The sequence below is a fragment of the Streptomyces sp. NPDC048496 genome (assembly GCF_043200055.1).
Taxonomy (GTDB): domain Bacteria; phylum Actinomycetota; class Actinomycetes; order Streptomycetales; family Streptomycetaceae; genus Streptomyces.
In genome coordinates this window covers 1-54,854 of the sequence record NZ_JBICXB010000030.1, presented here as the reverse complement: position 1 = coordinate 54,854, position 54,854 = coordinate 1, and the positions used below count along the sequence as shown (strand labels likewise).

Genomic DNA, 54,854 nt, shown 5'->3' with positions numbered 1-54,854 from the left:
GGCTGGCGCCGCTGCCGAGGTCGAGTCGGGTGAGGACCAGGCCGGAGAGGTCGGCGGTCAGCCGTCCGGTGCCGCCGTCGACCTCGATCGCCCAGGCCACGGTGGGGTGGAGGGTGAGGCTGCCGCCGTGGCGGCGGGCGGAGAACGGGTGCAGCCGGCGCGGGTAGCGGACGGTGACGACGCCCCCGGTGGTGTCGATCTCCGGTACGAGACCGGAGAAGCTGCCCTGGTAGAGGTGGTCGCTGTCCTTGGGCTCGGCGGCCAGCGTGAGTTCGGACGCGCCGCCGACGAACTTGAGCAGTTTGGTGGTGGCCGCGCCGAGCGGGTTGCTGAAGGTCTTCTCCTGAGTGGTCATCGGTCATTCCTTCCGTTCGTGCTGTGCGTGCTGTGCGTGCTGTGCGTTGCTGCTGGTGCTGGTGCTGTTCGTGCTCTTGTTGCTGGTGCTGCTACGGGTCGGGCGGTACTGCTCAGGCGTGCGGGGCGCGGTCGAGGACCTGCGCCAGGACCTCTTCGAGCCGGGCCTGCGGCTCGTCGGCGGCGCCGGCCGAGCGCCAGGCCACGAAGCCGTCGGGGCGCACGAGCACCGCGCCGTCGGCGTCCACCCCGTAACGGGAGGCCCAGTCCCCCGCCGGGTCGGCGACGAACTCGCCGCCGATCCGGTACACGTCGAGGTCGATGCCGAGCCGCTGCGCGGCCGGTCCCGCGGCGTGCTCCCAGCCGCTGCCCTCGGGGCCGGTGAGGAGCACCGGCGCCTCGCCGAACAGGTCGAGGGTCGACAGTTCCTTGCCGCGGCAGCGCACGGTGGTGTGCGGGGCGCGGGTGCCGGGCCGGCCGAGCACGCGCGGGTCGAGCGCGGGCGGCAGCTCCGCCCCGGCCTCGGATCCGGCCTCGGCGCCGTCGCCGCTCTCCGGGAGCAGGGCGCCGCCCGGGTAGAGCTGGCCGAGGATGGCGGCCGCGTAGCTCGGCCGGCCGTCGTCGCCCTGGTCGTGCGAGCGCTCCTGGAGCTCGGCGAGCGCGTAGTCGATGGTGAAGCGGGCGACGGGGCGGCGCTCGGCCTCGTACGAGTCGAGCAGGGCGGGTCCGGCCGTGCGGTGCAGGACGGCGGCGAGCTTCCAGGCGAGGTTGTCCGCGTCCTGGACGCCGGTCGCGGCGCCGAAGGCGCCGGTGGGCGGCATGGTGTGGGCGGCGTCGCCGACCAGGAGGACCCGGCCCTCGCGGTAGCGCTCGGCGAGCCCGGCGGAGATTTCGAAGCCGAGGATCTTCTGCCCGGTCTTCTCGACCTGCACCTCCAGGCCCTCGACGGCGAGGTCGGGCATGCCGATCGCGGCGCGGATCGCCTCGATGCAGCGGGCCTCGTCGAAGTCCTCGAGGCGTTCGCCGCGCTCGGGGTGGTAGGGGGTGTAGAAGACCCAGCGGGAGCCGTCGAGCGGCATGAGCAGCGTGCCGGTGTCGGGCTGGTCGAAGTAGCCGAGGCCCAGGTCTCGGCCGCGCAGCGGCTCGGTGAGGTCGGCCTTGAAGACCACGCTGACGGTGTGGATCAGGGTGCCGGGGCCCTCGACGGCGATGCCGGCGGTCTCACGGACGGCGCTGCGCACGCCGTCGGCGCCGATCAGGTACTGCGTGCGTACGGTGGACTCGGCGCCGGTGGCGGTGTCGCGGAGGGTCGCGGTGACGCCGTCCTCGTCCTGCTCGAAGCCGACGAGTTCGGTGGACCAGCGCAGTTCCGCGCCCAGTTCGGTGGCGCGGCGGGCGACGATGCGCTCAAGGCGGTCCTGGTCGATGGAGCACCAGGTGCAGGGCGTGACCTCGGAGGTGAGCTCGGGTGCCTCGTCCTGCATGGGCGCGGAGAAGATCTCCGGGCCGGCCAGGGTCTCGGCGCGGACCATCAGCTTCTCGCTGAGCTCGGAGGTGAGGGAGCGGTCCGCGAAGATCTCCTCCTCCAGGCCGGCGGCCCGGAAGACCTCGACGGTGCGGGGGTTGATGACCCGGGCGCGCGGGTGGCCCAGGGCGCCGGGGTGGCGCTCGACGAGCAGCGGGCGGATGCCCCGGCGGGCCAGGAACAGCGCGGTCGAAAGGCCGACCACGGCGCCGCCGACGATGAGAACGGGCGTCTGCTCGGTGGGAGCGGGTGTCATGGGTACCTCTCCGTTCGGGACGATCGGTCAGGCGGGACGGTGGTGCCGGTGGACCACCCGGCCCGGGCCCGGTGGGAACAGCGGGCCGGTGGGCCGGAGGGCCGGGTCCGTCCGGACGGCCGTCGAGGGGTCGCGGCCGTCCGGGCGGTGGGTTTTGCTCAGGCGGTACGGGCGGTACTCAGGTCGTACGGGTTGTGCTCAGGCGGTACTGGGCTCGGCGACGCCGGGTCCGGCGGGCTCGGTGCCGGGCTCTGCGGTCTCCTCCCCGGCCTCGTCGTGGTGCTTGGCCTGCCTGGGCAGGAGCAGCACCAGGAGCAGGACCAGGGCGGTCAGGCCGATCTGGGCGAAGATGGTGCGCTGCAGGGTGGTGGAGAAGACCTCCCGGCGGGCGTCCTGTGCGGCGGCGCCGATGGCGGCGCCGGCCTGCGGGTCGGTGACCTGGGTCAGCGGGGCGCAGCTGGCGGGCTCGACGGTCGGGTCCTTGGACTTGGTGCGCTCGGTGAAGCAGGTCTGGAAGGCGTCGGTGAGCCGGGCCTGCTGGTCCGGGGAGACGTGGGTCTGGACGAGCGCGGTGCGCAACTGACCGCCTGCGTCCTTGGCGGCGGTGTCGGCGGAGCCGCCGAGGAAGCCGATGAAGAGCGCGCCGATGATCGCGATGCCGAGGGCTCCGCCGACCTGCTGGAAGGCGTTGACCACGCCGGATCCGGCGCCGGCGTGCTCCGGCGGGACGTCGGTCAGGATGAAGTCCAGGATCGGCGCGATGATCATGCCCATGCCGAGGCCGCCGACGAGGAGCGCCGGGAGCAGCGACCAGGAGCCGATCTCGGCGCCGCGCAGCTGGATGGTGAGGGAGATTCCGGCGAGGCCGGTGGCGAGCAGGACCGCGCCGATCACCATGACCTTGCGGCCCAGCTTGGCGGTGAGGACGGTGGCGGAGAGGGCCGCGCCGAAGCTGACGCCGAAGGACCAGGGCACTCCGGTGAGGCCGGCCCGCAGGACGGAGAAGCCGAGGCCGTTCTGCAGGAAGAGGATGAAGATCAGGAAGTGGCCGATGGTGACCGCGAAGAACACCGTGTTGGCGACGATGCCGGCGGTGAAGGAGCGGCTGCGGAACATGGAGGGCACGATCAGGCCGGGGCGGCCCTGGTCGCCGAGGCGCCGCTGGTACGCCCAGAAGATCGCGAGCACCGGCACCGAGGCGATCATGGCGACGAAGGACCACAGCGGCCAGCCGAGCTCGCGGCCCTGGACGAGCGGGACGAGCAGCAGCAGGAGCCCGACGGTGAGCAGGGCGGTGCCCACGACGTCCAGCTTGATCGACTCGGAGGAGCGCGACTCGCGGATGACGGCGGAGGCCGCGAGGAACAGCAGGATGCCGACCGGAAGGTTGATCAGGAAGACCATGCGCCAACCCTGGCCGAACAGGTCGGCGTCGATGAGCAGGGCGCCGATGATCGGGCCGCCGACGGTGGCGAGACCGGCCACGCCGCCGAAGGCGCCGAGGGCGGCGCCGCGCTCCTTGGGCGGGAAGGCGGCGGTGATGATGGACAGCACCTGCGGCACCATGAGCGCGGCCATGGCGCCCTGGAGCACCCGGGCGCCGACCAGCATCTCCGGACCGCCGGCGAAGCCGCACAGCGCGGAGGCGACGGTGAAGCCCGCGACGCCTGTCAGGAAGAGCTTCTTGCGGCCGTACATGTCACCGAGCCGGCCGCCGAGGATCAGCAGGACGGCGAAGGAGAGCAGGTAGCCGGCGACCACCCACTGCACGGTGGCGTATCCGGTGGTGAGGTCGGTCTGGATCGACGGGATGGCGACGTTGACGATCGTGGAGTCGAGCAGGTCCATGAACGCGGCGAAGAGCACCACGATCAGTGCGACCTTGCGCTTCGGGTCCCCCTCGACGGGCGGGGCCGCCGCGGACGGGTTGGACATGGTGCACCTCTCTTTGATCTAGACTGACCAAGACAATCAGCAACTCGGATGCTTACCAGGCGGGAGTCTTCTCAACTCATTATCTCAGTTGCTGAGATAATGATGATGCAAGGTAACTGTAAGGACGGGACGTATGTCAAGCGCGGAACGTGCGGAACGTGCACAACTGGCCGCGGCCGTGGATCAGCAGCTGCGTGCTCTGGTGAGCCAATCGGTGCTCTTCCACCAGGCGGTCGCCGACCGGCTGGGACTGAGCGTCCTTGACCTGAACTGTCTCGGGGCGCTGGTGGCCCGCGGCCCGATGGCGGCCGGGCAGCTGGCCGAGGAGAACGGGGTGACCACCGGCGCCATCACCGGGGTCATCGACCGCCTGGAGGCGGCCGGCCACGTCCGTCGCGATCGGGATCCGAAGGACCGTCGGCGTGTCCTCGTCACGCCGATGCCCAACCTGGAGGCGAAGGTCTTCCCACTGTTCGAATCGCTCGGCAGCTCTCTTGCCGAACTGTGCGAGCGGTTCACCGAGAGCGAGCTGGAGACGGTGCTTGACTTCGTCCGGTCCGCCGCGCCGATCACCCACGAGGAGGCGGTGAAGCTCCGGGCCGGCAAGAACGCCGCCAAGGGCGCCAAGCGGGCGGCCGCCGCCAAGTGAGGCCCCGGCAGGGGCTGAGGCAGGTCCTGGTGCGGGCTGGGGTGCGGGCTGGTGTGTAACGAGCGTACGCACCAGCCGCCACCCCGTCACCCGGGTATTCGGCCGATCACCAGACGCAGCGGCGTGCCGCTCGGCACCACTCCGGCGAACTCGAAGCCGGCGCGCTCGAACATCGCCCCGTACTCCTCGGCCGTACGCTCCCACCCGCCCATGACCAGCAGCATGTGAAGGTCCATCAGGGCGTCCCAGGGCGTCTCTGGTGGGTCGGCCACCAGCTGCTCCAGGAGCACCACACGGCCGCCCGGGCGGCCCGCCTTGAGGCAGTTGGTCAGCACCGTGTGGCAGGCGTCGTCGTCCCACATGTGCAGCACCTGGCGGATGACGTACACGTCCGCCTCCGGCACGCCCTGGAAGCAGTCGCCCGTCACCAGCTCGGTCCGCTCGGCCAGCGGGCCCTCACGCAGCTCGGGCAGCGCCGCCGAGATGGCGTGCGGCCGGTCGAACAGCACACCCTTGACGTCCGGATTCCCTTCGAGTAGCGACTTCAGCAGGCTGCCGTGGCCGCCACCGACGTCGCACAGGGTGTCCGCGCCCGCCAGGTCGAGGGCCGCGACCACGCCCGGGTTCATGGCCCGGGACTGCGCCGCGTACCCCTTCAGGCAGGTCTCGCCGGCCGCGTTGTCGTCCTCGTGGAAGTACGTGAACAGGTCCTTGCCGTACGTCTCCTGGAAGGCGCAATGGCCCGAGCGGACGCTCTCGGCGAGCTTGCCCCACATCTCCCAGCCCCAGTGCGAGCCGGTCAGCATGATGTCCGTCACCGAGCCCGGCGCGTCCGAGCGCATCGCCCGCGACATCTCGGTGTGGGCGTAACGCCCGGGTGCGGCCTGGCGGAAGATGCGGAAGCCCACCAGGGCCCGCATCAGCCGGGTCAGCGCGGGGACGTCCGCGCCGACGGCGGCGGCGATCTCCTCGACCGCGGCCGGCTCGTCGCCGACCGCGTCCGCGAGCCGCAGCTGGGCCGCCGCCTGCACCACGGCGCTCGCCCACATGCCCCAGCCGAGCTCCGCCACCGCCTGGGCGGGCGGCGGGCCGATCACGGGCGCGCCCTCGCAGGCGTCCACCCGGTCCTCTGTCAGATCACCCGACATCCTCAACCACCTTGATTCACAAGGGCCTTGTCAGGCCCGGACGGATTCGATCAGTGCGATGGGGGCCCGCTCGTGGCCGGCCAGGGGAAGCCGGCGGCAGTCGTCGAAGCCCGCGGCGGCGAGCAGCCGCCGGTACTCCTCCTCGGTGCGCGCCCGGCCGCCGGTGAGCACCATGAACTCCACGTCGTTGGCGTGGACATGGGAGGAGTGCTCGGTGTACTCCCAGTCGAGCAGCACGAGCCGGCTGCCCGGCTCCGCGGCCTTGGCGCAGTTCGTGAGCAGTTGCGCGGCCGCCTCGTCGTCAAGATCGCACAGCACGTTCTTGAGCAGATAGAGGCTGCCGCCGGCCGGGACCTCGTGCCGGAAGTCCCCGGCCACCAGCTCCACCCGGCCGGCCAGGCCGGCCTTCTCGAAGGTCTCCCGCGCGTGGCCGACCGCCCACGGCAGGTCGAGCAGCACGCCGCGCGCTCCGGGAACCTCCCGGAGCACCCGGGCGAGCACGGTGCCGGGGCTACCGCCGACGTCCACGATCTCCCGCTCCCCCGCCAGGGACAGGCTCGCGACCAGCGCCTCGGCCGCCTCGACGGAGAGCGAGGCGCAGGTCTCGGCGTAGCTGCGGGCCTCGTCGGGGTGGGCGGCGTAGTACTCCCAGTGGTCCATGCCCCACACGGTCCGGGTGGCCGGGCAGCCGGTGCGGACCACGTCGGCGACGAGCTCCCAGGGGCGGGTCATGCCGGGCGCGTTGACGGCGATGCTGAAGCCGCGCAGGGACGGCACGCCGGACCGCAGCAGGTGTCCCGCGGGGGTGAGCTCCCAGCGGCGTACGGCCCCGGACCCGGCGCCCGACTCCCCGGCCTCGGCGGCCGGTGCGACCAGGCGGTGGAGCTCGCACACCCGGAGGAAGCGCTCCAGGCTCGGCCGGTGCGCGCGGATCGCCTCCGCGATCTCGTCGGTGGTGCGCCGGCCGTCGCCGAGCGCGTCGGCGATCCGCAGCTCGGCCATGCCGCGGGCCACCAGACCGGCGGACCACTGGAAAGGCCGGAGCTCCTGAAGCGCGGTCAGCGGGCTGAACGCGGCATCCCGTTCAGTCCGTTCGGTCGCCGTCATCAGTGCCCGCCGTCGACGTAGAGCACGTTGCCGGTGATGTTGCCGTTGGCCGGGGAGGCGAAGAAGAGCGTGGCGTTGACGACATCCTGGACGGTGGAGAAGTGCAGGAAGGGCATCGCCTTGTTGAGCGCGGCGCGGGCCCCCTCGGCGTCGAGGCCGGCGACCCGGGCGCGTACCTCCTCGGGCAGCTTCTCCAGGAGCCCCTCTGTCACCACCGGGCCCGGCGCCACGCAATTGGAGAGGATGCCGTGTTCGAAGAGCTCGGTGCCCAGGGTGCGGCTCAGCCCGTGCAGGGCGGACTTGCTCGCCGCGTATCCCTCCGCGCCCTTCAGTCCGCGCTTCACGATCGCCGCCGACATGAACACGATCCGGCCGCCGCCGCGCGGCTTCATCGCCGGCAGTGTCGCCTGCACGGTGTGGAAGGCGCCCTCGACCTCCGCCCGCAGTGGCGGCAGCCACCGCTCGGCAGGGATCTCGTCGAAGGCGGGCGCGTGCGGGTTGGGGCCGCCGGAGGCCGAGGCGTTGACCACCAGGGCGTCGATGCCGCCCCACGCGTCCCGTACCTCCGCGACCGCGCCGCGCACGGAGTCCGCGTCGGTCAGGTCGAGCCGTACGGGCAGCGCCTGCCCGCCGGCCGCCGCTATCTCGGCGGCCACGGCCTTGGCGTTCTCCACCCGGCTGAGATAGGTGAGCGCGACCTTGGCGCCCTCGTCGGCGAAGGCGCGGGCGAGCGGGCGACCGAGGCCGCCGCTGCCGCCGGTGATCAGTACGACCTTGTCCTTCAGGCCGAGTTCCATGGCAACTCCCGTCCTTTCCGGCGGTGCGCCGGTGTCGACACGTCAGGCCCGCGGCGCGCAACGCGGGCACCGCACCCCAGCTTGGAGATCGCGGCTGGAGTGTCGCTGGAGCGGCCGGGCCGCTCTCTCGAACGCACCGCCGCGAGCGCCGGTCCATCGGGATTCCAGTTCGGATTGAGGTCCGGTCCGGATAGTTCACCGGGCGTGCTCACCAGAGTGGGCGCGGCCTCGACACCACCGGAACCACCTGAAAGGAACCGGCGCATGACCAAGACCCGTGAAGAGCAGGGATCACTGGACCTGAACGGCATCATCCAGCTCGGCATGGCGTTCGGCAGCGCGAAGATCCTGCTCACCGCGAACGAGCTCGACCTGTTCACCGTGCTGAGCGACAGCGGGCCGGCCACCGAGGAGGAGATCCGCATCAAGCTCGGTCTCCACGAGCGCGGTGCCCGGGAGTTCCTCAACGCGCTGGTGAAGCTGGGCCTGCTGGCGCGGGAGGACGGGCGTTACGGCAACACCAAGGCCGCCGACACCCACCTGGTCAAGGGCCGACGAACGTACGTGGGGCGCTTCCTCAGCCGCTCGAACAGCGTGCTGTACGGCGCCTGGGGCGGTTTCACCGAGTCGCTGAAGACCGGCGAGTCCCAGATCGAGGGCCACGGTGACGACAACATGTTCAAGCACCTGTACCGCTCCGAGGAGCAGATGCGGGACTTCGTCGCCATGATGGACGCGCTCAACTGGGCCGTCGGCCCGGAGCTCGCCAAGGCCTACGACTGGAGCAAGGTCAAGACCGTCACGGACGTCGGCGGTGCCCGGGGCAACCTGGCCGCCACCCTGATCGACGCCCACCCGCACCTGAAGGCCACCGTCTTCGACCTGCCGGCCGTCGAGCCGGCGTACGAGGACCACATCGGCGGCCTCGGCCTCAAGGACAAGATCACCTTCCACGGCGGCGACTTCTTCGCCGACCCGGTTCCGGAGGCGGACGTCGTCATCATCGGGCACGTGCTGGAGGACTGGTCGCCCGAGCGCCGCAAGCAGCTCATCAAGTCGGCGTTCGACGCCCTCAAGCCGGGCGGCACCCTGCTGGTCTACGACCCCATGCTCGACGACGAGCTCAGCCCGCTGAACAACCTGCTGACCAGCCTCACCATGCTGGTCGTCACGCACGGCGGCTCCGAGTACCGGGTCGACGACTGCCGTGCCTGGATGACGGAGGCCGGCTTCGCGGAGACCTCCGCCGAGCTGCTCGACACCAACGACATCCTCGTGATCGGCCGCAAGAAGTAGCCCCACGCGTCACGGGCGGCACCTCCGCGACCTCGCGACCTCGCGAAGTCGCCATGGAGGGGCTGCCCGCGCGTGCTTATCCGCGCACCACCCCGAAGGGATACCGATGTCGATCGACGAGGCACCGCCGGCCTTCCCCTTCCCGGCGCCGGACACGTTCGAGCCGCCGGAGGAGTTCCGCCGGCTGCGCGAGCAGGCTCCGGTGGCCCGGGTGACTCTTCCCACCGGCGACCGGGCCTGGCTCCTGACGCGTTACGCGGACGTGCGCGCCGCCCTGGTCGACCCGCGGCTGAGCCGGGCCGCCGCCGAGGCGCCGGACGCGCCCCGGATGGGGAACACCACCCCCGGTCCCAAGACCATCCTCGGCATGGACGCCCCGGACCACTCGCGGCTGCGCCGCCTGGTGATGCAGGCGTTCACCGCCCGCCGCGTCGAGGCGCTGCGCCCGCGTGTCGAGCAGCTGGCCGAGGAGCAGATCCGTCTGGTCCTGGTCGCCCCGCGGCCGGTCGACCTGATGTCCTGCTATGCGCTCAGCCTGCCCATCAAGGTGATCTTCGAGCTGCTGGGTGTGCCGTACGAGCACGTGGACCGGCTGCACGCCTGGAGCGAGGTCATCTTCAGCCTCGGCGGCCACAGCGTCGAGGAGGTCAAGGAGGCCCGCGACGAGATCATCGGCTACCTCCGCGGGCTGATCGAGCAGCGCCGCGAGGAGCCGGCCGACGACCTGCTCAGCGTGCTCGTGCACGCCCGGGACGAGGGACAGCAGCTGTCCGAGGAGGAGCTGCTCGACTTCGCGATGATCATCATGACGGTCGGGCACCAGTCCACCGCCAACTCGCTGAGCACGGCGCTCTTCACGCTCCTTCACCACCCGGACCAGCTGGAGCTGCTGCGCAAGAAGCCGGAGCTGATCCCGGGCGCGGTCGAGGAGCTGCTGCGGTTCAATCCGTTCGTCTTCACCGGCACCCAGCTGCGGGTCGCCACCGAGGATCTGACGATCGGCGAGGCCGAGATCAAGAAGGGCGAGGCGGTGATCGCCTCGCTGGGCTCCGCCAACCACGACGCCGAGGTCTTCGCCGACCCGGACCGCTTCGACGTCGAGCGCACCCCGAACGTGCATCTCTCCTTCGGCTACGGCATCCACCACTGCCTGGGAGCTCAGCTCGCCCGCCTGGAGATGCAGATCGCGCTGCGCACGCTCATCGAGCGGGTGCCGGACACTCTGAAGCTCGCGGTGCCGGCCGACTGGCTGACCTGGAAGACCGGGCTGACCGCGCGCGCGCTCGTCAATCTGCCGGTGACCTGGTGACCCGGGGGCGGCGATGAGCGAGCAGTGGCGGATCACCGTCGACAAGACCTGCCGCCGCAGCGGGATCTGCGCCGCTGCGGCGCCCCGGTACTTCTCCGTGGGCGAGGACCACCGTACCCGGCCGGCGGCCGGCCCGGTGGACCCCGACCTGGAGCTGATCGACGTCGTGGAGGCCTGCCCGGCCGAGGCGATCACCCTGACCGACCTGGCGACCGGCCGGCCGGTCGCCGCCGCCCCGGAGGCGGCCGTACAACGAGAACCGAGAGAGGTACGCCCATGAATCCTCAGCGCAGCACCCGCCGTTCCCTGCTCAGGAGGGCCGGCTTCCTCGGCTCGGCGCTGGCCGTCGGCGCCGCCGCCCCGGCCGCGGCGCGCGACCAGGGACCGTACGACCAGGAGCGCGGCCGGCACCGCAGGGACCGGCGGCCCTCGCCGGTCGGCAGCTGGTCGGTGGTCGTCACCATCGAGGGCGTGCCCGACGTCGAGCACGCGCACTACTCGTTCGGCGCCGACGGACAGCTGATCCTGCAGACCCACCGGCACACCCACACCGGCATCGGCACCTGGGAGTGGACCGACGACGACAGCTTCGTGTACGTGACCCGGGGCCTGCGGTCGGACGCCGACGGCGGTCTGCTGAGCGAACTGCGGATCCGGCACACGGCGCGGTTCGGCGCTGACGGCACCTTCACCTCGGCCGGCACGGGGCAGGCCCTCGACGCCGGCGGCAAGGTCCTGATGGAAGTCCAGTCCACGGCGGTCGGCACCCGGTTCGGTGTCGACGGCTGACCGGCCGCGCCGGGACAGAGTAAAGGAGAGTGCTGGCATGTGTGGCATCGCCGGCTGGGTGGATTTCGCAACAGATCTGCGTCAGGAGGCCGCCGTCGTCCGGGAGATGACGGCGACCATGACCCTGCGCGGCCCCGACGCCGGCGACGTGTGGATCGCTCCGCACGCCGCACTGGGCCACCGCAGGCTCGCCATCATCGACCTGGAGGGCGGACGGCAGCCCATGGTCGCCGAGGAGGGCGGCCGGGTGCAGGCGGCCCTGACCTACGCGGGCGAGGTGTACAACTTCCGCGAGCTGCGGGAGGAACTCGTCCTCAAGGGGCACCGCTTCACCACGCGCAGCGACACCGAGGTGGTGCTGCGGTCCTACCTGGAGTGGGGCGAGTCCTTCGTCGACCGGCTCAACGGCATGTTCGCCTTCGCGATCTGGGACGCGCGCAGCGAGGAGCTGCTCCTGGTGCGCGACCGCGTCGGCATCAAGCCGCTGTACTACCAGCTGCTTCCGGGCGGCGGGGTGCTGTTCGGCTCCGAGCCGAAGGCGATCCTCGCCCATCCGCAGGCGAGCCGCACCATCGACGCCGATGGGCTGCGCGAGCTGTTCGGCGGGGTGAAGGCGCCGGGCGCCGGGGTGATCGCCGGTATGCCCGAGCTCGCCCCGGGGCATGTGCTGCGGGTCTTCCGCGACGGGCACCGGCTGCGCCGCTACTGGCAGTTGGAGGCGCACGAGCACGCCGACGACCTGCCCACCACCATCCGTACGGTGCGGGAGCTGCTGGAGGACATCGTCACCCGGCAGATCGTCTCCGACGTGCCGCTGTGCACCATGCTGTCCGGCGGGCTCGACTCCTCGACGCTCACCGCCCTGGCGTCGCTCGCCAAGCAGCGTGACGGCAGCGGCAAGGTCCGCTCGTTCGACGTCGACTTCGTCGGCTACCTCGACAACTTCGAGCCGGACCTGACCCATCCCACCGCGGACTCGCCGTACGTCCGGCAGGTCGTCGAGCACGTCGGCGCCGACCACCGGCACATCCTGCTCGGCAACGCGGAGATGATCGACGCCCCGACCCGCCGGGCGGTGGTCCACGCGCTCGACTGGCCGGTGCTCATCGCCGGGCCCGGCTCCATGGACATCTCGCTGTACCTGCTGTTCCGGGCGATCCGCGGCCACTCCACGGTGGCGCTGACCGGCGAGTCGGCGGACGAGCTGTTCGGCGGCTACCCGTGGTTCCACCACCCCGAGTACGGGCAGCCCGGTACCCTGCCGTGGAGCCTCGCCCACAACCTCGGCATGCCGGCCCTGTTCGGCCCGGTCACCACCCGGGTCGACGTCCGCGGCTACCAGGCGGAGCAGTACCGGCAGGCCGCCGCCGCGGTGCCGCGGCTGCCCGGGGAGAGCGGCCGGGCCCAGCAGTTCCGGGAGTCGACGTACTTCTTCCTGACCCGCTTCATGCGCACCCTGCTCGACCGCAAGGACCGGCTCAGCATGGCCGTGGGCCTGGAGGTGCGGGTGCCGTTCTGCGACCACCGGCTGCAGGACTACGTGTTCAACGCGCCGTTCGAGTTCAAGACCTTCGACGGGCAGTGGAAGAGCCTGCTGCGGGCGGCGGCGAAGGACCTGCTGCCGGAGGCGGTGCTCAACCGGCCCAAGACGGGCTATCCGATCTCCAACGACGCCGCCTATGACCGCTACGTCCAGGAGCGGTTCGCCAAGCTGGTGGCCGGAGGGGACTCGGCGGTGCTGCCGCTGCTCAACCCGACGGTCGTGGAGAACGTGCGCCGGGACGCGACGGCCGCCGCCGGTCTGACCCGGATCGAGATCGACATGGCGCTGCACCTCGACGAGTGGATCGCGGCGTACGGGCTCGACCTGGCGGTCTGAATCCTGGTCCACGAGAATGCTCCCCGCCCCGGTCGGGACGGGGAGCTTCTTGTCGTACGGGCGGTCCCGCGTGGGGTCACGTCACCAGGCGACCGGGAGCTCCGCCGGCCGGCGGAAGGCCATCCCGGACACCCACCGCAGCTCCTCGGTCGGCACCGCGAGGCGCAGTCCGGGGAAGCGGTCGAGCAGGCCCTCCAGGGCCAGTTGCAGCTCCATCCGGCCGAGCTGGGCGCCCAGGCAGTGGTGCAGACCGTGGCCGAAGGTCAGATGCGGATTGTTCTGCCGCGCCAGGTCGACCCGCTCCGGCCGCTCGAAGACCTCCTCGTCCCGGTTGGCCGAGGTGATCGCCGGCAGCACCGCGTCGCCCTTGCGGATCACCGCCCCGCCGAGCTCGACGTCCTCGGTGGCGATGCGCATGGCGCCGGCGCCGCCGCCCGCCACCGAGAAGCGAAGCAGCTCCTCCACCGCGCCCGGCACCAGCGTGCGGTCGGCGACCAGGCGCGCCCACAGCTCCGGGTCGCGCAGCAGCGTGATCAGCGCGCCGACCAGCTCGCCGGTGGTGGCGTGGTAGCCGGCGACGAGCAGGGTGTGGCCGAAGGCGAGCAGTTCCTCCTCGGAGAGCCGGTCGCCGTCCTCCTCACGGGCCTCGATGAGATGGGTGAGCAGATCGTCGGCGGGCTCCTTCGCCTTGGCCACGATCAGCTCGCCGAGATAGCCGTCGAGTCCGCGCCTGGCCTCCATCACCACGTCCGGCGAGTGCGCCGATATGGAGAGCATCACGTCCGACCAGACCCGGAACCGGTCCTGGTCGGCGAGCGGCACCCCGAGCAGCTCGCAGATGACGGTGATCGGCAGCGGCTGCGCCAGGTGGGCGATCAGGTCGGCGGGTGCGCCGCCGGCGGCCATCGTGTCGAGCAGCCGGCCGGTGATCTCCTTGACGTGCGGGCGCATCCGCTCGATGTGCCGCGCGGTGAAGGCGCGGGCGACCAGCTTGCGCAGCCGGGTGTGCTCGGGAGGGTCCATGGTGAACAGCGACTTGGAGCCCTTGGCGACGGGCAGCAGCCGGGGCGCGTCGGGCTCGGTCAGCGCCGCCTTGCTGAACCGCGGGTCGGCGAGGACCTGCCGTACGTGTTCGTAACGGGTCACCAGCCAGGCCCGGTGCCCGGTCGGCAGCGTCACCGGCGCGACAGGCTCCGTGCCGCGTAGCTCGGCGTAGGCGGGGGCGGGTTCCAGCGGGTCGGGCACGGACAGCGGGAACGTTCGCTCGGGACTCTCGGCGGTCATGCGTCCTCCTTGGGAACTGCTCAACGGATGCTCAACGGGTGTTCATTCGGGGGATGTTCGGGCGGCGGCGCGGCCCGGACGCGCTGGACGCCGCTCCGCGTGCGGAACGGCGTCCAGGCCGTGTCTTCTGGATCGGGGGACACGCGCTACAGCACGGCGTCCGCGAGGCGGTCGAGCTGGCAGGGGCCGGCGTCGCAGGGCATGAAGACGATCTCGTCGCAGCCGGCGTCCTGATAGGCCGTCACCGCCGCCCGCAGCCGGGACGGTTCGGTGAGCGCCATGGTGACGATCGACTCGGCGCGGCCCGAGAAGGCGTAGTAGTCCGTCAGATAGCGCTGGGCCAGCCGATCGGCGCGCGGGCCGAGCGAGAAGTAGAGCAGGGTCATCAGGTGCGGGCGGCCGGTGCGGCCGTGCCGCCGCCAGGCGGCCTCGACCCGGTCGGCGTTGGCCCGGTAGCCGCTGGGCGAGCTGCCACCGGCGATCCAGCCCCGGCCGTACTGCGCGGCCCTGCGGAAGGCGGCGGCGGAGGTGCCGCCGAGGATCAGCGGCAGCTCCCCCTGCGGGGCCGGGCCGACGGCGGCGCCCGGGCGCTCGCCGCGCCAGGTCTCCCTCAGCTCGGCCAGCATCGTGTCGAGGAGCTTGCCGCGCACGGCGGGGTCGACGCCCGAGGCCGTGAAGTCGTCGTCGCGGTTGCCCGCGGCGAGTCCCAGGGTCAGCCGGCCGCCGCCGATCCGGTCGAGGGAGGCGATCTGCTTGGCGAGCAGCGGGGTGTTGTTGCGGTACGGGGCGGTGAGCACCGTGGTGGCGAGGCCGATCCGGTGGGTGACGGCGGCGGCCGCGGTGAGGGCCACCAGCGGGTCGTAGTTGTCGTACACCAGCCGGTCGAGCACACCGAGGGTGGAGAAGCCGTGCCGCTCGGCCCGCCGGGCCCAGTCGGTGATCCGCTCCCCCGCGGTGTCGGGGACGGTGGCGGGCAGTCCGACGCCGATCAGCACGGCCGGCCTCCTTCGGCGAACACGGCGAGCTGCTCGGCGACCCGCGCCGGGGTCGGCCGGCGGGTGTTGTCGTCCCGGATCTCCTCGGCCGCCTTGCGGTACGAGGGCTGGTCGAGGAGTGCGAGGACGGCGGCCCGCAGGCCCTGCGGGTGGGCCTCGTCCCGGGTGAGCGAGAGTCCGGCGCCGGTGGCGGTGAACCGCTGCGCGTTGAAGGTGTGGTCGATCAGCTGGGGCACGACCAGTTGCGGCAGGCCGTGGGCGAGGCCGGTCAGGATGGTGCCGGCGCCGCCGTGGGCGACGACCAGGTCGCAGTGCGGCAGGACGCAGTGCAGCGGCACCGACTCCAGGACCTTGGCCCGGGCGGGCAGCTCGCCGAGCAGCGGGCGCTGCTCCCCCGCGACCGCCACCACGATCCCGGCGTCAAGGGCGTCTAGGGCGGCGACGACCTCGCCGGCGAGGACCATCGAGGGGTCGAGGCGGCCGACCGTGGTGCCCCAGGTGACGCAGACCCGGGGCCGCCGGCGCTCCGCGGGCGGCAGCGGCACGGGCACCCGGCCCGCGCCGTTGTACGGCACGTAGCGCATCGGCAGCCGGTCGAGCGGACCCGGCCTGGACTCCTCGGGCACCTGCATCGCGGGCGGGCAGAGGTCCACGGTGAGCGCCCCGAGGGCGTCCGGGGATTCCTGGCTGTCGAGGCCGAAGCGCGCGAACAGCGGTGCCAGCGCGCGTTCCTCGGCCTCCAGGGTGGCCTGCCTGTGCATCAGGTCGGCGCCCCAGGGCATCCGTACGGCACGGGCGCCCGACGCGGCGGCCGCGAGCGGCCCGGCGTACGCGGTGGGTTCGTGCACCACCAGGTCGGGGCGCCAGGCCCGGGCGAACGCCACCAGGTCGTCCGCCATGGCCTCGGCGAGCTCGGCGAAGAGCGTCACCGCGCGGGGCCCGCGGCCCGCCGGGCCGGCCGTCCGGCCCGGGATGTAGTCGCGGATCCGGGCCGCCGCGTCGAGGTCGCGGCCGACCTGCGCGTACGGCAGTCCGGCGGCGGTGACGTGCGCCGCGAGGCCGGGCGGGGCCGCCACCCGTACCTCGTGGCCGGCCGCTCGCAGTGCCCAGGCGAGCGGCACCATGGGGTAGAAGTGGGTCGGCCAGGCCCAGCTGACGAACAGCACACGCATCGGACGCCTCACCTCTCCCGTCCGGGCAGACCGGCCTCGCGGTGCGCCCGGGCCACCGTCTCCATGACGGCGATCCGCGCCTCCGTCGTGTCCGCGTACGGCGAGATCCCCAGCGTGGTGACCCCGGCCGCCGCGTACTCCGTGAGCCGGCGGGCGATCCGGCCGGGCGTGCCGAGGAGCGAGGTGGAGTCGATGAACTCCAGCGGCACGGCCGCCGCCGCACCGGCCGCGTCACCGGCCGTGAACCGGTCCTGCACCTCCTCGGCGGCCTTCCCGTACCCCAGTTGCGTGGCGAGCCGGAAGTAGAAGTTGCTCTCCCGGTCGCCGAGGCTCATGAACCGGGCGACGTACGGCCGGATCGGCGCGGCGGCCGCCGGGACGTCCTCGCCGACCGCTGCCGGGGCGGACAGGAAGGCGTCGAAGCCGTCCAGGTCCTTGCCCGCCCGGCGGCGGCCGGTGCCGATCGGGTCGAGCGCGCGCTTGGCGTGGTCGGGCGTGCAGAAGACGCCCACCCAGCCGTCGGCGATCTCCCCGGTCAGCTCCAGGCTGCGGGTGCCGACCGCGGCCAGGTAGACCGGCAGGTCGGCGCGGACCGGGCCCGGGTGCCGGAACGGGCCGGCGTCGCTGCCCGGCAGTGGCAGGGCGAAGTGGCGTCCCTCGTACGTCACCGGCTCCTGTGCCAGGGTCCGGCGCACGACCTCCACGTATTCCCTGGTCCTGGCGAGCGGCCGGGCGAACGGGGTGCCGTGCCAGCCCTCGGTGACATGGCTGTTGGAGATGCCGAGGCCGAGCCGGAACCGGCCGCCGGAGAGGCCGTCGAGGGTCGCCGCCGCGAGCGCCATGGCGACCGGGGTCCGCGCCGGGATCTGGATGACCGTGGACAGCAGACCGATCCGGCTGGTCCGCGCGGCCACCCAGCCGAGCACCGAGATCGCGTCGGAGCGGAAGCCTTCGGGAGCCGCGGCGACGTCGAAGCCGAGCCGCTCGGCCTCCTGCGCGGTGCGGGCGCAGTCCTCGGGAACGAGGTTGATTCCCAGTCGCATGGCGGGGTCACCCTTCCTTGTGGCCGATGACCAGCGAGTCGGTGTTGCTGAGCACCTTCGCCTCGGTACGGGCGAAGCCGACCTCGGCCATCCAGCCGCGGCACTCCTCGACGGAGTACTCGGAGCCGCCGTGGGTGACGAGCAGCATGTCGAGGCTGATCAGCAGGTTGACCAGGTCGGCGGGCCGCTCGTCGACCATCCGGTCGTACACGAGGAGCGCGCCGCCCGGCTCGACCGCCTCGTAGGCCTTGCGGATCAGGCCGAGGCGCTGCTCGGCGGACCAGTTGTGCAGCACATGGCCCATGACGAGGACCTGGCCGGAGGGCATCGGGTCGGCGAAGAAGTCGCCGCCGGTGAAGGAGATCCGGTCCTGGGTGCCGAGGCGCTTCATGTGGTCGTCGAAGGCGGGCGCGACATGCGGCAGGTCGAAGACCCGGGCGGTCAGGTGCGGGTGTGCTTCGAGGAGCAGCGCGGAGAGATTGCCGCGGGCTCCGCCGACGTCCACGAAGTCGGTGCGGTCCGCCCAGTCGAAGGCGGCGGCCAGCTTGGGCGCGACCTGGCTGTTGAGGGAGTCCATCATGGTGAGGAACTGGTCGAGGTGCTCGCGGCTGTCGGCCATCTGGGCGACGATGTCGCCGTCCTTGCCCTTCACCTGGGGCTCGCCGGTGCGCAGGGCATCGGTGAGGTGGGTCCAGGCCGGGTAGAGCATGTTGTTGGCGCGCTCCAGGAAGCCGCCGGCGTAGGAGTTCTTGCCGCGGTCGAGGAAGCGGTCGGCGGCGGGGCTGTTGCGGTAGTGCTCGCCGTCCGCCTCGAGCACGCCGAGCGTGACGAGCGCCGTGACGAAGTCGCGGGCGCCGCGCGAGTGCAGACCGATCGCTTCGGAGAGCTCCGGGAGCGTGCGGGGCTTCGCGGCGAGCGTCGAGAAGAGGTCCAGCTCCAGCGCGCTGAGCAGGATCTTTGCGTCGCAGAAGGTGGTACCGAGCCGGATGAGACCCTCGGGACTGGACGCATCCGCAGTGGAAGTGTGAGTCGTCACCGACGAAGTCCTTTCTCCTGATGACGGGACGCGTGGATGGTTCAGCACCCGCCTCGAAGCCCGCTGGAGCCCGCCGCCCCGCGTCGATCGCCCCCTTCCGTCAACTGCCTTGGCACCAGCGGAAGTCGAGGCCCGGACGGCAGCATCCGGGGGCATCCGGGGGCGGGATTCCGCCGGTCGAGGAACAGGACGTGGGGAGAGACGTGATGACGGATCGGCGCGTGGCACTCGTCACCGGGGCCAATCGGGGGCTCGGCCGGGCGGTGGCCGCCGAACTGCTCGGCCGGGGGCTGCGGGTGGTGGTGACCGCCCGCGACGCCCGTGCCGCGGCCGACACCGCCCGTGAGCTCGGCCCGGGCGCGCAGGGCTGCGCCCTCGACGTGACGGACCCGGAGAGCATCGCGCGGGCCCGGGACACTGTCGGCCCGGTGGACGTCCTGGTCGGCAACGCCGGGGTGCTCCTGGAGGACGGCGCCGGCGATCCGCTGTCGGTGCCGGTGGAGGTGGTGGAGCGGACCCTCGAAGTGAATCTGCTCGGCTCGTGGCGGGTGGCGCAGGCCTTCGTGCCCGCCATGGTCGAACGCGGGTGGGGCCGGGTGGTGTTCGTGTCCAGCGGCACCGGCTCGTTCAGCAACGGCCTGTTCACCGGAAGCCCCGGTTACGCGGTGTCCAAGGCGGGCCTCAACGGCCTGACGCAGCTGCTCGCGACCACGACGGAGGGCACCGGCGTCCTGGTCAACGCTGTCAACCCGGGCCCGACCCGGACCCGGATGATGCCGGGCGGGCGGCGCAGCGCCGAGGAGGCCGCGGTGGACGTCGCGGACGCCGCGCTGCTCCCGGACGGCGGCCCGAGCGGGACGTTCCGCCGGGGCGGCCAGGTGCTCGGCTGGTGACGGACGAGGGCGCGGACCGGGGCGCGGGCTGGCTCGGGCCTTGAGCCTTCCTCGATGCGGTGTTGGAACGGTGCCCCGACCGAGTGCCCTGCCTGTGGGGCACGAGTCACCGAACCGAGCCAGGAGTTCGCCATGGACCACGGCGCCGGGCCGCGCCCGCCCTTCCGGGTGCTGCTCAGGATAGAGATCCGCCCGGGCACGGAGCGGGAGTTCGAGCGCACCTGGCTGGAGATCGGCCGGCGGATCGCCGTCGAGCCCGCCAACCTCGGCCAGACCTTGATCCGGGACGTCGAGGACGCCGGGGTCTACTGGGTCATCACCGACTGGACCGACGAGCCCGCCTTCCGCGCCTTCGAGACGAGCGCCGCGCACGTCGACAACCGGCGGCGCCTCCAGCCGTTCCGCACCGGCGGCGAGATGCGCCTCACGCAGGTCGTGCACCGGCTCAGGCCCGCCGCCGAGGCCCCCGCCCACTGAGGCTCCCGCTCACTGAACGGCGCCCCTTCGCCGTACCTCCCGCCCCCTCCCCGACACCCAAGGAGCATCTCCCGTGACACGTCGTCTGTTCACCTCGGAGTCGGTCACCGAGGGCCACCCCGACAAGATCGCCGACCGGATCAGCGACACGATCCTCGACGCGCTGCTCGCCCAGGACCCCGGCTCGCGCGTCGCCGTGGAGACCCTGATCACCACCGGTCAGGTGCACGTCGCCGGCGAGGTCACCACCGCCGCGTACGCCGACATCGCGACCCTGGTCCGCGAGACCGTTCTGGACATCGGTTACGACTCCTCCGCGAAGGGCTTCGACGGCGCCTCCTGCGGCGTCTCGGTGTCCATCGGCGCGCAGTCGCCCGACATCGCGCAGGGCGTCGACACCGCCTTCGAGACCCGGGTCGAGGGCGCCGCCGACGAGCTGGACGCCCAGGGCGCCGGCGACCAGGGCCTGATGTTCGGCTACGCCTGCGACGACACGCCCGAGCTGATGCCGCTGCCGATCTCCCTCGCGCACCGGCTCTCCCGCCGCCTCGCCGAGGTCCGGCACGACGGCTCGCTGCCGTACCTGCGCCCGGACGGGAAGACGCAGGTCACCATCGAGTACGACGGCGACAAGGCGGTCCGCCTGGACACCGTGGTGGTCTCCTCCCAGCACGCCCCGGGCATCGGCCTGGACTCGCTGCTCGCCCCTGACGTCCGCGAGCTGGTGGTGGAGCCGGTGCTCCAGGAGCTCTCGATCGAGACGGAGGGCTACCGGCTCCTGGTGAACCCCACCGGGCGTTTCGAGATCGGCGGCCCGATGGGCGACGCCGGCCTCACCGGCCGCAAGATCATCGTCGACACGTACGGCGGCATGGCACGGCACGGCGGCGGCGCCTTCTCCGGCAAGGACCCGTCGAAGGTCGACCGCAGCGCCGCCTATGCCATGCGCTGGGTCGCGAAGAACGTCGTCGCGGCGGGCCTCGCCAAGCGCTGCGAGGTGCAGGTCGCGTACGCCATCGGCAAGGCCGAGCCCGTCGGGCTCTTCGTCGAGACCTTCGGCACCGAGAGCGTGCCGCTCGACCGGATCCAGCGGGCGGTCCTGGAGGTCTTCGACCTCCGCCCGGCCGCGATCATCCGCGGCCTGGACCTGAAGCGGCCGATCTACGCGCAGACCGCCGCGTACGGGCACTTCGGCCGCGAACTCCCGGAGTTCACCTGGGAGCGCACCGACCGCGCCCAGAAGCTGGCCGCCGCGGCGCGTGCCGTCTGACCACCCGACTCCCCCGACTTCCCCCGACTTCCCGAGGACCCGAGGAGGTAGCCCGGTGCGTATCGCTGTCACCGGCTCGATCGCCACCGACCATCTGCTGACCTTCCCCGGCCGGTTCGCCGACCAGTTGCTCGCCGACCGCCTGGAGAACGTCTCGCTGTCCTTTCTCGCCGACGCCATGGAGGTACGGCGGGGCGGGGTCGCGGCCAACATCGCCTTCGGCCTGGCCCGGCTCGGGCTCGCTCCCGTCCTGGTCGGCGCGGCCGGCCTCGACTTCGCCGACTACCAGGTGTGGCTGAAGCAGCACGGCGTGGTCGTCGACCACGTACGGATCAGCGACACCCTGCACACCGCCCGCTTCGTCTGCACCACGGACCTGGACCAGAACCAGATAGCCACCTTCTACGCCGGGGCGATGGCAGAGGCCCGCGAGATCGACCTGCGGGCCGTCCTCGCCCGGAACGGGCGGCTCGGCCTGGTGCTCGTCTCGCCGGACGACCCCGAGGCCATGCTGCGGCACGCCCGTGCGTGCCGCGAGCTCGACGTGCCCTTCGCCGCCGACCCGTCCCAGCAGCTGGCCCGGCTCGACGGCGAGCAGGTGCGCGAACTCGTCGACGGGGCGCGGTTCCTGTTCACCAACGAGTACGAGACCGCACTGCTCCTGGAGAAGACCGGCTGGAGCGAGGCGGAGGTGCTGGCCCGGGTCGGCACCTGGGTCACCACGCTCGCCGCCGACGGCGTCGCGATCGGACGCGCCGGGCAGCCCGTGCTCACCGTGCCCGCCGTCCCAGCGGCTGCGGTCGCCGACCCGACCGGCGTCGGCGACGCCTTCCGGGCCGGCTTCCTCGCCGGGATCTCCCGGGACTGGCCGCTGGAGCGCTCGGCACGCCTCGGCTGCGCCCTGGCCACCACGGTCCTGGAGTCGGTCGGCACCCAGGAGTACCCGCTGTCCGCGCAGACCCTGCTCCACCGTCTTGCCGCCGCGTACGGCACCGAGGCGGCCGAGGAGATCGCCCCGGGGCTCACGGGCATCACGGAGGTGGCCGGCTGATGGGACGCGAACCGGAGGCGCTGCGCGAGGCCCTGGCCACCCGGGTCGTGGTGGCCGACGGAGCGATGGGCACCATGCTCCAGGCGCAGGACCCGAGCCCGGCGGACTTCCAGCACCTGGAGGGCTGCAACGAGATCCTGAACGTGACCCGCCCGGACATCGTGCGGTCGGTCCACGAGGCCTACTTCGCGGTCGGCGTCGACTGCGTGGAGACCAACACCTTCGGCGCCAACCACGCGGCGCTCGGCGAGTACGGAATCACGGAACGGATCGCCGAACTGTCCGAGGCCGGCGCCCGCATCGCCCGCGAGGCCGCGGACGCGTGCGCGGCACGGGACGGGCGGACCCGCTGGGTGCTCGGCTCGATCGGCCCCGGCACCAAGCTGCCGACCCTCGGCCACACCACGTTCGACGTGATCCGCGAGGGCTACCGGCAGAACGCGGCCAGCCTGATCGCGGGCGGCGCGGACGCGCTGCTCGTGGAGACCAGCCAGGACCTGCTCCAGGCCAAGGCCGCGGTCCTCGGCTGCAAGCAGGCGCTGGCCGAGGCGGGCCTCGACCTGCCGGTCTTCGCCCAGGTGACGGTGGAGGCGACGGGCACGATGCTGCTCGGCTCCGAGATCGGGGCGGCGCTGACGGCGTTGGAGCCGCTGGGCGTGGACTTCATCGGTCTGAACTGCGCCACCGGGCCGGCGGAGATGAGCGAGCATCTGCGTCATCTCGCCCGGCACGCCGGGGTGGGCCTGTCGTGCATGCCGAACGCCGGACTCCCGGTGCTCGGCAAGGACGGCGCCCACTACCCGCTGTCTCCGGAGGAACTGGCCGACGCCCACGACACCTTCACCCGCGAGTATGGGCTGTCGCTCGTGGGCGGCTGCTGCGGTACGACCCCGGAGCATCTGCGCGCGGTGGTGGACCGGGTACGGGGCCGGGCCCTGACCCCGCGCGCGCCGCGGCCGGAGGCGGCGGCCGGGTCGCTCTACCAGACGGTGCCGTTCCGGCAGGACACCTCGTACCTCGCGATCGGTGAGCGGACCAACGCCAACGGCTCGAAGAAGTTCCGCGAGGCCATGCTCGCCGGCGACTGGCAGGCGTGCGTGGAGATCGCCCGGGACCAGATCCGCGACGGCTCCCACCTGCTCGACCTGTGCGTGGACTATGTCGGCCGGGACGGCGTCGCGGACATGCGGGAGATCGCGGGCCGCCTCGCGACCGCCTCCACGCTGCCGATCGTGCTCGACTCCACCGAACCGGAGGTGCTGCGGGCGGGCCTGGAGATGCTGGGCGGCCGGGCGGTGCTCAACTCGGTGAACTACGAGGACGGCGACGGGCCCGACAGCCGCTTCGGGCGGATCGCCGCACTGGCCCGTGAGCACGGCGCCGCGCTGATCGCGCTGACGATCGACGAGGAGGGCCAGGCGCGGACGGCGGAGAAGAAGGTCGAGATCGCCTCACGCCTTATCGCGCAGGTCACCACCGAGTACGGGATCGCGGAGTCCGCGATCCTGGTCGACTGCCTGACGTTCACGCTGGGCACCGGCCAGGAGGAGTCGCGCAGGGACGGCGTCGAGACGATCGAGGCGATCCGTGAGCTGAAGCGCCGTCACCCGGACGTCCAGACGACGCTGGGGCTCTCCAACATCTCCTTCGGCCTCAACCCGGCCGCCCGCGCCGTCCTGAACTCCGTGTTCCTCGACGAGTGCGTGAAGGCGGGCCTGGACTCGGCGATCGTTCACGCGTCGAAGATCCTGCCAGTGGCACGGATCCCGGAGGAGCAGCGCGAGGCCGCCCTCGACCTGGTGTACGACCGGCGGCGGGACGGCTACGACCCCTTGGCGCGGCTGCTCGCCCTCTTCGACGGCGTCAGCTCCGCCTCGGCGAAGGCGTCCAGGGCAAAGGAGCTGCTCGCGCTTCCGCTGGAGGAGCGGCTGAAGCGGCGGATCGTCGACGGGGAGAGGAACGGTCTGGAGGCCGATCTGGACGCGGCGCTCGCCGAGCGGCCGGCCCTGGAGATCGTCAACGACGTGCTGCTGGACGGGATGAAGACGGTCGGTGAGCTGTTCGGCTCGGGGCAGATGCAGCTGCCGTTCGTGCTCCAGTCGGCCGAGGTCATGAAGACCGCGGTGGCCTACCTCGAACCGCACATGGAGAAGTCCGACGCGGGCGGGAAGGGCACGATCATCCTGGCCACCGTCAAGGGCGATGTGCACGACATCGGCAAGAACCTGGTCGACATCATCCTGTCGAACAACGGCTACAACGTGGTCAACATCGGCATCAAGCAACCGGTGTCGGCGATCCTGGAGGCCGCCGAGGAACACCGTGCCGATGTGATCGGGATGTCGGGCCTGTTGGTGAAGTCCACGGTGATCATGAAGGAGAACCTGGAGGAGCTGAACGGCCGAGGGCTGGCCGCGAAGTACCCGGTGATCCTGGGTGGGGCCGCGCTGACCAGGGCGTATGTCGAGCAGGACCTGCACGAGCTGTACGACGGCGAGGTCCGCTACGCACGCGACGCCTTCGAGGGCCTCAGGCTCATGGACGCCCTTGTCTCCGTCAAACGCGGTGTTCCCGGGGCCGTACTGCCCGAGCTGCGCGGACGCCGGGTGGCCAAGACCAGGGCGACTCCGCGGGCCGAGGCGCCGCTGCCCGGGGGCCGTTCGGACGTGGCCGCCGACAATCTTGTACCGGAGCCGCCGTTCCTCGGGACAAAGGTCGTAAAGGGCATCCAGCTGGCCGAGTACGCGTCGTGGCTGGACGAGGGCGCGCTGTTCAAGGGCCAATGGGGCCTGAAGGAAAAGGAGTTGATCGAGTCGGAGGGCCGGGTGCGGCTGCGCGGCTGGCTGGACCGGCTGCAGACCGACCGGCTCCTCGAAGCCGCCGTGGTCTACGGCTACTTCCCCTGTGTGTCCAAGGGTGACGACCTGATCGTCCTGGACGAGGACGGAAGCGAGCGGACCCGCTTCTCCTTCCCCCGCCAGGAACGGGGCCGCCGCCTCTGCCTCGCCGACTACTTCCGGTCGGAGGAGTCCGGCAAGACCGACGTCGTCGCCCTCCAGATCGTCACCGTCGGCTCCCGTATCGGGGAGGAGACGGCGAAGCTGTTCGCCGCCGACTCCTACCGCGACTACCTCGAACTCCACGGTCTTTCCGTGCAGTTGGCCGAGGCCCTGGCCGAGTACTGGCACGCCCGGGTGCGCGGCGAGTGGGGCATCGGCGGCGCCGACCCGGCCGGACTGGAGGGGATGCTGCGCACCGAGTACCAGGGCTGCCGCTACTCCCTCGGCTACCCCGCCTGCCCCGACCTGGAAGACCGCGCCAAGATCGCGGAACTCCTCCGCCCCGAGCGGATCGGGGTGGCGCTGTCGGAGGAGTTCCAGCTGCACCCGGAGCAGTCCACGGACGCCTTCGTCGTCCACCACCCCGAGGCGACCTACTTCAACGCGGGAGGCCACGGATGACCTCGACGACCTCGCTGGGCGAACTCCTCGCGAGCGGACGGCGCTCCTTCTCCTTCGAGTTCTTCCCGCCGAAGACCGACAAGGGCGAGCGAACCCTCTGGAACGCCATCCGGCGCGTGGAGGCCCTCGCTCCGACCTTCGTCTCCGTGACGTACGGCGCCGGCGGCTCCTCCCGGGACCGTACGGTGTCCATCACCGAGCGGATCCTGACAGACACCACCCTTCGGCCCGTCGCCCATCTGACGGCCGTCGGCCACTCGGTCACCGAGCTCCGCCGGATCGTCGGCCGCTACGCCGACGCCGGGATCCACGATGTCCTCGCTCTGCGCGGCGACCCTCCGGGCGACCCGCAGGGCACGTGGACCCCGCACCCCGAGGGACTCTCCTACGCGGCCGAGCTGGTCGAACTGCTCAAGAGCGTCGGATCGTTCACCGTCGGCGTCGCGGCCTTCCCGGAGCGGCACCCGCGCTCGCCCGACTGGGACAGCGACATCAAGCACTTCGTCGCCAAGTGCAAGGCGGGGGCGGACTACGCCATCACCCAGATGTTCTTCGACCCGGAGGACTACCTGCGGCTACGGGACCGGGTCGCGGCGGCCGATTGTGACACCCCGATCATCCCGGAGATCATGCCGGCCACCCGCTTCGACCAGATCTGCCGCTTCGCCGAGCTGAGCAGCACTGCTTTTCCGCCGGCCTTGGCCCGGCGCCTGGAGGCGGCCCACGGGCGCCCCGAGGAAGGGCACCGGATCGGTGTCGCCCACGCGACCGCGATGGGCGAGCGGCTGCTCGCCGAGGGCGCGCCTGGACTGCACTACATCACGCTCAACAGTTCGTCCGCCGCGGTGGAGATCCACCGCAATCTCGTTCCCGGACGGACCTCTCCCCTGCTCACCGCCGCCTGACGACTGGAGTCGACATGCCGTCTTCCGACCTCACCCACGATTTCAAGGTCGCGGACCTCTCACTGGCCGCGTTCGGCCGCAAGGAGATCACCCTTGCCGAGCACGAGATGCCCGGCCTGATGGCGATCCGCCGCGAGTACGCGGCCAGCCGGCCCCTCGCCGGCGCCCGCATCACCGGCTCCCTGCACATGACGGTGCAGACCGCCGTCCTCATCGAGACCCTGGTCGCCCTCGGCGCGGAGGTCCGCTGGGTGTCCTGCAACATCTTCTCCACCCAGGACCACGCCGCCGCGGCCATCGCCGCCGCCGGCATCCCGGTCTTCGCCTGGAAGGGCGAGACCCTGGAGGAGTACTGGTGGTGCACCGAGCAGGCGCTCACCTGGCCCAGTGGTGAGGGCCCGAACATGATCCTGGACGACGGCGGCGACGCCACCCTCCTCGTCCACAAGGGCGTCGAGTACCAGAAGGCGGGCGCCGTGCCGGACCCCTCGACCGCCGACAACGACGAGTTCCGCATCATCCTGGAACTCCTCAAGAACTCCACCCTGGACTGGGCCTCCCTCGCCGCCGGCATCAAGGGCGTCACCGAGGAGACCACCACCGGTGTCCACCGCCTCTACGAGATGCACCGCGACGGCGCCCTGCTCTTCCCCGCCATCAACGTGAACGACGCCGTCACCAAGTCCAAGTTCGACAACAAGTACGGCTGCCGTCACTCCCTGATCGACGGCATCAACCGTGCGACGGACGTCCTGATCGGCGGCAAGACCGCCGTGGTCTGCGGTTACGGCGATGTCGGCAAGGGCTGCGCCGAGTCCCTGCGCGGCCAGGGCGCCCGCGCCATCGTCACCGAGATCGACCCGATCTGCGCGCTCCAGGCGGCGATGGACGGCTACCAGGTCACCACCCTGGACGAGGTCGTCGAGACCGCCGACATCTTCATCACGACCACGGGCAACAAGGACATCATCATGGCGTCCGACATCGCCCGCATGAAGCACCAGGCGATCGTCGGGAACATCGGGCACTTCGACAACGAGATCGACATGGCGGGTCTGGCGAAGATCCCCGGGATCGTGAAGGACGAGGTCAAGCCGCAGGTCCACACCTGGACCTTCCCCGACGGCAAGATCGTCATCGTGCTGTCCGAGGGCCGTCTGCTCAACCTGGGCAACGCCACCGGACACCCGTCCTTCGTGATGTCGAACTCCTTCGCGGACCAGACCCTGGCCCAGATCGAGCTCTTCGCGAAGACCGCCGACTACCCCACCGGCGTCTACACACTCCCCAAGCACCTGGACGAGAAGGTCGCCCGCCTCCACCTCGACGCGCTCGGGGTGAAGCTGACGACCCTGCGCCCGGAGCAGGCCACGTACATCGGCGTCCCGGTCGACGGCCCGTACAAGCCCGACCACTACCGCTACTGAGCCCCAGCACACCCGCAAAGGCGCCGGCCGCCGAGGAAGATCCTCGGCGGCCGGCGCCTTTCGCTGTCCCGTATCCCGTATCCCGTCGGTTAACGGGCAAGGAGTCGTACGAGCACCGCCCTCAGGGTGTCGCGGGCGAAGATCGGTACGTCCGCGCAGCGCCAGGCGACCACGCCGTCCGGCCGCACCAGGACCGCGCCCTGTGCCGTCACCCCGTACAGCCCCGGCCAGCGGTCGTCGACGTCGATCAGCTCGGCGCCGATGCCGTGCACCGTGAGCGGCAGGTCCAGCTCGTGCGCGACGGCCCGGGCGGCCTCCTGCCAGGCACGGTTGTCGGGCCCGGTGAGCAGGACGGGCCGGTCGCCGAACAGGTCGAGCACGGAGAGTTCGGCGCCGCCCCGGCGCAGCCGCAGGTGCGGGGCCCGGCCGCCCGGCCGCCCGTCGTTCTCGGCCGACCACACGCCGTATCCGGGCAGCACGCCCTCGTCCCACGGGGTGACGGCCGAGGAGCGGTAGCGCCAGGACAGCCACACCTGGGCGTCCTCGACGATGCCGGGGTGCACGGGCGGCCGTTCGCCGGCTCCGCCGGTGAGCCGCGGCCGGTCCTTGGAACGCAGGGCGGCCTGCTCGACGGTGGCCCGGCAGATCGGCCGGCGCTCCTCGTCGTAGCTGTCGAGCAGCGCCTCTCCCGCCCAGCCGTCGAGGACGGCGGCGAGCTTCCAGGCCAGGTTGTGCGCGTCCTGGATGCCGGTGCTGGAGCCGAAGCCGCCGCTGGGCGGCATCACATGGGCGGCGTCGCCGACCAGGAAGACCCTCCCGTCGCGGAATCGGCCCGCGGTCCTGGCCGCGCCGTCCCACGGCGAGACGGAGCGGATCCGCGGTCGCAGTCCTGGCACCCCGGTGGCCGCCCGCACCAGTTCGGCGCAGCGTTCCTCGGTGAAGGACTCCGGGTCGGTGGTCTCCGGGTCGTACGCGACGTGCAGCAGCCACTCGGAGGCGTTGTCCAGCGGCACCAGGGCGCCGCGCACCTCCTCGCCTGCCGTGTAGCACATCAGGAAGCGGCGGCCGGCGAGCGGTGCGGTGAGGTCGGCGTCGAAGTGGATGTTGAGGTAGTGGCCGAGGGTCTCGCCGTCGAAGGCGATGCCCAGAGTCTCCCGGATGCCGCTGTGGGCGCCGTCGGCTGCGACGAGGTAGCGGGCCTCGATGGTGCGCTCGGCGCCGGTGCCGCGGTCCCGGACCAGGGCGGTGAGCCCGGCGCCGTTCTGGGTGAAGGAGACCAGCTCGGTGCTGAAGCGCAGGGCGACGCCGAGCCGTTCGGCGCGGCCCCGCAGCACGTCCTCCAGCTCGCCCTGGTGGCACAGGCACCAGCCGGTCGGGGACAGCGAGCCGATGTCGGCGCCCACGTCCATGACGTACTTCTCGTCCAGCACGCCCAGTTCGGGCCCCGCGAGCGAACGGGCCGCGATGACGCCGGAGTTGCCGGCGAGCAGCCGGGCCGAGGGCGTGCTCCGCAGCTCGTCCTCGACGCCGGCGGAGCGCATCAGCTCCATGGCCCGCGGATGCACTCCGCGGGCCCTGGGCTGTCCGGACAGTTCGTGCCGCCGCTCGACCAGCAGGCAGTCCACGCCCTGCTGGGCGAGGAAGACGGCGGCGGAGAGACCCGCGATCCCTCCGCCGACCACCAGGACGTCTGTGTTCCGGAGCGTGCTCCGGGTGGTGCTCAGCACCATGTCACCCTCCTTCTCCTTGCCTCGGTCAGGCGCCGGGTCGGGCGCCGGGTCGGTGCTCGACGAGCACGGACGCGTCCTTGTCTCCGTCGCCGGCCGCGAGCACCTCAGCGAACCGCTCGTGCACCACGTCGAGGACGGGCATCGCGGCTCCGTGCTCGGCGGCCGCCGCCAGGGCGATCCGGATGTCCTTCGCCATGAGCTCGGAGCGGAAGAAGGCCGGCTCGTAGCTCCGTTCGAGCATCAGGTCGGCGCGGAAGCGCAACACGAGCGAGCTGAAGCCGCTGGACGCGACGACGCCGATGAGCTGGTCCCGGTCGAGGCCGGCCGCGGTGCCGTAGGCGACGGCCTCGGCGAGGGCCGCGACCTGGGCGCCGAGCAGCAGGTTCAGGATGAGCTTGAGGCTGGTCGCGGTGCCGGGCGCGCCGACGTGGACGATCTCGCTGCCGAGGGCCTCCAGGACCGGGCGGACCTCGGCCAGGTCCTCCGGGTCCCCGGAGACGAAGACCCGCAGCTGGCCCTTGCGGGCCTGCAGCGGGTTGCCGACGACGCAGGCCTCGACCCGGCGCAGGCCCTTGTCGGCGAGCCGGGCGGCGGCCTCGCGGGCGTAGCCCGGGGACACGGTGGAGGTGTCGACGACGACGGAGCCGGGGGCGAGGACCGGGACCACCCGGTCGAACAGGACCTCCTCGACGGCCTTCTCGTCGCTGAGGCTGAGCAGGACCAGGCGGTGGCCGGCCGCGGCGTCCTCGGGGGCGGCGGCCGGCCGGGCGCCCGCCTCGGCGAGCGGCGCGGTCTTCTGCGCGGTGCGGTTGTGGACGGTCAGCGTGTGCCCGGTCTCGAGCAGCCGCCGGGCCATGCCGCCGCCCATGCTGCCGAGCCCGATGAACGCCAACTGACGCTCTGCCATGGTGGGTTCTCTCCTCTTCCGTTCGGTACGTGAAGGGGTGGCCGTCCGGTCAGTACGCGGCGTCCACCTCGTACACCGCGAAGGGGACGGGCGTGCGGGTGTCGCGGAAGGGCCGCAGCGGGGCGGTGTCCTGGCGGTGCTCCGCGCCGGCCTCCCAGGCCAGGAAGGCCTGCATGGACTCCCAGCGGCTCATCACGGCGAGCGCGGTGGGGTCGGCGGGGCTGCGCAGCAGCTCGTTGCCGAGCATGCCGGGCACCTTCGCGAGCCGTTCGCTGACCTGGTGGTAGGCCTCGCGGACGGCGGCGAGCTGCCCCTCGTCGTACGCGGCCTGGTAGACGATCACCCGGACCCCGTCGCCGCCCCCGTCGCGGTCATCGGCGGGCATCGGCGGGCGCCCTGCCCTCGATGCCGTGGAGCACCCGCATGACGTGGAAGGTGCCGCCCTTGCGGTACGGGTGGAGGGTGGCCCGGTGCTCCAGGTGGGCGGGGCTGTTCTCGAACTCGCGGAACCGCGGCTCGTCCACCCAGTCGCTGACGATGACATAGGTGCTGTCCGGGCCCTCCTCGCGGGCCAGCGACTGGCCGAGGTTGGCCGGGTGGCCGGTGACCGCCTCGGTCCCCGCCAGCCAGGCCTTCTCGAAGGCGGCCTCCTTGCCCGGCTCGATCTCCATACGCAGCATCACCCGGAAGGTCATCAGGAGATCCCCCCGTCGACGCCGATGGTGTTGCCGGTGACATAGCGGGACAGGTCGCTGGCGAGCCACAGCACGGCGTCGGCCACCTCGTCGGGGGTGCCGAGCCGGCCGAGGGCGGTCTTGGCGCCGTACCGCTCGGTCATCACCTTCTGCTGCTCCGCGGGCATGGCGTGGAAGTTCTCGGTCTCGATCACGCCGAGCGCGAGGAGGTTGAAGCGGATGCCCCGCGCGCCGAACTCCTTGGCCAGGGAGCGGTTCAGGCCGGCCAGTGCGGCCTTGGTGGCGGTGTAGTGGGCGCGCAGCGGGATGCCAGCCTCGACGGCGCGGGAGCCGACGGTCACCACGGAGGAGCCGGCGCCGAGCAGCGGCAGGGCGTGCTGGATGACGAGGTGGGCGCCGGTGACGTTGGTGGCGAAGATGCGCTGCCACTCCTCCAGCGGGAGGTCCGCGTACGGGATGTGGCTGATGGTGCCGGCGTTGTTGACGAGCAGGTCGAGGCGGTCGCCGTGCAGTTCGCGCACCTTGCCGAGCAGGGCGGCGATGTCCTCGGGCCGGGACAGGTCGGCGCGCAGCACATGGTGATCGCCGCCGGTCTCCTTGAGCTCCCGCTCCAGCGAGGCGACGTGGTCGCTCTCGTTCTGGTAGCAGGTGACGACGTCGACGCCGGCGCGGGCGAGCGCCAGGACGACGCCCCGGCCGACACCGCGGGTGCCGCCGGTGACCAGGGCCTTCTTGCCCCGCAGTTCGAGGTCCATGGAGATTCCCTTCGGGCTGAATGGCGAAAGTCAGAGCAGAAAGCCGAGCGCCGTGCAGTTGACGGCGAGGGCGAGGAGCGTGATCCAGCTGCGCCGGCTGTTCCAGGCGCCCCATTCGGGGCGCGGGTCCTTGAAGTCGACGGGCAGGTTGTCCGGGTCGAGGGTGCGCATCCAGCGGTTGACCGGCGCGTTCTTGGTGACGGCGATGACCGGGGTGGTCGCGGTGAGGAGGGCGGCGACGGCGAAGAGCACCCGGGCGGCCGGGTCCGGCGCCGCACCCGCCAGGACGACGTCCAGGACGACCGTGCCGATCAGGCAGACCGGCATGGTCGGGTCGTAGCGCCGGCCGAGGAACGCGTGGGCGTAGACATAGCGGTTCACCGGCAGGGAGGCCATGTAGGGGAAGCCGCCGAGCTGGGTGCCGAGCATCACGCCGGCCGCGAGGCCGTTGGCCAGCAGGAGCAGGGGGGCGAGTACGTTCAGCACGGCCGGCTCCTCAGCGGGTCAGGGCCCGTGCCGCGGCCTCGACCCGCTCCTTGATGAGCGACATCTGCACCTTGGTGTTGGCGTTGAGGTGCTCGGTCATCGCCTCGTCGGTCGCCGGGGCCTGGGGCTTCATGTGGAAGTCCTGCACCCAGCGCATCCGCACGCCGCCGCCGGGCTCCTCGGTGTACTTCCAGAAGATGTGCATGAATTCGAAGGGGCCGGTCTCGACGCGCTCGGCGCGCACCGTGCGGGTGGCCGGGTCGCCGGTGCGCCGGGAGACCCAGCTCCAGACGTTGCCGTCCTCGTCGGGGTGCATGGTGAGGCGGAAGACGACGGTGTCGCCTTCGCGCTCGATGACCTCGGCGGAGGCGTACTCGCTGAACAGGTTCGGCCAGCCGGGGACGTCGTTGGTGATGTCCCACACGACGTCCATCGGGGCGTCGATGACGATGTGGTTGTCGGTGTGTCCTGCCATGGGAACTCCGTAGGTCGTCTGCGGTGGGTTCTGCGGCCTTCAGCGGCCGAGCACCAGGGCGGAGGCGAAACCGCCGTGGCCGCGCGCCAGGACCAGTGCGTGGCGCAGCGGCAGCTCCCGCGGGGCGCCGGTGACCAGGTCGATGTCCAGGCCCGGGGCGGGCTCGTGGACGTGGGCGGTGTGCGGGACGACGCCCTCGCGCAGCGCGAGCAGCGCGGTGGCCACGTCGAGCGGCGCGCCGCCGCCGTAGAGCCGGCCGGTGAGCGTCTTGGGCGCGGTGACGGGCACGCCGCGCGGACCGAACAGCGCGGTGATCGTCTCCGCCTCGTCGCGGTCGTCGGGCGGGTTCCCGGCGGCGTCGGCGAAGACGACGTCGATGTCGGCGGGCGTGAGGCCGGCGTCGGCGAGGGCTTGTGCGGCGGTACGGCGCAGGGCGCGCGGCCGGCCGGACCCGGGGGCCGGGTCGAAGCCCGCGGCGTGGCCGAGTACTCGCCCGTAGCCGGTGCCCAGGCCGCGCTCGGCGGCGGCCTCGGCGGTCTCCAGGACGAGGATCGCGCCGCCCTCGCCGGGCAGGTGGCCGGAGGCCTCGGCGGCGAAGGGCAGGTAGGCGCGTTCCGGGTCCGGGACGGTGGACAGCCGGCCGGTGGTGAGCTGGGCCGTCAGGCCGTACGGGCAGAGCGAGGCGTCGGTGCCGCCGGTGACGACCAGGCACGAACCGCCGCGCAGCAGCCGCCGGGCCTGGGCGATGCCGTCGAGGCCGCCGGCCTGCTCGCAGGCGAGAACACCGCACGGGCCGCGCATCTTGTGCCGGATGGAGAGCTGTCCGGTGGTGGCGGCGTAGAACCAGGCGATGGACTGGTAGGCGCCGACCCAGCCGGGGTCGTGCTGGTAGAGGGCGGTCATCTCCTTCTGGCCGAACTCGGTGCCACCGGAGGACGAGGAGGTCACCACGGCCATCTCGTACTCGCCGATGGCGTCGAGGTCGGCGCCGCTGTCGGCGAGGGCGGCCTCGCCGGCCGCGAGGGCGAGGTGCGTCCAGTGGTCGGTCTGCACGATCAGCCGGCTGGGCACCTGCTCGGCGGTGTCGAAGCCGGGGACCTGCCCGGCGTACCGCACCGGGTAGGGGCTCGGGTCGAAGCGGCCGATCCGGCCGATTCCGGACTTGCCGGCCAGGACCGAGGCCCAGTGCGCGGCGACGCCGATGCCGGTGGGCGCGACGATGCCAAGACCCGTGACGACGGGGGCGCTCGCGACGGTCGTCATGGTCTCTCTCCTTTCACGCGGCCCGGGCGATGCCGGGGCGGGCCAGGACCATGGCGCTCTGGAATCCGCCGAAACCGCTGCCGACGGTGAGCACGGTGTCCATGGCGTGCTCCCGGGCGGTCACGGGCACGTAGTCCAGGTCGCAGAGCGGGTCCCGGGTCTTCAGGTTGGCCGTCGGCGGCACCACCTGGCGGTCGAGGGCCAGGGCGCAGGCGGCCACCTCGATGGAGCCGATGGCGCCCAGCGAGTGCCCGATCATCGACTTGATGGAGCTGACCGGGATGTCGTAGGCGTGCTGCCCCAGGCTGCGCTTGAACGCGGCCGTCTCGTGGCGGTCGTTCTGCTTGGTGCCGGAGCCGTGCGCGTTGATGTAGTCGACGGCGGTGGGGTCGAGCCGGGCCCGGTCCAGGGCGACGGTGACGGCCTCGGCCAGCTCGCGGCCGTCGGGCTTGAGACCGGTCATGTGGTGCGCGTTGCTGCGGCTGGCGAAGCCGACGATCTCGGCGTAGATCCGGGCGCCGCGGGCCAGCGCCGCCTCGCGCTCCTCCACGACCAGGACGGCGGCGCCCTCGCCGAGCACGAAGCCGTCGCGGTCGCCGTCGAAGGGGCGGGAGGCGTGCTCCGGGTCGGCGTTGTTCGGGGTGGTCGCCTTGATCGCGTCGAAGCAGGCGGAGGTGATGGGCGAGATGGGGGCGTCGGTGGCGCCGGTGATGACGATGTCGGCCGTGCCCTCCTCGATGAGCTGCACGCCGTGCCCGACGGAGTCCAGACCGGAGGTGCAGCCCGTGGAGATCAGCGCGACCGGGCCCTGGGCGCCGGTCTCCCAGGCGACCTCGACGGCGAGGGTCGACGGCACCATGTAGCCGTACAGGTGCGGCACGCCGTACTCGTGGTCGACGAGCCACCGTCGGCCGCCGTCGGAGAGGGTGACGTACTCCTCCTCCAGGCCCATGGTGCAGCCGACGGCGCTGCCCAGGGAGACTGCGATCCGCGCGGGGTCGAGGGCGGACAGCTCGATGCCGCTGTCGGCGACCGCCTCGCGGGCGGAGACCACGGCGAACTGGGCGGCCCGGTCCATGCGGCGGATCTGCTGGGCAGTGAGGCCGGCGGCCGCCGGGTCGAAGTCGGCCTCGGCGGCGACCTGCGAGCGGAACGGGGCAGGGTCGAACAGGGTGATCCGTCGGGTGGCCGTGCGGCCCTCGGACAGCGTCCGCCAGAAGGCCTCCCGGCCCACCCCGCCCGGCACGACCGCGCCGATGCCGGTGATGACGGCCCGTCGGGTCACCGGGCACCGCCCACGTCCGGGTTGGCCTGCTCGGGGCGCTGCGCCTGCTCGGTGTCGACGTGGCCGAGCTCGGGGCGCGGCGCGAGCGGCGACAGGTGGAAGGCGCAGCGGGCGGTGGCGTCGCCGGTGTTGACGAGGCGGTGGCGGACGCCGATCGGCACGCACAGCGAGTCGCCGGGGCCGAGCGTGACGACGTCCTTGCCGTCCAGGGTCATCTCCAGGGTGCCCTCGACGACGTGCAGGAACTCCTCGGAGTACGGGTGGTAGTGCTCGGTGATCCAGTCGCCGGGCTCCAGGCCGAGGACGCCGCCGAAGCCGGAGGTGCAGCCGACCGTCTTGGGGCTGAGGGTGACGCGGATGTCTCCGCCGCGCTTGGTGTTGGCCGCGACCTTGTCGGCGGCCACCTTCACGGTGCGGGTGATGGCGGTGGTCACTGGATCCGTCCTCCGTCCTTGGTCCAGATGTAGAAGGGCGTGGCCATCGCGTCCTTGGGTTCCTTCCAGTCCGGGTCGTACGGCTCCACGCACTCGGCGAGCTTGGTGTTGATGTCGTCGTAGAGCGGGTGGCTGCGGGCGCGGTAGAGGTTCGCGCCGATGTCGCCGTCGGCCTCGACCAGGTGGAAGTACAGGCCGTGGAACCGGAACAGGGTGCGGCGGCTCACGCCGATCATGTGCGGCAGGTCGGTGGCGTCGGACTCCTCGAAGATCCTCGCGATGTCGTCCGTCCGGTCCGGCCGCAGCTTGGCGACGATCAGAGTGCGGTGCACGGGTCCTCCCGATGGTCGGTGGTCACGGGAGAACGTCGCACCGGGGTCTGGAGGGCCGCTCGAAGTCCTGTCCAGAGAGTCGAGGTCCGCCGCTGATACGGGGGACTTCGAGCGGGGCCCGAGGCGGTCGGGCTTGCCTGTCGGGAACGTCCACGACAGCAGGTGAGGGAAAGGGCACGGGCATGCCGTTCGCAGCGATCACGTACGACATCAAGCCGGGGTACGAGAAGGAACTCGCCGAGATCTTCGGCGACTTCAAGCGGGTGCGCAGCAGCCGGGTCGAGGACGCCTCGGGCGAGCAGGCCGGCACGATCGTGGCCACCGCGGTGTTCCTGCGCGACGACACCCTGGTCCGGGTCATCGAGTACACCGGCGACCTGGAGGCCGTCGCCCAACACATGGCCGCGCAGCCGGGCGTGCGCGAGGTGGAGCGGAAGCTGAAGCCGTATCTGACCCGGCCCCGGGACACGGACACGGTCGAGGGCTTCGTGGCCACCTTCAAGCGCAGTCTGCTGACCACGGTCGCGCAGATCTCCGTACGGGACCTGCCCGCGCGGGCATGACGCAGCACCCATCGGGCCGCACTCCGGGAGTCCCGGGAGTGCGGCCCGATGGGTGTGAGAGATGGTCAGATCGTGGTCAGCGCGGCCCCGTTGAGGATCAGGGCCAGGACGGCCAGGGCGGTGCGCAGATAGTGGAACCGGCGCCACAGCGGGCGCGGGTCCTCCCAGTCCGTCGGGATGACCGCCGGGTCGGTGATCGCCTTGACGCGGCGGTTGATGGGGACGTTGCACAGATGGGACACCCCGGACACGCCGAGCAGCAGCACCGCGGCGACCGCGAACAGCGGGCGCGCGGCGCCGTCGGCCGCCACGGCGAGCACCCCGTCGGCCAGGGTGCTGCTCAGCACGATGACGGGCATCGTGGGGTCCCAGTTGCGGCCGAGCAGCTGGTGCGCGTGCACATAGGTGCCGGTCTCCATCGCGAACAGCGCGGGCAGTACGCTCAGCGCGACGGCGAACAGCACTCCGGCGGTGACACCGCTGCCGAGCACGGCCACGACGGCCAGCACCTCGATCATGACGCCCGGGCCCCCGCGGGGTGGGTGTCCACCGTCAGCTGCACGAGGGTGTGCATGGTGGCCTCCCGGAAGTACTCCGCGAACGCCTGCGGCGAGCGGGTGTCACGGGGCTCGGCGAGATAGGGCAGGAGCTCGGCCTCCGCACTGTGGACGCCCTGCTGGGCTGCCATGTGCCGGCCGACGGCCGCGAAGTCGCCCTCGTAGTGGATGACCCGCACCACGACGTCGTCCTTCAGGAAGACGGCCGTGCCGAGCAGCCGGCCGGCCTGCTCGCCGTCGGCGCTGGTGAAGTCGGGCGTGTCGACTCTCTGGAAGTCGGTGAAGATCCTGGTGATCTCCTCTTCGAAACCCGGCTTGACCCGGTAGGTGATGGCTGCGTAGGGCATCGGAATCTCCGTCGTCTCGGGGGGCGTCTCGGGGGTCGTCTCGGGGGTCGTCTCGGATGGGTGGGGTCAGCGGACCGCGCCGGCTCGCGGCGCCGTGCCGATCAGCGCGAGCAGCATCCGCGGGGTCTCGGCCTCCATGACGGCGTCGTCGTCGAGGACGATGCCGTACGTGCGGTTGATCACGCTGGCGGCCTGGAGGAGGGCGAGCGAGTCGTAGCCGAACTGCAGGAACGGGGTGTCGAGGGCCTCCTCGCCCTCCAGCACCATGCCCTCCTCCGGGGCGCCGACGCATTCGAGCAGGAGCGCCCCCAGCTCGGGCAGGTTCATGTCAATCACGATGTCTTCCTCTCGATTCGTTTGAGGGGTGGGTCACTTGGCACTCGCCAGCCCCGGGCCCGTGGCGCCCGCGGCGTCCAGGTCGAGCCGCGGCGAGGAGTCGAGCACCGCCTGGTGCAGGTGCTCGACGCTGGGCGAGGGGTCGAGTCCGAGGCTCTGGTTCAGGCAGCGGCGCAGCTGCCGGTAGACGGACAGGGCATCGCTGCGGCGCCCGACCCGGTGCAGCGCGAGCATCAGCTGCTCGTGCACCGCCTCGTGCAGGGGATGACGCGCGGCGAGCCCGGAGAGCTCGCCGACCAGCTCATGATGGCGCCCGAGCCTCAGGTCTGCCTCGATCCGCCGCTGAAGGACGCTCATCCGCGACTCGTCGAGCCGGGTGGCCTCCACTTCGAGCAGGGACCCGCACTGGACGTCGGCCAGCGCGCGCCCATGCCACAGCGCGAGAGCCCGGCCGAAGTACGAGGAGGCGCCCGGCCAGTCGCCCTGGTGGAGGGCCCGGTGGCCGCCCGAGGACAGCGCGTCGAACTCATGGGCGTCGAGCAGACCGCCATGGCTGTCGAGCCGGTAGCCGCCGGGTTCGGTGACGAGCACGCTCTTGACGCCGTTCGGCAGGGAGGCACGCTCGGTGCCGTCGCCGAGCGCGGCGCCGATGGCGTTGCGGATCTGCAGGATGTACGTCTGCAGGGTGGTCTGGACGCTGCGTGGAGGATGCTCGCCCCACACCTCCTCCACCAGCGAGGCCACCGAGACGACCTCGCCCGCCTGGAGGGCGAGCAGCGCGAAGACCTTGCGCGGTTTGACCGCCGTGAGGTGCACCGGTACCCCGGACAGGGTGGCCCGGAACGGGCCGAGCACGCTGATGTCCATGCGCGGATCTCCTTCGGGTTACGTGGATCAGCCGGCCTGGCGCGGCGCCGTGCCGGGACGCGCCGCACCAGGTCCTGTCGCAGGGGCCCGCAGGGCCTCCCCCATCGCACGGGGCACGTCGCGGCCCGATACGAAGAAGTGCGTGCCGCGGACGGTCCGCAGCCGGAATCGGGTGGTGGTGCAGTCCTGCCAGGCGTGCACCTCGGGCGCGGAGACCAGGGGGTCGACCTCGCCCGCGTAGGCGTCGAGGGGGCACGGCAGCGCGGTCACGGGCGTGGACCGCAGGTCCTGGGCGAGGAGCAGATCGGTGCGCAGGGTGGCGAGGATGCCGGCGAGCCAGCCGATCCGGTTGCGCAGCGGCGCGGGGATGGACTCCTTGTCGCCGAGCGCCCGAATCAGTTCCTCGTCCGGGAGTTCCGGGCTGAGCAGGGTCTCCAGGACAGGGGCGGGCAGCTGCGGCGCCGAGCAGGCGCCCACCGCGAGCAGTTCGGGTGGGCGCAGTCCGGCGCGCACCCGGTGCTCGGCGAACCGGTAGGCGACGAGCGCCCCCAGGCTGTGCCCGTAGAGGGCGTACGGTTCGTCGAGCAGCGGGCCCAGGTCCTTCTGGAGCTCGTCGAGGAGCCGCGCGCCGTCGGTGATCTGTTCCTCGCGCCGCCGGGACTCCCGGCCGGGCAGCCGCACCGGCAGCACGGACACGTCCGGGCCGATGCGCCGCTGCCAGCCGGCGAAGGTCATGGCGCCCCCGCCGGCGTGGTGGAAGCAGAACAGCCGGACCCCGTCCGTGGCGGGCCCCGGCCGGACCGCGAGATAGCGCTGCACCCGATCCCCCTTCGTACACCGCGCTTCATGTGCCGCACCCTTTTTGCCGCACCTTTTCGGTCAGGTGCGCGAGGAGAGGGTCACCGCAGCGCCTCGCTCATCGCTCAACTGGCGCTGGAGCCCGGCGGCGTCCCCTCGCCGAAGCCGGGGTCGTGTACGGCGGCGCTGACGGTGTAGGCGTCCTCGACCAGCCAGCTGTGGAAGGTCCACTCCTGCCCCGCCCCGGGCGTCCCGTCGGGCCGCAGCATGCGGGTCGGCACATCGGGCGGCCCGAAGCCGAACTCGGTGAAGCGGAACCGCAGTCCCTGGCCGATCGCCTTGCTGTAGGCCTCCTTCAGCGTCCACAGCCGCACCAGCTCGCGGTTGCGCCGCTCCGGCGGCACCCGTTCGAGGGCCTCCAGTTCGTACGGGGTGCAGGCCTGGTGCTCGGTGCCGAGCTCCAGCATCCGCCGGTCGGCCGGCTCGGTGTCCACCCCGATCCGGCCGACCCTGGTCAGGCCCACCACGAGCAGGCCCTCGGTGTGGCTGAGGCCGACGTCGAGCTGGTCGATGCCGCGCAGATATGGGCGGCCGCCCGGTTTGTACGCCAGTTCGAGCTCCCGCGGCAGGGCGTCGAGCACCGCGCCCGCCGCGGACTTGAGCAGCAGCCGGGCGGCGACGAACCGGTCCCGGTTGCGCGAGGCGGGCATCCGGACGAGCCGGACGTGGTCCGCCCCCAGGTCCGCGGCGAGCTCCGGCGCATCGAGATCCGCCGGCACCCAGTCGTCGACGGCCGCGTACACCACACAGCTGCCGCCCCCGGCGACCGCGCCCCGCACCTCCTCCCACGAGCCCCCGCCCCCGCCGTGCCGCACCGGCCGCTCCATGTCGTACCTCCTCGTCCAGGCCGTGTCCCGCCCGGTACGCCCGATCACGAGCGCCCAAGGGCGGTCGCGTACAGGTCATAGCTGCGGGCGTCGTCGAAGCGGTGGAGCAGCTCGGTGAGCAGGTGGTCGGCGGGCGCCTCGGGCATCCGGACCGCCGCGCGGTCGAGCCGGCCGGCGACGCGGGTGAGTGCGGTCGCCGCCCAGTCCGGGCCGGCCAGGAAGCCGCCGGACGGGCGGTGCCGCCACACGCCGAGGCACGCGGCGCCCGCGACGAGCAGCGCGTAGCGGTCGGCCAGGGCGAAGGCGCGCGGGCCGGGGGGCTGTCCGACGGGCCGGGCGGCGAGTTCGGCGCAGCCGTCGCGCAGCACCCCCAGCTGCTCCACGAGCACCCCGGCGGCCTCGGCGAGCGGCCCTCCGGCGTGCCGTGCCGACTCCTCCAACGAGCCGAGCAGCGAGTCCCGGTCGGCGGGCAGCCCGTTCTCCCACACCTCGCACGGCGGCAGTGCCGCGTCGAACGGCCGGAAGAGCCGGGCGAGTCCGTCGCCGGTTGCGCAGGGGGCGTCCGGGTCTCCCCCGGCTCCCGTGGCGCCGCCGTCCGGCGGCGTGCCGAACGCGGGCAGCCGCAGCAGCTGGGCGACAAGCACGGCCCGGCTCGCCGAGGCGCCCGCACTGCCCAGGCCCAGCATCGGTAGATCGCGCGCCGTCTTCTGGAAGATCGCGTAACTCCCGCTTGTCGCATACGCCTCGGAGCCGAGCACGATCGACAGGTCGTCCATCGTCTCGGTGAGCACCATCGGCAGCAGATACTTGGCGACGGCGCCCAGCGTCCGGCTCTCGCGCGGCAGCACGTGCGTGGCCCGGGTGGCGACGAGTGCCAGGCAGTCGCACACCAGCAGGTCGGCGAAGGCGTTCACGAGCGCGGTGCGGGTCCGCGAGGAGTGCAGCGAGGCCGGGCTGCGCCGCCGCCGCGAGCGGGCGAAGGCCGTGGTGGTGCGCAGCACGGTGTCGGCGCAGCCGAGGGTCATCGACAGACCGGCGCTGCGGGTGAGCGGGAAGACGTGCTCGGCGAGGCGCGTTCCGCCGCCCGCCGGTCCCAGCAGCCGCCCGGTGGCCGGCCGGGGCCCGTCGAAGGCGAGGCCCTGGACGGCGCAGCCGCGTACGCCGGTGGTCGGGCGCCGCGGCAGCAGCCGGATGCCGGCGCCGTCGGGGTGGGCGGGTCCAGGGGCCAGGAGGGCGCTCAGCCCGTCGGGCGTGTCGGCGAAGAGCACGAGGGCGCCGGCCCGGGCCCCGTTGTTGAGGGCCTCCTTTCGGCCGCCGAGGCGGTAACCGGCGCCGTCCGGCACGGCGGTGAGCCGGTTGCGCAGGAAGTCGTTGCCCTGCGGCGGCTCGGGGTAGGCGCAGGCCATCCGGCCGTGGGCGAGCAGCAGTCCGGCGGTCTCCTGGCGCTGGCTCGGCGTGCCGGCCGTCCACACGCCGACCGCGGCGAGGTACGAGGTGAGGCCGTAGCCCAGGCCGAGGGCGGCGTCGCGGCGGAACACCACGCGCAGCACCCGGGCCAGCACGTCGAGCCGGTCGAGCCGGCCGCCGAGTCCGATGGGCACGAACTCGGCGTTCAGGCCGAAGGCATCGAGCAGCCGCTCGGCGGCCGGCAGCAGCCGCTGCCTCTCGTCGGCGGCCAGGAACTGCTGGGCGCCCAGCGGGTTTCCGGGGTCGTCGAGGTCGCCGAAGTCGTGTTCGAGCCGGGCGATGCGTTCCTGGACGGCGACCTCCGAGGAGTCCACCGGGTCCACCACCGTCGTCATGCCATCCCTCCGTTCCTCTTCCCCGTCCGCCGCCCCGGCCGTTCCCCTGTCCGCCGGGGGCCCGCGCGCCACCGCTCAATTCGCGCTCGAGGTCTTCCGGCCAGAATCGGTCCCATCGCTTCCGCCGGGCCCGGACGACGGGTCCACGGTCCGCGGGTCTTCGGTCCGCGGGTCCGCCGCCATGGCGTGCCGGTACTGCTGCCAGAGCGTGTTCTCGTCCACGGGCACCCACATGGAGCCGTAGGCGACGAGCGAGGTCCACACCGCCCGCGCGAGCCGCCCGAGGAGCACTCGGGCGGCGACGGCGTCGCTGTTTCCGGTTGCGGGCATGTCGGGCCCTCCCTTCCGAGATCCGGGAAGGCCACCATCCCCGCGGCGGCTCGGTTGATCCTCGAGGAACTCTCGTGCGCGCGGGCTCCCGACCGTCCTCAAGCGGTTCTCGAGCGGCGTGTAATCGAATGCCTGGGTCTGCACGCACCACCGGGACGAAAAGGGGGCCGGGCGGTGTATCCAAGCGATCGTGAGCCAGAACTGACCGTGATCGGACGTTTCACCACCACCGCGCCGCCCGGGGCGTTCGAGCCTGATCTGCTCGCCTACGCCCGTCGCCGGGAGTCCCGCAGGGGCTTCGTCTCGCGGGTGACCGCCGCCCTGACCGGGCGCCCCGGCACCTATGTCCACCTCGAGCACTGGACCGGCCTCGACCGCCTGCTGCGCGCGGGGCGCGAGGATCCGGCGTCCCCGCCCGCGCCTGCGGAGGCCGAACTCCTGGTCACCGTCGGCCGGATGGCTCCGAACGGCCCGCCCTGCGACTCCGCGCGCCTTGTCCTGCTGCGGGCCGCGGTGGACCACGCCGCCGACCCGGACCGCTTCGAGCTGAACTTCGGCTTGCTGGTCGGCCTGTGCGTCCCCGAGGAGGCCTTCGGCGGCAGCCTGCTGCTCCGCTCGGTGGCCGACCCGTACGCGTACACGGGTCTGCTGTGGTGGCACGACCCCGCGGCCGACGAGCGGGTCCGGACGAGCGCCTCCTGGCGTACCCGCCTCGAAGGCCTGGCGGCCACCGCCCGCCTCACCGTGGACCCGGCCCGCCCGCTGTCCGCCCGCTGAGCGGCATTCCGCCGGCGCGGTCGAGGCCTCCCGCCCGATCCCCTCCCGAGGACTTCTCGAGGTGCCGGACCCAGCATCGGGGCCATGGACGAGACCACCGAGACGCAGCCCGCCTTCCTCGTCGTACGGGGGCGACCGGACCCCGTGGAACTCGCCGCCCTGACGGCCGTCCTGCTGGCCAGACTGCGCGCGGCGGCCGCGGCGGAGGACTCCGCGGACCCGGCGGCCGGTGCGCCGCGCGCTCCCTGGGGCGCGGCGCGGCGGGCGCGCCCACGGGTCGGCTGGACCGCGCCCCACTGACTCCGCAAGCCCCGCGCGGCCCCTGCTTCGCCCCCACTCGGCCCAGCGTCGGTCGAGTGCCCTTCTAGACGCCGTACCTACGGTCGAGTGGCGGGTGAAACGGGCGCCGACGTCGGGGGCGTCAGCGCCCGTACGACACGCAGGGGGCCGGAATGAGCGACCATCGCACGTTCACCGAACTGATGCTCGACAGAGTGGAGCGGACACCGGAGCGCACCGCGCTGCTCATGCTGCCGGACAGCGACGAACGCGGTCGCCCCGCCTCGCTCTCGTACCGCGCGCTCGACGCCCAGGCCCGCCGGCTCGCCGGCCGGCTCCGCGCCGACGGCGCCACCGGCGAGCCGGTGCTGCTGCTGCACGAGTCCCGGAGCCAGTTCGCGGTGTCGTTCCTGGCGTGCCTGTACGCCGGGGCCGTCGCCGTACCGGTGCCGCCCTACGACGGCCGGAGCCACCACGAGGAGCGGGTGGCCGGGATCGTCCGGCACACCTCCCCGCGGGCCGCGCTCACCTGCGCATCGCTCGCGCCGGACGTGTCCCGGCTGCTCGCCCGGCACGGCTACGGCTCGGTGCCCTGTCTCGCCGCCGACGCGGTCGGCGGGACGGGCACCGGGCGGCTGCCGGAGCCGGACCCGCAGACCGTGGCGTATCTGCAGTTCTCCTCCGGGTCCACCGGCAGCCCGAACGGCGTGGTGGTCACCCACCGCAACCTCCTCGCCAACCAGGAGGCCCTCGCCCGGCTGCTCGGCGCGGGGCCGGACGCCCGGATCGGCGGCTGGCTGCCGTTCCATCACGACATGGGCCTGGTCGGGCAGTTGCTGCATCCGCTCTGGCTCGGCGGCACCTCCGTCACGCTGTCGCCCGAGGCCTTCGTCAAGCGGCCGGCCCGCTGGTTGGAGGCCATCGGGCGGTACGGGATCGAGGTGAGCGGCGCCCCCGACTTCGCGTACGACCACTGCGTCCGGCGGGTCACGGACGAGGAGCTGGCCGGGCTCGACCTGTCGGGCTGGCGGATCGCGATCTCCGGCGGGGAGCCGGTGCGCGCCGAGACCCGGCGGGCGTTCACCGAGCGGTTCGCCGCCGCCGGCCTGCGCCCGGACACGCTGCACGCGGCGTACGGCCTCGCCGAGGCCACCCTGCTCGTCTCCGGCGGCCCGGCCGCGGACGGCGAGCGGACGGTCGACACCGAGGCCCTCGAGCAGGGCCAGGTGCGCGAGGCCCTTCCCGGACGGCCCGCCCGCACCCTGGTGTCCTGCGGCCGGGTGGACGTGGCGGCCGGGCGGGTGCTGATCGTGGACCCGGAGAGCCGCCGGGTGCTGCCGAACGGGCGGATCGGCGAGATCTGGGTGAGCGGACCGGGCATCTCCGCGGCGTACTGGCGCGACCGCAAGGCGAGCGCCGAGCGCTTCGGGGCCGTGACGGCCGACGGCACGGGCGGGCTGCTGCGCACCGGTGACCTCGGCACGGTGGACGGCGGGCGGCTCTATGTCACCGGCCGTCTGAAGGACGTGATCATGGTCGCGGGCCGCAACCTCTACCCGCAGGACGTGGAGCGCACGGTCCAGCGGGTCAGCTCACTGTTCAGCACGGGCTCCGCCTTCTCCGTCCCGGGAGAGCGCGAACGGGTGGTCGTGGTCCAGGAGTTGCGCACCCACCAGCGCTACGCGCTCGATCTGGAGGAGCTGGTGGCGGACGTACGGCGCTGTCTCAGCGAGGAGTTCCAGGTGACGGTGGCGGGCGTGCTCCTGGTGCGCCCCGGCACCGTCCGCCGCACCAGCAGCGGAAAGGTCGAACGGGTGGCGATGCGCCGCCTGTTCCTGAGCGGCGGCCTGCGGCCACTGCACCAGTACCTGGCCGACGACCTGGTGGGAGCGGTGGGCCCGCCGCTAGCGGCGGGCGACCTGGCCGGCGGTCCTGCCGGCGGGAGAGGGACGACAGACAGGGGGAAGACATGAGCGGCAAGGCACCGGGCGGGCCCGACGAGAGGGAGTTCGCCACCTGGCTCGCCGAGCGGGTCGCACGGTACGCGGGGCGGGAGGTCGGCGACGACGAGGAGCTGTCCGCCTGGGGGATCGACTCAGTGTCCGTGCTCAGTCTGTGCGGGGACATCGAGGAGCAGTTCGGCCCGCTGTTCGACTTCGCGGACCTCTGGGCCCATCCGACCGTGCGCGATCTCGCCCGCCATCTGGCGATGCCGTACGAGATGCGCCGGAACTCGGGGCTGGTGCGGGCGGCGTTCGTGTTCACCGGGCAGGGCACCCAGCATCCCGGGATGACCGCCGGGCTGCATCGCGAGCTCACCGCGTACCGGCGTCATCTCGGCGCGGCGGACGAGGCGATCGCCCCGTATCTGGGCCGCTCGGTCGCCGGACTGATCCTCGACGGGGACGAGCGGGTGCACCAGACGGCGCTGACCCAGCCGGCGCTGTTCGCGGTCGGCTACGCGCTGGCGATGACGCTGGTGGAGGAGGGCTTGCGTCCGGTGGCCGTGCTCGGCCACGGCACCGGCGAGCTCGTGGCGGCGGTGGTCGCCGGCGCGCTGTCTCTCGACGACGCCGCCCGGCTGGCGTGCGCCCGCGGCGCCTTCATGCAGTATCTGCCGTCCGGCGGCGGGATGATGGCGACCTGCGCGAGCCCGTTCGAGGCGGCCGACGCGGCGGCGGGAGAGCCGCAGGTGACGATCGGCGCGGTCAACGCGGCACGCGCCACGGTGCTCTCGGGTCCGGTCGAGGGCCTGGAGCGGGTCCGCGAGCGGCTGGCGGCGATCGGTATCGCCTGCACCTTCCTCCAGGTGCGGCACGCCTTCCAGTCGCCGCTGATGGAGCCGATGGCACCGCGCTTCGAGGCCGTGGCCCGGCATGTGGCGGGCGGGCGGCCGGAACTGCCGTACTACTCCACGGTGTACGGCCGCGAGTACGACGAGCCGCTGGCGACGGCGTACTGGACGGCGCAGCTCACCACGCCGGTGCGGTTCGCCGACGCGGCCCGCCGGATGCTCGCCCAGCAGGCCCCCAGCCATGTGGTGGAGATCGGGCCCCGCGCGGTGCTCACACCGTTCCTGCGCCGGATCGCGGGGGCGCGGGGGCCGGCCTGTCTGGCGGTGTGCCGCGGCCCGGAGAGCGACGCGGTGCATCTGGCGGGCGTGCTGTCGAAGCTGGACGCGGGTCCGCTGGCGGAGCACTGACGCCTCACCGCCGCCCGTGGGCCGGGTTACGGGATCCAGCCGGCCTCCTCCGCGATGCGGATGGCGTCGATGCGGTTACGCGCGTTGAGCTTGTCGACGATGGCGGTGAGGTAGTTGCGTACGGTGCCCTGGGTGAGGAAGAGGTGGTCGGCGATCTCCGCGGCGCCGGCGCCACGGGCCGCGAGCCGCAGCACCTGGGTCTCGCGCGGGGAGAGCGGGTTGTCGGGCGCCTCCCAGGCGCTGAGGGCGAGTTCGGGGTCGATGACCCGCTGGCCGACGGCGACCGAGCGCACCGCCTGGGCGAGCCGGGACGGCGGGGAGTCCTTCAGGAGGAAGCCGGAGACCCGCGCGGCCATCGCCCGCCGCAGGGTCCCAGGTCTGCCGAGGCTCGTGAGGATGAGGGTGCGGCAGTCCGGCACCCGCTCGTGCAGGTCGGCCGCCGCGGTGAGCCCGTCGACCCCGGGCAGGTCGATGTCGATGACGGCGACGTCCGGGCGGGCATCCAGGGCGGCCGGAACGATGAGGTCCCCGCGGGGGACCGACGCGACGACCTGGAGGTCCGGCTCGAGTTCCAGCAGCGCCACCAGCGCGCCACGGACCATGTGCACGTCCTCGGCGAGCAGGATCTTGATCAGCAGCATGTGCTCCCCCGATGTGTCCTGCGTGCGCTCAGACGGCTTGTTTGCCCGCGTCTCCGCGTCTGCCCGCTTCTCCGGGACCGCTCGTGTCTCCGCGTAAGCCCGCGTCGCCCCGTACGCCGGCCTCGCCGTGACCGCCGGCGTCCGCGCTCTCCGGGGCGGCCGCGTGGGCCGCACCGGGCGTGCCGAGCACCACGCGGCGGGCGCGCGGCAGCAGCGGTTTCGCTTCCTCGCCCTTGGACGGCCTCAGCGGGGCGACGGCCGTCAGCCGGAAGCGATTCCCGGCCTCGGCCCCGGCCCGCATCTCGCCGCCGATCGCGGCGAGCCGGGTCCGCAGGTTGCCCAGACCGCTGCCGCGGTCCGGGGCGTCGGGCCGGTCCTGCGCGACCACGCCGTCGTTGACCAGGTCCAGTCGCACTGCCTCTCCTTCGACCCGCACCGTGACGGTGCACGACTGCACCTTGCTGTGCCTGAGCATATTGGTGACGCCCTCGCGCAGGGCCGTCGCGAGCACGGTGTCCACCAACGGGTGGAGCCGGCCGCAGTCGATGTCCAGCTCCGTCTCGACGTCGGCCGCCGCCATCACCTCGGCCACCGACTCGGCCTCCGCCGTAAGGGACATGTCCCGGTAGCCGCTGGCCACGAGCCGGACGTCGGCGAGCGCCTGCCGGGCGACGCCGAGCGCCGAGGCGACCTCCTCGCGGGCCCGCTCCGGATTGACCAGGGTGAGCCGGTGGATCAGCTCGCACTTGAGGGTGATGGCGGAGAGGCTGTAGCCGAGCAGGTCGTGCAGGTCCCGCGCGAACCGCAGCCGCTCCTGGGTGACCGCCATCCGGGCCATCTCGGCGCGGGCGTCGTGGACTTCGCGCACGAGGTCGGTGAGCCGGGTGAGCCCGTAGATGACGAGCCCGGTCAGCGCGGTGGAGACGGCGTAGTAGCCCGTCTCCAGGGCCGAGATCCCGTCGCTCGCCACCGACCAGCCGAGGATGGCCAGCGGGACCGCGCTGTAGCAGGGCCAGGCGAACCGGCCGGGAAGCATCAGGAGAATCGATCCGGCGAGCGGTCCCGCCATGCTTCCCCAGGCGATGCCCAGCCACACCATGGGCCCTAAGGTGAGGCCCGCCTGGGTGACGAGAACGACCGCCCGGCGCCCGCCGGACCACCGGCGGGCGCGGGGCGACGCCAGCATGATCTGCAGGGTGTAGAGCGCGCCCACGGCGAGGGTGCACAGGACGAGCCCGAGCGGGCTCGACACCGTGTTCTGCACGTTGAGCAGGGTGACGACGCCGTACCCCGCGAAGACCACCGTGCTGACGCCCCGGGCGAGCCGCGGCGCCAGGAGACCCCGGCCCCCACGCCCGCCCCGGCCGTCGTCCGGCGCGGCGGCCATGGCGGGCGGGGTCCATGACCCCTTGCTCGGTGACGCTCCCTCCACCTGCTCCTCGATGGGGATGAAGTCGTTGTCCGAGGCCCGGAAACGGCCCGCCATGTGTCGACTCCTCGCATGGATGTCGAGAGTTTGTGAGACCGGACTATAATCCGACACCCGGCGGATCCGGGACCATCACGCGCGAACTACAAGGCCAGCGGTTCGGAGTTGAGTTCCTCGTAGGGCGTCGGCCGGGCCAGTTCCCCGAGCCGGACCGGCACGTCGTAGAGCCGTCCCGGCGCGAACCGGGCGTAGAAGTGACGAAGTCCCGGCACCAGTACCTTCACCACCGGAATGCCGACGTCCGGCCGGGTCTGGTCGAGTACCAGCAACTCCAGGCCGTGCGCGGCGACGAGGGCGCGGACCGTCTCGACGTCGGCGAGGAGATCGGCCTCGCGGACGTACGCCGGCCAGGTGGCGGGGGTACGGGCCGACTGCCCCGGGTCCGGCAGCAGATGGGGCTGCCCGGGGGCCGGCGGCGCCGCTACGGCGGCCACGGGCGGCAGCGTCTGGACCATCTCGGTGAGCGCCCGGCGCAGTGCGAGCCGGGGATCGAAGTGGGCCCCGAACCCGTAGACGATGTCGGGGAGTTCGCCGTCCGTGCGCCGGGAGACCGCCACCATGACCGGGATCCCGAGGTCGGAGGTGAGGTCGAGGGCCCAGACCTGCCGGCTCGCCCGGCCGAGCGCTTCGCGCAGCCGCGCGAGCCACGGCGCGTCGAACGCGTCGAGGTCGACGGCCGGCCGGCGGAGCCGGTTGTACCACCACAGCGACACCGCGTCCCGCTCGACGAGTTCGAGGAAGCCCTGCACCAGGGCGTCCTCGGTGCTGCTGCCCGCCGCGTTGCCGTTGGAGTCGGCCCACAGCCCGTCCGGCGCGCCGCCGGGTGTGCAGTCGAAGTACAGCGTGGAGGTGGGCAGCAGCCGCTGGACGCCGGTGAGCGACCACATTGGGGTCCAGTGGGTGGGCCGGTGCGGGTCGAAGGGCGCGCACACGTGGTGGAAGGGGGTGTGCGAGGCGTTCCACTGGTCCCGGTCGGCGTACTGCCGCTCATGGAACAGCTGGTACGTGTTGGGGTGGACGGCGTTTTCGCCGAGTCCGGCGAGCGAGTCGGTGATCGTGGCCTCGTCGCCCTGCCGGGTGGCGCAGTAACGTTCCACCGCCTCGCCGAGCGCACTGGCCCGGGCCTCGGCCGCCGTCGTGCCCTTGCCCGAGCTGCGCGCCCGCAGCACCCGCCGCATACTCGCCGGGGAGTGCCCGTGCAGCGCCAGGTTGTGCCCGGAGTCGTAGGCGTACAGACCCTCGGGAAGCCCGGCCATGGGCCGGACCTCCGTCACGATGCCGGTGACGGGGCCGATCAGATGCCCGTACCGCTCCAGCATCTGCTCGGCGGACAGCGCCCGGTCGTTGCTGCCCGAGCCCTCGGCCTTGGGCCGCGACACCAACACCACCGGCCGCCGGGTCCGCTCGGCGACCAGTGCGGGGTCCCCGCAGGAAGGACACTGCGGGCGCCGCCGCACCGGGTGGTGGGCGGTGCGCAGGGTGAGGCCGTCCAGGACGCACACCGCCCCCTGCTCGGCGGTGCGCAGCCCGGCCAGCCACTTGGCCGTCTCCAGGACGGCGCCGTGCAGCCCCACGGCCCGTACGGCGGGCAGCGAGGACGCCGGCCGCACGCCCGGCCGGTCGAGGCCAAGAGCCTGGCGTACGGACAGCTCGCCGCGGTGGTGCTCGCGCAGCCGGTGCGCCAGACAGGTCCAGCAGGCGCCGTCTCCGTCCGGGTCGAAGACCGGACCGGTCCACGGCTCGGCGGCGAAGGGGCTGGCGAGCAGCCACGGCCGCCGCGCGGCCCGTAACCGCTCGGACGTCTCCCGCAGTCCGGGCATCAGATAGTCCTCGCACAGCACGAGGGCGAAGTCGGCGTCGGCGTCCGCGCCGACCGGGGTGAGGCCCGAGTTCCGGCACGCGGCCCGGGCGGCCTCGCCGTCCACCGCGCCGACTCCGATCACCGCCACCGGCCGGCCGCGCACCGCGCGGTCGGCTACCGCGCCGTCGAGACCGGCCCGGTCCCAGTACGTCTGCGCCGCCGAGCGCTCGGCCGGGACGGACGGGTCGGGCACGCCATGGCGGTAGCCCACGAGATTGGCCTCGGCCAACTGCCGGACCACCCTGCCCGCCACGTCGACCGGCATCACCGCCGCGGCCTCCCTGAGCAACTCGGGCAGGGTGTGGGTGCCGTCGAGCAGACCGAGGAGGGTTTCCGCGCCGGCCCCGCGCACGGCGGTCATGTCCTGGTCGGACCACACGAACACCTCCTCCCCCGGGACCGACACGGCCCGCACGTGGCGCTTGAACGCCACGAACGGGCCGCGGGCCGGGCTCTGCGCCTCGCTCACGCACCCACCCGGGTGTCGAGCGCGGCGGAGATGCACATGCACCAGCTCGCGCGCCCGGCCTCGGTGCGGCTGAGGCTCTCGACGGTTATCCCGGCCGGCGTCCCGCCGGCCGGCCCGGACTCACTGCAGCCGGACCGCCCGGTCCGCGCGTCCGACGGAAGAAGGCGAAGGATGTCCTCGGTGATGTTCATGACGTGTGCCCCCAGGAATGAACGAAGTGGGCGGGCGGACGTGGCAATTGCGAAGACGAAGCACGTCACCCGCTTGGAACCGTCCGCGCCGAGGAACCGGATCCGGTCTCGGCGTCTGGCCAGAAGTCTGCTTCCGGAACAGGAACCTCCGGCAGTGCAGCGCTCATCGGCGCGACATGACATTTTCATGACGGTGGTCGTGCTCCCCTCACTGGGCCGCGAGCCGGGCACGGTGCGAATCTCGAGTGCCGGACTCCGAACGGGCCGTCACGGGGACGCCGACGGCCGTGGCCCAAGGGGGAGAAAGCCCATGGACATCCAGATCCTGGGGTCGCTCGCCGCGCAGGAACGCGGCGTGTCGGTCGTACCCAGCGCCGCCAAGCCCCGCCAGCTCCTCTCACTGCTCGCCCTGCACGCCGACCGGGTGGTGTCGGTGCCGACGCTGATGGAGGAGATCTGGGGCGAGTGCGTTCCCCGCAGCGCCTCCACCACGCTGCAGACGTACATCCTCCAGCTGCGCCGCCGGCTCACCGCCGCACTCGACGGCGACCCGCGGCTCGACGCGAAGGACATCCTGGTCACCCGGTTCGGCGGCTATCTGCTCCAGGTGGAGCCCGGCCGGGTGGACGCCCACGAGTTCGACCGGCTCGCCGCGGCCGGCGCCACCGCCTTCGAGGTCGGCGACTACCGCGCCGCCTCCGACCTGCTGCGCCGCGCCCTCGGCCTGTGGCAGGGCCCGGCCCTGGTCGACGTACCGGCCGGATCGGTGCTCGAACTGGAGGTGCTGCGCCTCAACGAGCAGCGCACCACCGCGCTCGAACGCCGCATCGAGGCGGACCTGCGCCTGGGCCGCCACGCCGAGGTGGTCCCGGAACTCCGCGTCCTCGCCGCCCGCCACCCCCTCCACGAGGGCTTCTGCGCCCAGCTGATGCGCGCCCTGCACCGCACAGGCGGCAGCTGGCGCGCCCTGGAGGCCTACCAGCGCCTACGCGGCTCGCTCGTACGCGAACTGGGCCTGGAACCGTCGGCGGCGCTGCAGGACCTGCACCGGGCGGTGCTTTCGGGGGACCCGGACCATGCGCTGAGGGTGACGACGGCGGACCGGGCACAGTAGTCGGTCGAGGCCGAGGCCGAGTGGTCCTCCAGAGGAGGTACCGGAGGCTTCGAGTACGGGCGCCTACGGTGCCGCAATGACGACCTTCGACGAACTGCTCACCGACGGTCCGGCACCCGTCGCCTCCCCCACCCCTGAGCCGGATCTGCGCCGCTCCACCGACGAGTTGCAACGCCTGAAGGAGGAGCTGAGCCGGGGCCCCGCCCCCGAGGCCACCCGGCGCCAGCACGCGAAGGGCAAGCTCACCGCACCCGAGCGCCTGGAACTCCTCTTCGACGAGGGCACGTTCACGGAGATCGAGCCGCTGCGCCGGCACCGCGCCTCGGGCTTCGGCCTGGAGGCGCGCAAGCCGCACGGCGACGGCGTGGTGATCGGCTGGGGCCTGGTGCACGGGCGCACGGTCTTCGCGTACGCGCACGACTTCCGCGTCTTCGGCGGCGCCCTGGGCGAGGCCCACGCGGAGAAGATCCACAAGGTGATGGACCTGGCGGAGGCGGCGGGCGCGCCGGCCGTGGGCCTGAGCGACGGCGCGGGCGCGCGGATCCAGGAGGGCGTGACGGCGCTCGCCGGGTACGGCGGCATCTTCCGCCGCAACACCCGCGCCTCCGGAGTGATCCCGCAGATCAGCGTGATCCTGGGCCCGTGCGCGGGCGGCGCCGCCTACTCCCCCGCGCTGACCGACTTCGTGTTCATGGTGCGCGGCACCTCGCAGATGTTCATCACGGGCCCGGACGTGGTCCAGGCGGTGACCGGCGAGCAGATCAGCCATGACGGCCTGGGCGGCGCGGATGTGCACGCCGGGGTGTCGGGGGTGTCGGGTTTCGTCTATGACGACGAGGCGGACTGCCTGGCGGACGTCCGCCACCTCCTTTCCCTCCTCCCCCAGAACAACCGCGAACTGCCCCCGGTGGTCCGCACCGACGACCCGCCGGACCGCCCCACGGACGCGCTGACCTCACTGGTCCCGGCCGACCCGCAGCAGGCGTACGACATGCGCGCGGTGATCGAGGAGATCGTCGACGACGGCGACTTCTTCGAGGTCCACGAGGGCTGGGCGCAGAACGTGGTGTGCGCGCTGGCCCGCCTGGACGGCCATGTGGCGGGCATCGTCGCGAACCAGCCCACCGCCCTCGCCGGCGTCCTCGACATCCACGGCTCGGAGAAGGCCGCCCGTTTCGTCCAGTTCTGCGACGCCTTCAACATCCCGCTGGTCACCCTGGTCGACGTACCGGGCTTCCTGCCGGGCGTCGACCAGGAGCACAACGGCATCATCCGCCACGGCGCCAAACTCCTCTACGCCTACTGCAACGCGACGGTCCCGCGCATCTCCCTGGTCATCCGCAAGGCCTACGGCGGCGCCTACATCGTGATGGACTCCCGCTCGATCGGCGCGGACCTCTCCTTCGCCTGGCCGACCAACGAGATCGCGGTGATGGGGGCGGAGGGCGCGGCGAACGTCGTCTTCCGCCGCGAGATCGCCGCCTCCACCGACCCTGAGGCGACCCGCACCCGCCTCATCAAGGAGTACAAGTCCGAGCTGATGCACCCCTACTACGCCGCCGAACGCGGCCTGGTGGACGACGTCATCGCCCCCGCCGAGACCCGCCGCACCCTGACCCGCGCCCTGGCCATGCTCCGCCAGAAGCACGCCCAGCTCCCTGAACGGAAGCACGGGAACCCGCCGATGTGACGGGCCCAGTCACGGAGCTGGTCACTCTGCGGCCGATCTCGCGATCCATCGGGCCACACCTTCCAAGGCGTTGAGCACCTGCGTGTCATACAGCCCGAAGAAGCCCTGACAGTCACGGCCGAGGCGGTTGTACGGCACTGATGCCCCTATGGATGTCAAGCAGCGGTTGCGGCACGTGCGTGGCTGGCTGCGGGGCTCGGAGTGGCGATGAGCCGGTAGATCTCCCGTGCGATG

Annotated in this window: 54 protein-coding genes (1 of these 54 running past the window's edge); 20 read left to right on the top strand and 34 right to left on the bottom strand. The window is 72.5% G+C overall.

Annotated features, from left to right (window positions below; translation table 11 throughout):
- The 3 genes from ACGFSA_RS24150 to ACGFSA_RS24140 all read right to left on the bottom strand — a co-directional run.
- Positions 1 to 355: the 5' portion of a hypothetical protein gene (locus tag ACGFSA_RS24150; protein ID WP_393307456.1), read on the bottom strand. The gene continues 269 nt to the left of window position 1, outside the view; only the first 355 of its 624 coding nucleotides appear in the window; its start codon is at positions 353 to 355; its stop codon lies beyond the left edge, outside the window.
- Positions 356 to 467: 112 nt separating this feature from the next.
- Positions 468 to 2,135 carry an FAD-dependent monooxygenase gene (locus tag ACGFSA_RS24145; protein WP_393307454.1) on the bottom strand — a complete coding sequence of 556 codons (1,668 nt, stop codon included), beginning with the start codon at positions 2,133 to 2,135 and terminating at the stop codon, positions 468 to 470.
- A 198-nt stretch (positions 2,136 to 2,333) separates the two neighbouring features.
- A complete protein-coding gene (locus ACGFSA_RS24140; protein WP_393307452.1) occupies positions 2,334 to 4,070 on the bottom strand; it encodes an MFS transporter in 1,737 nt (578 codons plus the stop codon).
- Positions 4,071 to 4,203: 133 nt separating this feature from the next.
- Here ACGFSA_RS24140 and ACGFSA_RS24135 point away from each other — a divergent pair, with 133 nt between their 5' ends.
- Complete coding sequence (locus tag ACGFSA_RS24135) at positions 4,204 to 4,719, top strand: MarR family winged helix-turn-helix transcriptional regulator (RefSeq protein WP_393307450.1); 516 nt, start codon at positions 4,204 to 4,206, stop codon at positions 4,717 to 4,719.
- Positions 4,720 to 4,805: 86 nt separating this feature from the next.
- Here ACGFSA_RS24135 and ACGFSA_RS24130 read toward each other — a convergent pair whose 3' ends face one another.
- The 3 genes from ACGFSA_RS24130 to ACGFSA_RS24120 are packed head-to-tail and all read right to left on the bottom strand — an operon-like array spanning position 4,806 to position 7,771.
- Complete coding sequence (locus ACGFSA_RS24130; RefSeq protein WP_393307448.1) at positions 4,806 to 5,867, bottom strand: methyltransferase; 1,062 nt, start codon at positions 5,865 to 5,867, stop codon at positions 4,806 to 4,808.
- A gap of 30 nt (positions 5,868 to 5,897) precedes the next feature.
- The gene (locus ACGFSA_RS24125) at positions 5,898 to 6,974 is read right to left on the bottom strand and encodes a methyltransferase (protein ID WP_393307446.1); all 1,077 of its coding nucleotides are present in this window, start codon (positions 6,972 to 6,974) and stop codon (positions 5,898 to 5,900) included.
- Positions 6,974 to 7,771: an SDR family NAD(P)-dependent oxidoreductase gene (locus tag ACGFSA_RS24120; protein WP_393307444.1), complete on the bottom strand. Its 798-nt coding sequence runs from the start codon at positions 7,769 to 7,771 to the stop codon at positions 6,974 to 6,976. Before ACGFSA_RS24120 ends, ACGFSA_RS24125 begins: the two co-directional genes overlap by 1 nt.
- Positions 7,772 to 8,035: 264 nt before the next feature.
- Here ACGFSA_RS24120 and ACGFSA_RS24115 point away from each other — a divergent pair, with 264 nt between their 5' ends.
- The 5 genes from ACGFSA_RS24115 (at position 8,036) to asnB (ending at position 13,044) form a co-directional block, all read left to right on the top strand.
- Positions 8,036 to 9,067, top strand: a complete 1,032-nt coding sequence (locus ACGFSA_RS24115; protein WP_393307442.1) for a methyltransferase — start codon at positions 8,036 to 8,038, stop codon at positions 9,065 to 9,067.
- Between the two features lie 106 nt (positions 9,068 to 9,173).
- A complete protein-coding gene (locus ACGFSA_RS24110; RefSeq protein WP_393307440.1) occupies positions 9,174 to 10,376 on the top strand; it encodes a cytochrome P450 in 1,203 nt (400 codons plus the stop codon).
- A gap of 13 nt (positions 10,377 to 10,389) precedes the next feature.
- A complete protein-coding gene (locus ACGFSA_RS24105; protein WP_393307438.1) occupies positions 10,390 to 10,656 on the top strand; it encodes a ferredoxin in 267 nt (88 codons plus the stop codon).
- Complete coding sequence (locus tag ACGFSA_RS24100) at positions 10,653 to 11,165, top strand: hypothetical protein (protein ID WP_393307436.1); 513 nt, start codon at positions 10,653 to 10,655, stop codon at positions 11,163 to 11,165. Before ACGFSA_RS24105 ends, ACGFSA_RS24100 begins: the two co-directional genes overlap by 4 nt.
- Positions 11,166 to 11,202: 37 nt before the next feature.
- Entirely contained in the window at positions 11,203 to 13,044 is a 1,842-nt protein-coding gene (asnB, locus tag ACGFSA_RS24095; protein WP_393307434.1) for an asparagine synthase (glutamine-hydrolyzing), read from the top strand.
- Positions 13,045 to 13,125: 81 nt separating this feature from the next.
- Here the strand turns inward: asnB and ACGFSA_RS24090 are convergent, their stop codons facing one another.
- The 5 genes from ACGFSA_RS24090 to ACGFSA_RS24070 form a co-directional block, all read right to left on the bottom strand.
- Positions 13,126 to 14,328, bottom strand: coding sequence for a cytochrome P450 (locus ACGFSA_RS24090; protein ID WP_393307432.1), 1,203 nt, complete (start codon positions 14,326 to 14,328; stop codon positions 13,126 to 13,128).
- Between the two features lie 146 nt (positions 14,329 to 14,474).
- Positions 14,475 to 15,323 carry an LLM class flavin-dependent oxidoreductase gene (locus tag ACGFSA_RS24085; protein ID WP_393307430.1) on the bottom strand — a complete coding sequence of 283 codons (849 nt, stop codon included), beginning with the start codon at positions 15,321 to 15,323 and terminating at the stop codon, positions 14,475 to 14,477.
- Complete coding sequence (locus tag ACGFSA_RS24080) at positions 15,317 to 16,495, bottom strand: nucleotide disphospho-sugar-binding domain-containing protein (protein ID WP_393307428.1); 1,179 nt, start codon at positions 16,493 to 16,495, stop codon at positions 15,317 to 15,319. Before ACGFSA_RS24080 ends, ACGFSA_RS24085 begins: the two co-directional genes overlap by 7 nt.
- Positions 16,496 to 16,503: 8 nt before the next feature.
- Entirely contained in the window at positions 16,504 to 17,538 is a 1,035-nt protein-coding gene (locus ACGFSA_RS24075; protein WP_393307425.1) for an LLM class flavin-dependent oxidoreductase, read from the bottom strand.
- 7 nt (positions 17,539 to 17,545) lie between these two features.
- Positions 17,546 to 18,574, bottom strand: coding sequence for a methyltransferase (locus ACGFSA_RS24070; protein WP_393307423.1), 1,029 nt, complete (start codon positions 18,572 to 18,574; stop codon positions 17,546 to 17,548).
- Between the two features lie 206 nt (positions 18,575 to 18,780).
- Here ACGFSA_RS24070 and ACGFSA_RS24065 point away from each other — a divergent pair, with 206 nt between their 5' ends.
- The 7 genes from ACGFSA_RS24065 to ahcY all read left to right on the top strand — a co-directional run bounded on the left by ACGFSA_RS24065 (position 18,781) and on the right by ahcY (position 28,058).
- Positions 18,781 to 19,467: an SDR family NAD(P)-dependent oxidoreductase gene (locus ACGFSA_RS24065; protein WP_393307421.1), complete on the top strand. Its 687-nt coding sequence runs from the start codon at positions 18,781 to 18,783 to the stop codon at positions 19,465 to 19,467.
- A 132-nt stretch (positions 19,468 to 19,599) separates the two neighbouring features.
- Positions 19,600 to 19,944 (top strand): antibiotic biosynthesis monooxygenase family protein, encoded by a 345-nt coding sequence (locus tag ACGFSA_RS24060; protein ID WP_393307419.1) that lies wholly within the window; start codon positions 19,600 to 19,602, stop codon positions 19,942 to 19,944.
- Between the two features lie 73 nt (positions 19,945 to 20,017).
- Entirely contained in the window at positions 20,018 to 21,214 is a 1,197-nt protein-coding gene (metK, locus tag ACGFSA_RS24055) for a methionine adenosyltransferase (protein ID WP_393307417.1), read from the top strand.
- Positions 21,215 to 21,269: 55 nt separating this feature from the next.
- Positions 21,270 to 22,265, top strand: coding sequence for a carbohydrate kinase family protein (locus ACGFSA_RS24050; protein ID WP_393307415.1), 996 nt, complete (start codon positions 21,270 to 21,272; stop codon positions 22,263 to 22,265).
- Complete coding sequence (metH, locus tag ACGFSA_RS24045; protein WP_393307413.1) at positions 22,265 to 25,726, top strand: methionine synthase; 3,462 nt, start codon at positions 22,265 to 22,267, stop codon at positions 25,724 to 25,726. Before ACGFSA_RS24050 ends, metH begins: the two co-directional genes overlap by 1 nt.
- Positions 25,723 to 26,631 (top strand): methylenetetrahydrofolate reductase [NAD(P)H], encoded by a 909-nt coding sequence (gene metF, locus ACGFSA_RS24040; protein ID WP_393307411.1) that lies wholly within the window; start codon positions 25,723 to 25,725, stop codon positions 26,629 to 26,631. The genes metH and metF overlap by 4 nt, the downstream gene beginning before the upstream one ends.
- 14 nt (positions 26,632 to 26,645) lie before the next feature.
- Complete coding sequence (gene ahcY, locus ACGFSA_RS24035; RefSeq protein ID WP_393307409.1) at positions 26,646 to 28,058, top strand: adenosylhomocysteinase; 1,413 nt, start codon at positions 26,646 to 26,648, stop codon at positions 28,056 to 28,058.
- An 89-nt stretch (positions 28,059 to 28,147) separates the two neighbouring features.
- On the opposite strand, the gene ACGFSA_RS24030 is transcribed toward ahcY, so the two are convergent.
- From ACGFSA_RS24030 to ACGFSA_RS23980, 11 genes are read right to left on the bottom strand one after another with little or no spacing between them, the layout of a single operon-like run.
- The gene (locus tag ACGFSA_RS24030) at positions 28,148 to 29,788 is read right to left on the bottom strand and encodes an FAD-dependent oxidoreductase (protein ID WP_393307407.1); all 1,641 of its coding nucleotides are present in this window, start codon (positions 29,786 to 29,788) and stop codon (positions 28,148 to 28,150) included.
- 25 nt (positions 29,789 to 29,813) lie between these two features.
- The gene (locus ACGFSA_RS24025) at positions 29,814 to 30,695 is read right to left on the bottom strand and encodes an NAD(P)-dependent oxidoreductase (protein WP_393307405.1); all 882 of its coding nucleotides are present in this window, start codon (positions 30,693 to 30,695) and stop codon (positions 29,814 to 29,816) included.
- A 49-nt stretch (positions 30,696 to 30,744) separates the two neighbouring features.
- Positions 30,745 to 31,080, bottom strand: a complete 336-nt coding sequence (locus ACGFSA_RS24020; RefSeq protein WP_393307403.1) for an antibiotic biosynthesis monooxygenase family protein — start codon at positions 31,078 to 31,080, stop codon at positions 30,745 to 30,747.
- Entirely contained in the window at positions 31,067 to 31,390 is a 324-nt protein-coding gene (locus ACGFSA_RS24015; RefSeq protein WP_393307401.1) for an antibiotic biosynthesis monooxygenase family protein, read from the bottom strand. The genes ACGFSA_RS24020 and ACGFSA_RS24015 overlap by 14 nt, the downstream gene beginning before the upstream one ends.
- Positions 31,390 to 32,145, bottom strand: a complete 756-nt coding sequence (locus tag ACGFSA_RS24010) for an SDR family NAD(P)-dependent oxidoreductase (RefSeq protein ID WP_393307399.1) — start codon at positions 32,143 to 32,145, stop codon at positions 31,390 to 31,392. Before ACGFSA_RS24010 ends, ACGFSA_RS24015 begins: the two co-directional genes overlap by 1 nt.
- Before the next feature lie 30 nt (positions 32,146 to 32,175).
- Positions 32,176 to 32,631, bottom strand: a complete 456-nt coding sequence (locus ACGFSA_RS24005; protein WP_393307397.1) for an anthrone oxygenase family protein — start codon at positions 32,629 to 32,631, stop codon at positions 32,176 to 32,178.
- 10 nt (positions 32,632 to 32,641) lie between these two features.
- Entirely contained in the window at positions 32,642 to 33,106 is a 465-nt protein-coding gene (locus ACGFSA_RS24000) for an SRPBCC family protein (RefSeq protein ID WP_393307395.1), read from the bottom strand.
- Between the two features lie 39 nt (positions 33,107 to 33,145).
- Positions 33,146 to 34,369 carry a ketosynthase chain-length factor gene (locus ACGFSA_RS23995; protein ID WP_393307393.1) on the bottom strand — a complete coding sequence of 408 codons (1,224 nt, stop codon included), beginning with the start codon at positions 34,367 to 34,369 and terminating at the stop codon, positions 33,146 to 33,148.
- Between the two features lie 13 nt (positions 34,370 to 34,382).
- Positions 34,383 to 35,654, bottom strand: coding sequence for a beta-ketoacyl-[acyl-carrier-protein] synthase family protein (locus ACGFSA_RS23990; protein WP_393307391.1), 1,272 nt, complete (start codon positions 35,652 to 35,654; stop codon positions 34,383 to 34,385).
- The gene (locus ACGFSA_RS23985; protein WP_393307389.1) at positions 35,651 to 36,088 is read right to left on the bottom strand and encodes a cupin domain-containing protein; all 438 of its coding nucleotides are present in this window, start codon (positions 36,086 to 36,088) and stop codon (positions 35,651 to 35,653) included. The genes ACGFSA_RS23990 and ACGFSA_RS23985 overlap by 4 nt, the downstream gene beginning before the upstream one ends.
- On the bottom strand, positions 36,085 to 36,420 hold the full coding sequence (locus ACGFSA_RS23980) for a TcmI family type II polyketide cyclase (protein WP_393307386.1): 336 nt from the start codon (positions 36,418 to 36,420) through the stop codon (positions 36,085 to 36,087). Before ACGFSA_RS23980 ends, ACGFSA_RS23985 begins: the two co-directional genes overlap by 4 nt.
- Before the next feature lie 182 nt (positions 36,421 to 36,602).
- On the opposite strand from ACGFSA_RS23980, the gene ACGFSA_RS23975 reads away from it, so the two are divergent.
- Positions 36,603 to 36,983 (top strand): SchA/CurD-like domain-containing protein, encoded by a 381-nt coding sequence (locus ACGFSA_RS23975; RefSeq protein ID WP_393307384.1) that lies wholly within the window; start codon positions 36,603 to 36,605, stop codon positions 36,981 to 36,983.
- A 65-nt stretch (positions 36,984 to 37,048) separates the two neighbouring features.
- Here ACGFSA_RS23975 and ACGFSA_RS23970 read toward each other — a convergent pair whose 3' ends face one another.
- The 8 genes from ACGFSA_RS23970 to ACGFSA_RS23935 all read right to left on the bottom strand — a co-directional run bounded on the left by ACGFSA_RS23970 (position 37,049) and on the right by ACGFSA_RS23935 (position 42,907).
- Positions 37,049 to 37,501, bottom strand: coding sequence for a DUF1772 domain-containing protein (locus tag ACGFSA_RS23970; protein WP_393307382.1), 453 nt, complete (start codon positions 37,499 to 37,501; stop codon positions 37,049 to 37,051).
- On the bottom strand, positions 37,498 to 37,887 hold the full coding sequence (locus ACGFSA_RS23965) for a SchA/CurD-like domain-containing protein (RefSeq protein ID WP_393307380.1): 390 nt from the start codon (positions 37,885 to 37,887) through the stop codon (positions 37,498 to 37,500). The genes ACGFSA_RS23970 and ACGFSA_RS23965 overlap by 4 nt, the downstream gene beginning before the upstream one ends.
- Positions 37,888 to 37,953: 66 nt before the next feature.
- Positions 37,954 to 38,214 (bottom strand): acyl carrier protein, encoded by a 261-nt coding sequence (locus ACGFSA_RS23960; protein ID WP_393307505.1) that lies wholly within the window; start codon positions 38,212 to 38,214, stop codon positions 37,954 to 37,956.
- 42 nt (positions 38,215 to 38,256) lie between these two features.
- Complete coding sequence (locus ACGFSA_RS23955) at positions 38,257 to 39,090, bottom strand: BTAD domain-containing putative transcriptional regulator (RefSeq protein WP_393307378.1); 834 nt, start codon at positions 39,088 to 39,090, stop codon at positions 38,257 to 38,259.
- Between the two features lie 27 nt (positions 39,091 to 39,117).
- The gene (locus tag ACGFSA_RS23950) at positions 39,118 to 39,909 is read right to left on the bottom strand and encodes a thioesterase II family protein (RefSeq protein WP_393307376.1); all 792 of its coding nucleotides are present in this window, start codon (positions 39,907 to 39,909) and stop codon (positions 39,118 to 39,120) included.
- 104 nt (positions 39,910 to 40,013) lie between these two features.
- Complete coding sequence (locus ACGFSA_RS23945) at positions 40,014 to 40,775, bottom strand: 4'-phosphopantetheinyl transferase family protein (protein WP_393307374.1); 762 nt, start codon at positions 40,773 to 40,775, stop codon at positions 40,014 to 40,016.
- Between the two features lie 44 nt (positions 40,776 to 40,819).
- Positions 40,820 to 42,577, bottom strand: coding sequence for an acyl-CoA dehydrogenase family protein (locus ACGFSA_RS23940; RefSeq protein ID WP_393307372.1), 1,758 nt, complete (start codon positions 42,575 to 42,577; stop codon positions 40,820 to 40,822).
- A 75-nt stretch (positions 42,578 to 42,652) separates the two neighbouring features.
- Positions 42,653 to 42,907: a hypothetical protein gene (locus ACGFSA_RS23935; RefSeq protein ID WP_393307370.1), complete on the bottom strand. Its 255-nt coding sequence runs from the start codon at positions 42,905 to 42,907 to the stop codon at positions 42,653 to 42,655.
- 207 nt (positions 42,908 to 43,114) lie between these two features.
- Between ACGFSA_RS23935 and ACGFSA_RS23930 the strand changes: the two genes are divergently transcribed.
- From ACGFSA_RS23930 to ACGFSA_RS23915, 4 genes are all read left to right on the top strand, one after another.
- Positions 43,115 to 43,684, top strand: a complete 570-nt coding sequence (locus ACGFSA_RS23930; protein ID WP_393307368.1) for a hypothetical protein — start codon at positions 43,115 to 43,117, stop codon at positions 43,682 to 43,684.
- A gap of 84 nt (positions 43,685 to 43,768) precedes the next feature.
- Positions 43,769 to 43,984 (top strand): acyl-CoA carboxylase epsilon subunit, encoded by a 216-nt coding sequence (locus tag ACGFSA_RS23925; protein WP_393307366.1) that lies wholly within the window; start codon positions 43,769 to 43,771, stop codon positions 43,982 to 43,984.
- 152 nt (positions 43,985 to 44,136) lie between these two features.
- Positions 44,137 to 45,936, top strand: a complete 1,800-nt coding sequence (locus ACGFSA_RS23920; RefSeq protein WP_393307364.1) for a fatty acyl-AMP ligase — start codon at positions 44,137 to 44,139, stop codon at positions 45,934 to 45,936.
- Complete coding sequence (locus tag ACGFSA_RS23915) at positions 45,933 to 47,165, top strand: acyltransferase domain-containing protein (protein ID WP_393307362.1); 1,233 nt, start codon at positions 45,933 to 45,935, stop codon at positions 47,163 to 47,165. The genes ACGFSA_RS23920 and ACGFSA_RS23915 overlap by 4 nt, the downstream gene beginning before the upstream one ends.
- A gap of 26 nt (positions 47,166 to 47,191) precedes the next feature.
- On the opposite strand, the gene ACGFSA_RS23910 is transcribed toward ACGFSA_RS23915, so the two are convergent.
- From ACGFSA_RS23910 to ACGFSA_RS23895, 4 genes are all read right to left on the bottom strand, one after another.
- Positions 47,192 to 47,800, bottom strand: a complete 609-nt coding sequence (locus ACGFSA_RS23910; RefSeq protein WP_393307503.1) for a DNA-binding response regulator — start codon at positions 47,798 to 47,800, stop codon at positions 47,192 to 47,194.
- A 34-nt stretch (positions 47,801 to 47,834) separates the two neighbouring features.
- A complete protein-coding gene (locus tag ACGFSA_RS23905; RefSeq protein WP_393307360.1) occupies positions 47,835 to 49,292 on the bottom strand; it encodes a sensor histidine kinase in 1,458 nt (485 codons plus the stop codon).
- Positions 49,293 to 49,378: 86 nt separating this feature from the next.
- Entirely contained in the window at positions 49,379 to 51,625 is a 2,247-nt protein-coding gene (locus tag ACGFSA_RS23900) for a TOMM precursor leader peptide-binding protein (protein WP_393307358.1), read from the bottom strand.
- The gene (locus tag ACGFSA_RS23895; protein WP_393307356.1) at positions 51,622 to 51,816 is read right to left on the bottom strand and encodes a hypothetical protein; all 195 of its coding nucleotides are present in this window, start codon (positions 51,814 to 51,816) and stop codon (positions 51,622 to 51,624) included. Before ACGFSA_RS23895 ends, ACGFSA_RS23900 begins: the two co-directional genes overlap by 4 nt.
- A 310-nt stretch (positions 51,817 to 52,126) precedes the next feature.
- Between ACGFSA_RS23895 and ACGFSA_RS23890 the strand changes: the two genes are divergently transcribed.
- Both ACGFSA_RS23890 and ACGFSA_RS23885 read left to right on the top strand, forming a co-directional pair.
- Positions 52,127 to 52,930, top strand: coding sequence for a BTAD domain-containing putative transcriptional regulator (locus ACGFSA_RS23890; protein ID WP_393307354.1), 804 nt, complete (start codon positions 52,127 to 52,129; stop codon positions 52,928 to 52,930).
- Positions 52,931 to 53,006: 76 nt separating this feature from the next.
- On the top strand, positions 53,007 to 54,620 hold the full coding sequence (locus ACGFSA_RS23885; protein ID WP_393307352.1) for an acyl-CoA carboxylase subunit beta: 1,614 nt from the start codon (positions 53,007 to 53,009) through the stop codon (positions 54,618 to 54,620).
- Positions 54,621 to 54,854: the final 234 nt, after the last annotated feature.

What these genes read in the sequence shown, in the direction of transcription:
- ACGFSA_RS24125 (WP_393307446.1), bottom strand. Translation starts at nt 6,974, where the DNA reads ATGACGGCGACCGAACGGACTGAACGGGATGCCGCGTTCAGCCCGCTG.
- ACGFSA_RS24120 (WP_393307444.1), bottom strand. Translation starts at nt 7,771, where the DNA reads ATGGAACTCGGCCTGAAGGACAAGGTCGTACTGATCACCGGCGGCAGC.
- ACGFSA_RS24030 (WP_393307407.1), bottom strand. Translation starts at nt 29,788, where the DNA reads ATGGTGCTGAGCACCACCCGGAGCACGCTCCGGAACACAGACGTCCTG.
- ACGFSA_RS23925 (WP_393307366.1), top strand. Translation starts at nt 43,769, where the DNA reads ATGGACGAGACCACCGAGACGCAGCCCGCCTTCCTCGTCGTACGGGGG.
- ACGFSA_RS24145 (WP_393307454.1), bottom strand. Translation starts at nt 2,135, where the DNA reads ATGACACCCGCTCCCACCGAGCAGACGCCCGTTCTCATCGTCGGCGGC.
- metF (WP_393307411.1), top strand. Translation starts at nt 25,723, where the DNA reads ATGACCTCGACGACCTCGCTGGGCGAACTCCTCGCGAGCGGACGGCGC.
- ACGFSA_RS24080 (WP_393307428.1), bottom strand. Translation starts at nt 16,495, where the DNA reads ATGCGTGTGCTGTTCGTCAGCTGGGCCTGGCCGACCCACTTCTACCCC.
- ACGFSA_RS23945 (WP_393307374.1), bottom strand. Translation starts at nt 40,775, where the DNA reads ATGGAGCGGCCGGTGCGGCACGGCGGGGGCGGGGGCTCGTGGGAGGAG.
- ACGFSA_RS24110 (WP_393307440.1), top strand. Translation starts at nt 9,174, where the DNA reads ATGTCGATCGACGAGGCACCGCCGGCCTTCCCCTTCCCGGCGCCGGAC.
- ACGFSA_RS24065 (WP_393307421.1), top strand. Translation starts at nt 18,781, where the DNA reads ATGACGGATCGGCGCGTGGCACTCGTCACCGGGGCCAATCGGGGGCTC.
- ACGFSA_RS24075 (WP_393307425.1), bottom strand. Translation starts at nt 17,538, where the DNA reads ATGCGACTGGGAATCAACCTCGTTCCCGAGGACTGCGCCCGCACCGCG.
- ACGFSA_RS23935 (WP_393307370.1), bottom strand. Translation starts at nt 42,907, where the DNA reads ATGCCCGCAACCGGAAACAGCGACGCCGTCGCCGCCCGAGTGCTCCTC.
- ACGFSA_RS24020 (WP_393307403.1), bottom strand. Translation starts at nt 31,080, where the DNA reads ATGCCCGCCGATGACCGCGACGGGGGCGGCGACGGGGTCCGGGTGATC.
- asnB (WP_393307434.1), top strand. Translation starts at nt 11,203, where the DNA reads ATGTGTGGCATCGCCGGCTGGGTGGATTTCGCAACAGATCTGCGTCAG.
- ACGFSA_RS24090 (WP_393307432.1), bottom strand. Translation starts at nt 14,328, where the DNA reads ATGACCGCCGAGAGTCCCGAGCGAACGTTCCCGCTGTCCGTGCCCGAC.
- ACGFSA_RS23970 (WP_393307382.1), bottom strand. Translation starts at nt 37,501, where the DNA reads ATGATCGAGGTGCTGGCCGTCGTGGCCGTGCTCGGCAGCGGTGTCACC.
- ACGFSA_RS24010 (WP_393307399.1), bottom strand. Translation starts at nt 32,145, where the DNA reads ATGGACCTCGAACTGCGGGGCAAGAAGGCCCTGGTCACCGGCGGCACC.
- ACGFSA_RS24015 (WP_393307401.1), bottom strand. Translation starts at nt 31,390, where the DNA reads ATGACCTTCCGGGTGATGCTGCGTATGGAGATCGAGCCGGGCAAGGAG.
- ACGFSA_RS24000 (WP_393307395.1), bottom strand. Translation starts at nt 33,106, where the DNA reads ATGGCAGGACACACCGACAACCACATCGTCATCGACGCCCCGATGGAC.
- ACGFSA_RS23965 (WP_393307380.1), bottom strand. Translation starts at nt 37,887, where the DNA reads ATGCCCTACGCAGCCATCACCTACCGGGTCAAGCCGGGTTTCGAAGAG.
- ACGFSA_RS23995 (WP_393307393.1), bottom strand. Translation starts at nt 34,369, where the DNA reads ATGACGACCGTCGCGAGCGCCCCCGTCGTCACGGGTCTTGGCATCGTC.
- ACGFSA_RS23920 (WP_393307364.1), top strand. Translation starts at nt 44,137, where the DNA reads ATGAGCGACCATCGCACGTTCACCGAACTGATGCTCGACAGAGTGGAG.
- ACGFSA_RS24060 (WP_393307419.1), top strand. Translation starts at nt 19,600, where the DNA reads ATGGACCACGGCGCCGGGCCGCGCCCGCCCTTCCGGGTGCTGCTCAGG.
- ACGFSA_RS23915 (WP_393307362.1), top strand. Translation starts at nt 45,933, where the DNA reads ATGAGCGGCAAGGCACCGGGCGGGCCCGACGAGAGGGAGTTCGCCACC.
- ACGFSA_RS24025 (WP_393307405.1), bottom strand. Translation starts at nt 30,695, where the DNA reads ATGGCAGAGCGTCAGTTGGCGTTCATCGGGCTCGGCAGCATGGGCGGC.
- ACGFSA_RS23890 (WP_393307354.1), top strand. Translation starts at nt 52,127, where the DNA reads ATGGACATCCAGATCCTGGGGTCGCTCGCCGCGCAGGAACGCGGCGTG.
- ACGFSA_RS23885 (WP_393307352.1), top strand. Translation starts at nt 53,007, where the DNA reads ATGACGACCTTCGACGAACTGCTCACCGACGGTCCGGCACCCGTCGCC.
- ACGFSA_RS23895 (WP_393307356.1), bottom strand. Translation starts at nt 51,816, where the DNA reads ATGAACATCACCGAGGACATCCTTCGCCTTCTTCCGTCGGACGCGCGG.
- ACGFSA_RS24135 (WP_393307450.1), top strand. Translation starts at nt 4,204, where the DNA reads ATGTCAAGCGCGGAACGTGCGGAACGTGCACAACTGGCCGCGGCCGTG.
- ACGFSA_RS23955 (WP_393307378.1), bottom strand. Translation starts at nt 39,090, where the DNA reads ATGGACATCAGCGTGCTCGGCCCGTTCCGGGCCACCCTGTCCGGGGTA.
- ahcY (WP_393307409.1), top strand. Translation starts at nt 26,646, where the DNA reads ATGCCGTCTTCCGACCTCACCCACGATTTCAAGGTCGCGGACCTCTCA.
- ACGFSA_RS23975 (WP_393307384.1), top strand. Translation starts at nt 36,603, where the DNA reads ATGCCGTTCGCAGCGATCACGTACGACATCAAGCCGGGGTACGAGAAG.
- metH (WP_393307413.1), top strand. Translation starts at nt 22,265, where the DNA reads ATGGGACGCGAACCGGAGGCGCTGCGCGAGGCCCTGGCCACCCGGGTC.
- ACGFSA_RS24115 (WP_393307442.1), top strand. Translation starts at nt 8,036, where the DNA reads ATGACCAAGACCCGTGAAGAGCAGGGATCACTGGACCTGAACGGCATC.
- ACGFSA_RS24100 (WP_393307436.1), top strand. Translation starts at nt 10,653, where the DNA reads ATGAATCCTCAGCGCAGCACCCGCCGTTCCCTGCTCAGGAGGGCCGGC.
- ACGFSA_RS23940 (WP_393307372.1), bottom strand. Translation starts at nt 42,577, where the DNA reads ATGACGACGGTGGTGGACCCGGTGGACTCCTCGGAGGTCGCCGTCCAG.
- ACGFSA_RS24140 (WP_393307452.1), bottom strand. Translation starts at nt 4,070, where the DNA reads ATGTCCAACCCGTCCGCGGCGGCCCCGCCCGTCGAGGGGGACCCGAAG.
- ACGFSA_RS23960 (WP_393307505.1), bottom strand. Translation starts at nt 38,214, where the DNA reads ATGAACCTGCCCGAGCTGGGGGCGCTCCTGCTCGAATGCGTCGGCGCC.
- ACGFSA_RS23905 (WP_393307360.1), bottom strand. Translation starts at nt 49,292, where the DNA reads ATGGCGGGCCGTTTCCGGGCCTCGGACAACGACTTCATCCCCATCGAG.
- ACGFSA_RS24130 (WP_393307448.1), bottom strand. Translation starts at nt 5,867, where the DNA reads ATGTCGGGTGATCTGACAGAGGACCGGGTGGACGCCTGCGAGGGCGCG.
- ACGFSA_RS24105 (WP_393307438.1), top strand. Translation starts at nt 10,390, where the DNA reads ATGAGCGAGCAGTGGCGGATCACCGTCGACAAGACCTGCCGCCGCAGC.